This window comes from Neobacillus sp. PVCKKU3 (genome assembly GCF_058323225.1).
The window spans coordinates 57672-115342 of record NZ_JBLVQN010000013.1 but is presented as its reverse complement, the minus strand read 5'-3'; the positions used below and the strand labels follow the sequence as shown (position 1 = coordinate 115342).

General features: G+C 38.2%; 54 protein-coding genes and 1 pseudogene (2 of these 55 cut by a window edge). 15 read left to right on the top strand and 40 right to left on the bottom strand.

Translation table 11 applies throughout. The annotated features are described in order from the left end of the window. Both ACNQGS_RS11225 and ACNQGS_RS11220 read right to left on the bottom strand, forming a co-directional pair. Positions 1–226, bottom strand: partial view of a phytoene desaturase family protein gene (locus tag ACNQGS_RS11225; protein WP_491487370.1) — the 5' end (the start) only. The gene continues 1076 nt to the left of window position 1, outside the view; 226 of the gene's 1302 nt are visible here — the first part of the coding sequence; the start codon lies at positions 224–226; its stop codon lies off the left edge, out of view. Between the two features lie 384 nt (positions 227–610). Beyond that, positions 611–1030, bottom strand: a complete 420-nt coding sequence (locus ACNQGS_RS11220; protein ID WP_491487369.1) for a GNAT family N-acetyltransferase — start codon at positions 1028–1030, stop codon at positions 611–613. Positions 1031–1401: 371 nt separating this feature from the next. Here ACNQGS_RS11220 and ACNQGS_RS11215 point away from each other — a divergent pair, with 371 nt between their 5' ends. Further along, positions 1402–1464, top strand: coding sequence for an excalibur calcium-binding domain-containing protein (locus tag ACNQGS_RS11215; protein ID WP_491487374.1), 63 nt, complete (start codon positions 1402–1404; stop codon positions 1462–1464). A 116-nt stretch (positions 1465–1580) separates the two neighbouring features. Here the strand turns inward: ACNQGS_RS11215 and ACNQGS_RS11210 are convergent, their stop codons facing one another. The 3 genes from ACNQGS_RS11210 to ACNQGS_RS11200 form a co-directional block, all read right to left on the bottom strand. After that, entirely contained in the window at positions 1581–3269 is a 1689-nt protein-coding gene (locus ACNQGS_RS11210; protein WP_491487368.1) for a P-loop domain-containing protein, read from the bottom strand. Between the two features lie 411 nt (positions 3270–3680). Next, a complete protein-coding gene (locus tag ACNQGS_RS11205) occupies positions 3681–4847 on the bottom strand; it encodes an iron-containing alcohol dehydrogenase (RefSeq protein WP_491487367.1) in 1167 nt (388 codons plus the stop codon). A gap of 437 nt (positions 4848–5284) precedes the next feature. Continuing rightward, a complete protein-coding gene (locus ACNQGS_RS11200; RefSeq protein ID WP_491487366.1) occupies positions 5285–5650 on the bottom strand; it encodes a winged helix-turn-helix transcriptional regulator in 366 nt (121 codons plus the stop codon). Between the two features lie 203 nt (positions 5651–5853). On the opposite strand from ACNQGS_RS11200, the gene hxlA reads away from it, so the two are divergent. Next, positions 5854–6486 carry a 3-hexulose-6-phosphate synthase gene (gene hxlA / locus ACNQGS_RS11195; protein WP_491487365.1) on the top strand — a complete coding sequence of 211 codons (633 nt, stop codon included), beginning with the start codon at positions 5854–5856 and terminating at the stop codon, positions 6484–6486. A gap of 8 nt (positions 6487–6494) precedes the next feature. After that, entirely contained in the window at positions 6495–7052 is a 558-nt protein-coding gene (gene hxlB, locus ACNQGS_RS11190) for a 6-phospho-3-hexuloisomerase (protein WP_491487364.1), read from the top strand. A gap of 335 nt (positions 7053–7387) precedes the next feature. Here hxlB and ACNQGS_RS11185 read toward each other — a convergent pair. The 4 genes and pseudogenes from ACNQGS_RS11185 to ACNQGS_RS11170 all read right to left on the bottom strand — a co-directional run. Continuing rightward, a pseudogene (locus tag ACNQGS_RS11185) lies at positions 7388–7524 on the bottom strand (glutathione-dependent formaldehyde dehydrogenase); the annotation flags it as partial. A 109-nt stretch (positions 7525–7633) separates the two neighbouring features. Next, positions 7634–8728 (bottom strand): Ger(x)C family spore germination protein, encoded by a 1095-nt coding sequence (locus ACNQGS_RS11180; protein ID WP_491487363.1) that lies wholly within the window; start codon positions 8726–8728, stop codon positions 7634–7636. Then, positions 8725–9813, bottom strand: coding sequence for a GerAB/ArcD/ProY family transporter (locus ACNQGS_RS11175; RefSeq protein WP_491487362.1), 1089 nt, complete (start codon positions 9811–9813; stop codon positions 8725–8727). The genes ACNQGS_RS11180 and ACNQGS_RS11175 overlap by 4 nt, the downstream gene beginning before the upstream one ends. Continuing rightward, complete coding sequence (locus ACNQGS_RS11170; protein WP_491487361.1) at positions 9814–11178, bottom strand: spore germination protein; 1365 nt, start codon at positions 11176–11178, stop codon at positions 9814–9816. It lies immediately after the preceding gene. Between the two features lie 415 nt (positions 11179–11593). Between ACNQGS_RS11170 and ACNQGS_RS11165 the strand changes: the two genes are divergently transcribed. After that, positions 11594–12685 (top strand): LLM class flavin-dependent oxidoreductase, encoded by a 1092-nt coding sequence (locus ACNQGS_RS11165; protein ID WP_491487360.1) that lies wholly within the window; start codon positions 11594–11596, stop codon positions 12683–12685. Positions 12686–12853: 168 nt separating this feature from the next. On the opposite strand, the gene ACNQGS_RS11160 is transcribed toward ACNQGS_RS11165, so the two are convergent. Next, positions 12854–14728 carry a sigma-54-dependent Fis family transcriptional regulator gene (locus ACNQGS_RS11160; protein ID WP_491487359.1) on the bottom strand — a complete coding sequence of 625 codons (1875 nt, stop codon included), beginning with the start codon at positions 14726–14728 and terminating at the stop codon, positions 12854–12856. A 677-nt stretch (positions 14729–15405) separates the two neighbouring features. Between ACNQGS_RS11160 and ACNQGS_RS11155 the strand changes: the two genes are divergently transcribed. Then, positions 15406–15576, top strand: a complete 171-nt coding sequence (locus ACNQGS_RS11155) for a hypothetical protein (RefSeq protein WP_491487358.1) — start codon at positions 15406–15408, stop codon at positions 15574–15576. Between the two features lie 75 nt (positions 15577–15651). On the opposite strand, the gene ACNQGS_RS11150 is transcribed toward ACNQGS_RS11155, so the two are convergent. Next, positions 15652–15798 carry a hypothetical protein gene (locus tag ACNQGS_RS11150; protein ID WP_491487357.1) on the bottom strand — a complete coding sequence of 49 codons (147 nt, stop codon included), beginning with the start codon at positions 15796–15798 and terminating at the stop codon, positions 15652–15654. Positions 15799–16141: 343 nt separating this feature from the next. Between ACNQGS_RS11150 and ACNQGS_RS11145 the strand changes: the two genes are divergently transcribed. Beyond that, positions 16142–17155: a DUF3231 family protein gene (locus ACNQGS_RS11145; RefSeq protein ID WP_491487356.1), complete on the top strand. Its 1014-nt coding sequence runs from the start codon at positions 16142–16144 to the stop codon at positions 17153–17155. A 468-nt stretch (positions 17156–17623) separates the two neighbouring features. Here ACNQGS_RS11145 and ACNQGS_RS11140 read toward each other — a convergent pair whose 3' ends face one another. From ACNQGS_RS11140 to ACNQGS_RS11105, 8 genes are all read right to left on the bottom strand, one after another. Then, positions 17624–18433, bottom strand: a complete 810-nt coding sequence (locus ACNQGS_RS11140; protein WP_491487355.1) for an aldo/keto reductase — start codon at positions 18431–18433, stop codon at positions 17624–17626. Between the two features lie 138 nt (positions 18434–18571). Then, a complete protein-coding gene (locus tag ACNQGS_RS11135) occupies positions 18572–18958 on the bottom strand; it encodes a VOC family protein (protein WP_491487354.1) in 387 nt (128 codons plus the stop codon). Positions 18959–19313: 355 nt separating this feature from the next. Further along, positions 19314–20246, bottom strand: a complete 933-nt coding sequence (gene bla, locus ACNQGS_RS11130; RefSeq protein WP_491487353.1) for a class A beta-lactamase — start codon at positions 20244–20246, stop codon at positions 19314–19316. Between the two features lie 501 nt (positions 20247–20747). Continuing rightward, complete coding sequence (locus tag ACNQGS_RS11125; protein WP_491487352.1) at positions 20748–22793, bottom strand: peptidoglycan D,D-transpeptidase FtsI family protein; 2046 nt, start codon at positions 22791–22793, stop codon at positions 20748–20750. Positions 22794–22894: 101 nt separating this feature from the next. Continuing rightward, positions 22895–24691 (bottom strand): BlaR1 family beta-lactam sensor/signal transducer, encoded by a 1797-nt coding sequence (locus ACNQGS_RS11120; RefSeq protein WP_491487351.1) that lies wholly within the window; start codon positions 24689–24691, stop codon positions 22895–22897. After that, entirely contained in the window at positions 24691–25080 is a 390-nt protein-coding gene (locus tag ACNQGS_RS11115) for a BlaI/MecI/CopY family transcriptional regulator (protein ID WP_491487350.1), read from the bottom strand. The genes ACNQGS_RS11120 and ACNQGS_RS11115 overlap by 1 nt, the downstream gene beginning before the upstream one ends. A gap of 164 nt (positions 25081–25244) precedes the next feature. After that, positions 25245–25796, bottom strand: a complete 552-nt coding sequence (locus ACNQGS_RS11110; RefSeq protein WP_491487349.1) for a hypothetical protein — start codon at positions 25794–25796, stop codon at positions 25245–25247. Between the two features lie 366 nt (positions 25797–26162). Then, positions 26163–26471 (bottom strand): magnetosome magnetite crystal formation protein family, encoded by a 309-nt coding sequence (locus tag ACNQGS_RS11105; RefSeq protein WP_491487348.1) that lies wholly within the window; start codon positions 26469–26471, stop codon positions 26163–26165. Between the two features lie 660 nt (positions 26472–27131). Between ACNQGS_RS11105 and ACNQGS_RS11100 the strand changes: the two genes are divergently transcribed. Together ACNQGS_RS11100 and ACNQGS_RS11095 are read left to right on the top strand one after the other, a co-directional pair. Then, positions 27132–27455, top strand: a complete 324-nt coding sequence (locus tag ACNQGS_RS11100) for an ArsR/SmtB family transcription factor (protein ID WP_491487347.1) — start codon at positions 27132–27134, stop codon at positions 27453–27455. A gap of 184 nt (positions 27456–27639) precedes the next feature. Beyond that, positions 27640–29898 carry an ATP-binding cassette domain-containing protein gene (locus ACNQGS_RS11095; RefSeq protein ID WP_491487346.1) on the top strand — a complete coding sequence of 753 codons (2259 nt, stop codon included), beginning with the start codon at positions 27640–27642 and terminating at the stop codon, positions 29896–29898. A gap of 327 nt (positions 29899–30225) precedes the next feature. Here ACNQGS_RS11095 and ACNQGS_RS11090 read toward each other — a convergent pair whose 3' ends face one another. Then, positions 30226–30963, bottom strand: a complete 738-nt coding sequence (locus tag ACNQGS_RS11090; protein ID WP_491487345.1) for an HAD family hydrolase — start codon at positions 30961–30963, stop codon at positions 30226–30228. A 179-nt stretch (positions 30964–31142) separates the two neighbouring features. On the opposite strand from ACNQGS_RS11090, the gene ACNQGS_RS11085 reads away from it, so the two are divergent. Continuing rightward, positions 31143–31595, top strand: a complete 453-nt coding sequence (locus ACNQGS_RS11085) for a hypothetical protein (RefSeq protein ID WP_491487344.1) — start codon at positions 31143–31145, stop codon at positions 31593–31595. Positions 31596–31734: 139 nt separating this feature from the next. Then, entirely contained in the window at positions 31735–31917 is a 183-nt protein-coding gene (locus ACNQGS_RS11080; protein ID WP_491487343.1) for a DUF2187 family protein, read from the top strand. A gap of 293 nt (positions 31918–32210) precedes the next feature. Here the strand turns inward: ACNQGS_RS11080 and ACNQGS_RS11075 are convergent, their stop codons facing one another. From ACNQGS_RS11075 to ACNQGS_RS11015, 13 genes are all read right to left on the bottom strand, one after another. Beyond that, positions 32211–32579, bottom strand: a complete 369-nt coding sequence (locus ACNQGS_RS11075; RefSeq protein ID WP_491487342.1) for a YolD-like family protein — start codon at positions 32577–32579, stop codon at positions 32211–32213. A gap of 494 nt (positions 32580–33073) precedes the next feature. Then, positions 33074–33202 (bottom strand): sodium/glutamate symporter, encoded by a 129-nt coding sequence (locus ACNQGS_RS11070; protein WP_491487341.1) that lies wholly within the window; start codon positions 33200–33202, stop codon positions 33074–33076. 125 nt (positions 33203–33327) lie between these two features. Beyond that, positions 33328–34419, bottom strand: a complete 1092-nt coding sequence (locus tag ACNQGS_RS11065) for a maleylacetate reductase (RefSeq protein WP_491487340.1) — start codon at positions 34417–34419, stop codon at positions 33328–33330. A gap of 132 nt (positions 34420–34551) precedes the next feature. Next, the gene (locus ACNQGS_RS11060) at positions 34552–35310 is read right to left on the bottom strand and encodes a gamma-glutamyl-gamma-aminobutyrate hydrolase family protein (RefSeq protein WP_491487339.1); all 759 of its coding nucleotides are present in this window, start codon (positions 35308–35310) and stop codon (positions 34552–34554) included. Positions 35311–35350: 40 nt separating this feature from the next. Then, positions 35351–35638: a hypothetical protein gene (locus tag ACNQGS_RS11055; protein WP_491487338.1), complete on the bottom strand. Its 288-nt coding sequence runs from the start codon at positions 35636–35638 to the stop codon at positions 35351–35353. A 1-nt stretch (position 35639) separates the two neighbouring features. Then, positions 35640–37124: a glutamine synthetase family protein gene (locus tag ACNQGS_RS11050; protein ID WP_491487337.1), complete on the bottom strand. Its 1485-nt coding sequence runs from the start codon at positions 37122–37124 to the stop codon at positions 35640–35642. 30 nt (positions 37125–37154) lie between these two features. Next, positions 37155–37772: an aromatic-ring-hydroxylating dioxygenase subunit beta gene (locus ACNQGS_RS11045; RefSeq protein ID WP_491487336.1), complete on the bottom strand. Its 618-nt coding sequence runs from the start codon at positions 37770–37772 to the stop codon at positions 37155–37157. 6 nt (positions 37773–37778) lie between these two features. Next, positions 37779–39080 (bottom strand): aromatic ring-hydroxylating oxygenase subunit alpha, encoded by a 1302-nt coding sequence (locus tag ACNQGS_RS11040; protein WP_491487335.1) that lies wholly within the window; start codon positions 39078–39080, stop codon positions 37779–37781. Positions 39081–39205: 125 nt separating this feature from the next. Beyond that, positions 39206–40033 carry a dioxygenase family protein gene (locus tag ACNQGS_RS11035; RefSeq protein ID WP_491487334.1) on the bottom strand — a complete coding sequence of 276 codons (828 nt, stop codon included), beginning with the start codon at positions 40031–40033 and terminating at the stop codon, positions 39206–39208. Between the two features lie 54 nt (positions 40034–40087). Continuing rightward, complete coding sequence (locus tag ACNQGS_RS11030) at positions 40088–41491, bottom strand: purine-cytosine permease family protein (RefSeq protein ID WP_491487333.1); 1404 nt, start codon at positions 41489–41491, stop codon at positions 40088–40090. A gap of 103 nt (positions 41492–41594) precedes the next feature. After that, positions 41595–43298: a hydantoinase B/oxoprolinase family protein gene (locus ACNQGS_RS11025; RefSeq protein ID WP_491487332.1), complete on the bottom strand. Its 1704-nt coding sequence runs from the start codon at positions 43296–43298 to the stop codon at positions 41595–41597. After that, a complete protein-coding gene (locus ACNQGS_RS11020; RefSeq protein WP_491487331.1) occupies positions 43295–45415 on the bottom strand; it encodes a hydantoinase/oxoprolinase family protein in 2121 nt (706 codons plus the stop codon). Before ACNQGS_RS11020 ends, ACNQGS_RS11025 begins: the two co-directional genes overlap by 4 nt. A gap of 4 nt (positions 45416–45419) precedes the next feature. After that, positions 45420–46592 (bottom strand): M24 family metallopeptidase, encoded by a 1173-nt coding sequence (locus tag ACNQGS_RS11015; RefSeq protein ID WP_491487330.1) that lies wholly within the window; start codon positions 46590–46592, stop codon positions 45420–45422. Positions 46593–46823: 231 nt separating this feature from the next. On the opposite strand from ACNQGS_RS11015, the gene ACNQGS_RS11010 reads away from it, so the two are divergent. Continuing rightward, positions 46824–47564 carry a FadR/GntR family transcriptional regulator gene (locus ACNQGS_RS11010; RefSeq protein WP_491487329.1) on the top strand — a complete coding sequence of 247 codons (741 nt, stop codon included), beginning with the start codon at positions 46824–46826 and terminating at the stop codon, positions 47562–47564. Between the two features lie 381 nt (positions 47565–47945). Here the strand turns inward: ACNQGS_RS11010 and ACNQGS_RS11005 are convergent, their stop codons facing one another. Together ACNQGS_RS11005 and ACNQGS_RS11000 are read right to left on the bottom strand one after the other, a co-directional pair. Further along, a complete protein-coding gene (locus ACNQGS_RS11005) occupies positions 47946–49454 on the bottom strand; it encodes a sulfatase-like hydrolase/transferase (protein ID WP_491487328.1) in 1509 nt (502 codons plus the stop codon). A gap of 198 nt (positions 49455–49652) precedes the next feature. Next, on the bottom strand, positions 49653–50957 hold the full coding sequence (locus ACNQGS_RS11000) for an MFS transporter (protein ID WP_491487327.1): 1305 nt from the start codon (positions 50955–50957) through the stop codon (positions 49653–49655). Positions 50958–51350: 393 nt separating this feature from the next. Between ACNQGS_RS11000 and ACNQGS_RS10995 the strand changes: the two genes are divergently transcribed. Continuing rightward, complete coding sequence (locus tag ACNQGS_RS10995) at positions 51351–52085, top strand: FadR/GntR family transcriptional regulator (protein WP_491487373.1); 735 nt, start codon at positions 51351–51353, stop codon at positions 52083–52085. 52 nt (positions 52086–52137) lie between these two features. Further along, positions 52138–53103: a formylglycine-generating enzyme family protein gene (locus ACNQGS_RS10990; protein WP_491487326.1), complete on the top strand. Its 966-nt coding sequence runs from the start codon at positions 52138–52140 to the stop codon at positions 53101–53103. A 255-nt stretch (positions 53104–53358) separates the two neighbouring features. Here ACNQGS_RS10990 and ACNQGS_RS10985 read toward each other — a convergent pair whose 3' ends face one another. Further along, positions 53359–54240 carry a LysR family transcriptional regulator gene (locus tag ACNQGS_RS10985; RefSeq protein WP_491487325.1) on the bottom strand — a complete coding sequence of 294 codons (882 nt, stop codon included), beginning with the start codon at positions 54238–54240 and terminating at the stop codon, positions 53359–53361. A gap of 287 nt (positions 54241–54527) precedes the next feature. Between ACNQGS_RS10985 and ACNQGS_RS10980 the strand changes: the two genes are divergently transcribed. Continuing rightward, positions 54528–55064, top strand: a complete 537-nt coding sequence (locus tag ACNQGS_RS10980) for a chromate transporter (protein WP_491487324.1) — start codon at positions 54528–54530, stop codon at positions 55062–55064. A gap of 19 nt (positions 55065–55083) precedes the next feature. Further along, a complete protein-coding gene (locus ACNQGS_RS10975; protein WP_491487323.1) occupies positions 55084–55626 on the top strand; it encodes a chromate transporter in 543 nt (180 codons plus the stop codon). A gap of 102 nt (positions 55627–55728) precedes the next feature. On the opposite strand, the gene ACNQGS_RS10970 is transcribed toward ACNQGS_RS10975, so the two are convergent. From ACNQGS_RS10970 to ACNQGS_RS10955, 4 genes are all read right to left on the bottom strand, one after another. Continuing rightward, entirely contained in the window at positions 55729–55971 is a 243-nt protein-coding gene (locus ACNQGS_RS10970; RefSeq protein WP_491487322.1) for a hypothetical protein, read from the bottom strand. A 61-nt stretch (positions 55972–56032) separates the two neighbouring features. Continuing rightward, positions 56033–56581: a competence protein ComK gene (locus tag ACNQGS_RS10965; protein ID WP_491487321.1), complete on the bottom strand. Its 549-nt coding sequence runs from the start codon at positions 56579–56581 to the stop codon at positions 56033–56035. 443 nt (positions 56582–57024) lie between these two features. Continuing rightward, positions 57025–57258, bottom strand: coding sequence for a helix-turn-helix domain-containing protein (locus ACNQGS_RS10960; RefSeq protein WP_491487320.1), 234 nt, complete (start codon positions 57256–57258; stop codon positions 57025–57027). A 97-nt stretch (positions 57259–57355) separates the two neighbouring features. Further along, positions 57356–57671, bottom strand: partial view of a sigma-70 family RNA polymerase sigma factor gene (locus tag ACNQGS_RS10955; protein WP_491487319.1) — the 3' portion only. It continues 143 nt past the right edge of the window; the window shows 316 of its 459 coding nt (coding positions 144–459); its start codon lies beyond the right edge, outside the window — the gene reads right to left on this strand; its stop codon occupies positions 57356–57358.

The following is a 57671-nucleotide window of genomic DNA, read 5'->3' as shown; positions in this document are numbered from 1 at the left end:
GCAAGGTCAGCCCCAATTCCCGGAAAGTCGCGTACGCATCTCCCTTATACAAGGCATGCGCGCCCAGATTGAAGTAAGCTCCTTTCTTCTTGTTGGTAACGGCCCTGCCTCCTAAGCGATTTTGTTTTTCAATGACCACCGTTTGTTTCCCGGCTTTCGCTGCGTAAATTGCAGCGGTTAAACCCGCAATACCTCCACCAACCACGACTACATCAACCTTTTGCATTGCTCATCATCCCTTTCAAATTTTACCTGTATGACGGGCAAGGGATGTGATTTGTGACAGAAAAGAAAAAAAATTAAGGGAAATCTCCTCGGTTAACTGGATTTTCGAGTTAGTTCCCTATTCATGCTGATTTCTACTCTTCGCTTTTCCACTATTTGTGATACGGTTCACCAGTATTAATGCTGAACTACATCCTCCATAATCTGGATCTTAAATGAAAAACGGGAACTACTCTTTACAAAGGAATAGCGCCCGATAGTGGAAGATTAAGATCCTGATTATAAATTGTTTCCTTATGCTTGTTTAACTAACAACTTCGTTACATGAATATGCAAAAGCGTTCTCATTATTGAGCATCGTAAATTTATTTTTTGTTAATGACTGTTAGGTCAATTTTTTTTCAAAATAATACTGGTTATATCCTTTAGGGTGATCTTCAACTTTTCCAACAATCTTATATCCACATTTCTGATAAAAGTCTGGTGCCTGGAAGCTAAAGGTATCTAATAATATTAACCTACAATTATTTTCTATTGCCGTTTTTTCAATATGATTTAATAACTCTTTTCCATATCCTTTTCCTCTTAACGAATGATCAACCCATAGATACTCGATATGTAGATGGTACCAGACAATCGTTCCAGTAATCCCCCCAACAATTTGTCCCTCATCATTTCTAAGCACAGAGCTAACTTTCATTGAAGACTGTTTTACTTCATCAGGTAGTAACGAAAGGTTGTATTCAATTACCTTTTTTCGTATATAATCACTATCCTCTTGAATCCACTGCTTTTCAATTTGCATCCCTTTCCTCCTTTATTTAATATCCATATTGGATTTTTTTAACAACTTCTTTTAATGCTAGTATTCGTCTTCTGTTTTATTACAAAAACAACTGGTTGAACATTTGCGGAAATTAATTGATCCTTGTTTCGCTTAATTGATATTCTTAAAGTAAATTGTCTCTTTATAAAATATTGTAATATAATCCCATTATACAGAAAGATAAGTAGATTCCTATCAACTATTATTAAATTTCAAAAATCCTGATTTATTCCTTCTACCTTTCTAGCACTTACAACTCAAATCTACTTTCGGATATATCAGTTAATCATTCAGTTTAAGTATTGTTAAGCAAATATAAAAAATAATCCCGTCTCATTATTTGAGAAGGGATTATTCATAATCAACAATCTAAATTAGATAGAGATAACGATAATTTTGCTTGTGAAAGATAGTGTATTATCACTTAGTAGACCTTTCTAAGGTTATCAAGCCATCCTTACATATTCATTAATTAACTTAACTATTTGATTGCCAAGATAATCAAAGATAATCAATATTTATGTCGTAATTAGAGGTGTTCAGAGGGCTCAAGCTGAATAAAATTCAAATGTTTCATTCGATTTATGACAGATAATACTTCATTTATTCTAGGTAATTCAAGCCATCTTTCGAAGCCAGGGAAAAAGGAAGAAAATACAATATCCACTCCTTCTCTCTCCATATCTTCGAGAGCTTTTTTGATCTTTTCATGAAGAAAGATGACGCGATCCTGATTACTTATCGCTATTTTTCGAATTAAAAAGGCAATAGCTGCAAGCTGGGCGTGTGATGTGATATTGTAAAGACCTCTGATATCAATTTGTTCATCACCTATCATCAGGTATCCCGTGGTTGAAACCATCAGCTTTTCAGTACCACTTCCCTGTGGATAGCTTGAAAAGTGATCGGTGGTTATTTTTCTTTCTATCTCCCAATTTGTAAGGGGGATACGTTCACGTGGTTTGTCGTGTTCACATAAATTTTTTGCTTCCTGGGTTACGTTTTTTGGCACAAAATTGTCCATCAAGATGATTTGATCGGCTACGGATAAAAATTCACCGCTGCCTCCAATAACAAGAACGGAAGATACGTGGGCAGCCTCATAAAGCTCCCTGACGCGTTCGGTAAAAGGTGTAATGGGTTCATGCTTGATTAATGAACGCATTTTGATGTCTTGAATCATAAAGTTGGTCGCACTTCTGTCTTCATCAATAAGAAGAAGCTTACACCCGAAGTTGATTGCCTCCATAATATTGGCGGCTTGAGATGTGGAACCTGAGGCGTAGTCAGTCGAAAACTGTTCAGCCGAACTATTGGGTATCCATTTTATGAAAGGCGTAATATTGATATTTTTTATAGAACGGCCTTCCTCAGCAGATATTTCCATTGCACTTTGATCGGTAATCACAAATTCTCGTCCGTCTTCTTTGATGTGATTGTAAATCCCCGAATTTAGTGCATCCAGCATTGTGCTTTTACCCGAATAACCACCGCCGGTGATGACCGTCACACCTTGTTTTATTCCCATTCCACGCAAACCGCAAATTTCGACTTCCACATCTTTCGGGGATGTAAAAGGGAAAGCACCCTCTAGTGGCCCGCTGTTATCTTTATTTCTTGGCAAAATGCTGCCATTCCCAATAAATGCACAATAACCACTGGATTTCAGGCATTCGCGAATCCTATTTTGTTTTTTTACCAATTCAAAGGCAGCATTTAATTTGATGAGATCAAACTGGGCAATAAACCCCTCCACTTCTTTTGGAAGCATTTTGCAGAGCATGCGCATAGCTTTATTATTATCCTTGAATGGAAGTTGAACTGTAATCATTAAGCATAGATACCATTTTTCCGTGATGACCTCAACATAGGATGCATTACGTTGCAACACCACATTGGTTGGACGAAAACAATAAAAAGCACCATTTTCTTTATCAGAACGTGACCGGTTATAAATCAATTCATTTAATGCCTCAATATGATCAACCCATTCTCTTAATGCAAAATCTGAGAGAACCACTTGATCCATATTTTCATCTAAGCTGAGACGGTCAAAAGGTATTTTTATCGTGATACATGGTTTATCCTGTGTGAGTTTATGTGTCCGTTCAAGTAAAAAGGCAACATCATTATTCCAATAGATTGGGTCTTCATAAATCATACTGTAAGATGACTGTCCTGATTGTAATGAGCGAAAATATTGAGCGAGTCTTTTCATAAAGCATCATCCTTTCATGTTGGGAAAGCGATGAATAACGAAAAACAAAAAAATAACAGCCACTCCGTAAGTGGCTGTCATAATAGATTGGCAAGAAAGCTGAAATGATCCTTCTGCCTAATTATAAAAGCCCTGAGAGTGAATCCTACCCTCAGAGCCTAATGTATTCGTAAAAAAAATAACTAAAAAGCAATATGAGGATAAGACGTATATTTTTTTGTGTTCATTATCCTCACCTCGTTAAGATTTATTTTTACAGCACCGCAATCATAACATTAATTTTACCATTTGAATAGAGGTACATCGCGTCCTGTTTTTTTTGACCGACAAACTTTGATTTCACCGAGTTTCTTCAACTTCTAAGCGGTTACTTTCCGAATTAATACCCGGATAAAGTGTATGATTTTCTATTTAGAACGTTACATCCTGGCCATAAAATGCGGCTACATATAGTTTCTTCATATCTTCTACAGATGTTTCACGTGGATTAGTACTTGTACATGGATCTTGTACGGCATTTGCCGCCATTTCATCTACGTGTTTATTAAACATCTCTTCAGATACTCCGTATTCTTGAAGTGTATTTGGAATGTCCATTTCACGGTTCAAGTCACGAATCCAAGAAATTAATGAATCCACCAGTGCCTTATTCGTCTCGCCTGCTAGACCGAGTCGTTTCGCAATCGCTGCAAATCGATCCTCGACTACCGTACGATTAAATTGGATTACATATGGTAAATAAATCGCATTGGCACAACCATGTGGGATATTAAATGTCGGGCCGCTTTTGTGTGCGAGGCTGTGCACGTTTCCTAGTACAGCGTTGGCAAATGACATACCAGCCATCGCTTGTGCATAGTGTACTTGCTCACGAGCTTTAAGATCACCTTTAAATGATACAACAAGATTTTCTTTAAGTACTTCAGCTGCTTCAATCGCCAATGAATCTGTGAAAATGGTGCGCGGCTTGGCTACATATGCTTCGATCGCATGAGTTACTGCATCCATACCACTATAAGCGATCATATGCTTAGGCATATTTTCGACCAAAACAGGATCAATAATAGCAAGATCAGGAGTTAACTCGAAATCTGCCAAAGGATATTTGATGCCTGTCTTTTCATCTGTTATGACTGACAAATTGGATATTTCAGCAGCTGTTCCACTTGTTGTTGGAATTCCGATGAATTTTGCTTTTGTACGTAGTTTTGGTAAGGTGAAAGGACGAGCTGCCTCTTCAAATGTTAATTCTGGATGCTCATAAAATAGCCACATTGCTTTTGCAGCATCCATAGGCGATCCCCCACCTATTCCAATAACCCAATCGGGTCTAAATTCATTTAATTGAGCTGTACCTTCTTTTACCATGGCTACAGTTGGCTCGGACACAATTCCTTCTACAATATATGTTTCAATATTTGCTTCTGAAAGTAACTGTTGGATTCTATCTAACTGGCCATTTTTCTTAATGGATCCTCCACCAATCACTAGCGCTGCCTTGCTTCCTTTCAATGTCTTTAAGATATCTAAAGCATTTTCTCCGAAGTAAATATCTCTTGGTATAGTAAATCGATTCACGATGTTTTCCTCCTAGTTGTCATAATCTTGTTGAGCAAAATTAAAGCTCTTCCTGCTCACAAAACTGACTATACGCCGTATTATCAATTATTAAAAGTACGCACTTTATTTTTATATACATACAAAAATGGAACATAGTATACAAAAGTATACTATGTTATTTGGTCGATAAGTCGATAAAGATAGTCGTTCCAATTCACCCCTAATAGATGGCCACTAATCCCACAAGCCTTCTCGAAAAAGTAAACCTATTCACCATAAAACATATACTATATGAAAAATAAAAAGCCTTGGACAGAGAGAATGTAAACATCACTGTGCAAAGCTTTTCGATATTAGTTTTATTCCACTCTTTACATATACAGTAAAAAACCACGGTTAATAATAGCTAACCGTGGTAAGTTATGATTGTCTCACAGCATGAAAAGAAACTTCCATTACTTAATGGCTGATTGATCATGAGTTTCTTTTTCCAATACATTCTCAATATAATCTTTGCCCCACTGATACATAGCATCTAAAATCGGTAAAAGGCTTTTTCCATGCTCAGTCAATGAGTATTCCACTTTTGGTGGAACTACAGGGTACACTTCACGATGTACAATTAAATGGTCTTCAAGTTCACGTAATTGGTTGACAAGCATTCTTTGGGTAATCCCTGGCATTAGGGCTTTTAATTCACCAAACCGTTTCGTTCCCTCCTTGCCTAGATGCCATAAAATCAACATTTTCCACTTACCGCCAATTACTGAAAGTGTTAATTCTTTTTCACAGTTAAAGAATTTCTCTCCTAAATTTGGCACTCACTTCACCTCTCCCTTATAGTACCCAATAGTATACTTTTTATCACTATATGCAATTAAAGTGCGTACTTTTTATTTAGCAACATACTCAGTATACTAAGAAACGTGCTAGTGAGTACAATGTTTTTCAAAAGGAAACATTTACACATGTTTAATGGCATCTATTAGCACAATGAAAAATCATCTAGAAGGAGCGAGCTTATATGAAATTACAATTAGCATTAGATCTTGTCGATATTCCAGGAGCCATCGAAGTCGTGAAAGAGGTACAAGATCATATTGATGTTGTCGAAATTGGTACACCTGTTGTTATTAATGAAGGTCTTAAAGCTGTGAAAGAAGTAAAAGCTGCTTTTCCAAACTTAACTGTATTAGCTGACTTGAAAATTATGGATGCAGCTGGATATGAAGTAAGCCAAGCATCTGCAGCAGGTGCTGACATCATTACGATTCTTGGAACAGCAGAAGACGAGTCCATTAAAGGCGCAGTAGAAGAGGCTAAAATACAAGGAAAAGAAATCCTTGTAGATATGATTGCGGTAAAAGACATTGCAGCACGTGCCAAAGAATTGGACGAACTTGGTGCTGATTATATATGTGTACACACAGGTTACGACTTGCAAGCTGTAGGAAAAAATTCCTTTGAGGATTTGCATACCATTAAGAGTGTTGTCAAAAACGCCAAAACTGCCATTGCTGGTGGAATCAAACTAGAAACACTTCCAGAAGTTATTAAAGAGCACCCTGACCTCATTATTGTAGGCGGCGGAATCACAGGTAAAGAAGATAAAAAAGCTGCTGCCCAAAAAATGCAGGAATTGATTAAACAAGGTTGATTCGGGCGATGAATACGACTGAATATTTAGCACAAGTTGTTCAAGAATTAAGTCAAACGGCCCACTTAATTTCTGATGAACAAGCAGAGAAATTAGTAAACCAGATTTTAGAATCCAAGAAAATCTTTGTGGCTGGTGCGGGCAGATCCGGATTTATGGGGAAAGCCTTTGTCATGCGTATGATGCACATGGGGATTGATGCCTATGTGGTAGGTGAAACCGTAACAGCCAACTTAGAAAAGGGCGATCTATTAATTATTGGGTCAGGTTCAGGAGAAACGAAAACGTTGGTTGCCTATGCCGAAAAAGCGAAAAGCTTAGGGGGTACAGTCGCCGCTATCACCATTTCTCCCGAATCCACCATTGGAAAATTAGCTGATTTTATTGTGAAATTACCGGGAGTAACGAAAGATCAATCTGCCGGTGATTACAAGACCATTCAGCCAATGGGATCTCTATTTGAGCAAACGATGTTGTTATTTTATGATGCCGTCATCTTGCGCTTTATGGAGAAAAAAGGCTTAGATTCTAATACTATGTATGGTAAACATGCTAATCTCGAATAGATATACAGAAAAGACCACATTTTTAAAATGTGGTCTTTTCTAAGACTTTGTTGCTTTTTGCTGCCTTTTTAAAATTTCGTTCTACTAAATAGACGGAGGAATTCCGCCTAATCGGGAAAATGGATGTAAATGAGCTGAAATAGACGGAGAAATTCCGATTAATTGAATTTAAACCGCAAAAACAGGGAACTTTTCTTTGCACAACCGGAAAATCTCCGCTTATCTATTCCAAAAAAGACCTCTATTTTGCAAATAGTCGGAAAACCTCCGCTTATTGGTTACTCTTCTAAGGGGTCTATCCCAATTGGCCAGCCATTCCTAATGCAGCTCTGATTCTCCTTAGGCTCAAACTCGTTATTCCTTATTTTAATAAATGACTGGAGCTTGCCCCATCCTTAAATTTACATTTCTAACCCAAAAAGCCCCTAATGAAAATACATTTTAATTTACCGTATATACCTGTTAATTCCAATCAACTCCACCCCAAGAGGATTGCAACTTTCGCAACAGAACAATTTGGCCGAGATGATACGTATCGTCATGAAAGTGCACCACTTAAAATTTATTTATAAAAGAAAAAATCAATACATTGCCCCAGTACCTTTTAGCTTAACCTCCGTTTTTACCTTAAATTCCAAGGTTGAATATATATCCTTCCATTTAGCTTTTAAATCTTTTGTTGTCCCGTATTTCGCCTGGTACTTTAAACCAAGCCCCAGTGGATCGGCACCTACCTGTTGAAGATGAACAAGAAAATCCTTTACCCTTATGTTGATTTGATTGGATGTCTTTCTTTCATATTTTGAAATCTCGCTTCTTTTGTGAAGAGTTGCGTTTGACTCTTCAACGAATCCCTGAATTTTTATTTGAACCTCCACATAAGGTTTTCCTCTTTTAGGTACAACAATCTCCCATTTGGTTTTTGTATTTTCAGCATTCACAAAAAATTCCTCTTTCCCTTTTCCAACATTAATTAAAGTTGTTTTTTTAGGGTTTAGAAGTTCATTTAATAATCTTGTTTCATTCTGATTTAATTCAGCCTTTAGTTTTTTTCCTTTTAACACTACTGAAGAATTAATCCTGAAAGACCCTTTAATAGGTTCGATAATTGGCAGATAAGGGTCCACTCCATCTTCTCTCAGCCTCATATAATAATCGTTTAGAATTTCCGACATGACATAAGGCGAATTATTGGTTACTTCATTAAAGGATAAGATAAGAGCATTTCCGGGTAATCTTTCAGACTTCACATCCGACGAAAGAATTTTTTCCGCTGAAGGCTTTCCAACAGCTATATAGGAAATCCCTTGAATATCAGGACGTTTGATAAACCATTTCATCAATTCCATCTGGTCATGCAGTAAAATATCTTTATTTAAAACAATCACCCTGCAATGACCAAAATCCAACTTTTTATCTACCATGGACTGGATGACCCGAATAGCTTCGGGAATAGAATTTGACTCTTTGGCAATAATTTGAAACTCCGATTTCCCAGGTTCAACCTGTGCTGAAGGTATGGCCAACTTCACCATAACACGGTACGGATTTTTCTCATCATGTGATGCATCAACCCCAACTGCTACTACAAAGAAACGTTTGTCTAGGTCGTTATATTGACATCCAGTTAAAATAGACATAGTTATTATAAATATCAACACAAAAAGAGTTTTCATGTTTTTTTCCTCCTGGATAAGAAAAACACTAAGGCTACTAACATCATCTCTGCAGGAAATCGAATGTTTAACCAAATCTTGACTATATAGAAAAACTCTCTTTGATTCGTAATAGATTGGAGGATCAAAGTAAGTAGACCAATACAGGTAAGAAAACCCATTTTATAAAATTTACCTTTTTTCTCATTAGCCTTTCTCCCAATAAATAACCCTTCTAAAAGTTTGAGCCCTACATGCCATGTGAGAATTCCGAACAATAAGATTAGCAAAAGATACAGAAAAAGAATCAAATAAAGAACTCTCTCGATAAAACCAAATTCCATTCTTAGTGAATCAGAGATGAATATCCAAGGAAAAACTACATCGTTGACACCATTAACCCCCAAAAAAGCAATTGGTATAAAAAATGTAGAACAGATGACTAAAAGTCCAATGATGGGAAGAATCCATAAAAACTTTATAACCTTTTTGGTATCAATATAGCGATTTATAATGACCAAATTGATATATCCGATAAATACATAGGTGGCCGCTGCAATAGAACTATAGCTTGGCATTTGCCATGTATTATGGAGCATTCTAAAAATATGGTCCCAATAAAAGTATTTACTGCTTAAAGCTTTGAATAGAATAAAAGCTACTAATGGTGCAGCAGGGAGAACGACAATCTCGATTAAAAACAGGATAGAATCCGTTTTTCTTAATGCACCAAAAATGATAATTAAAAGCAGAAAGGCTAGGACTACTTTCATACTCATATTGGGGCTAATATATAGCTTAATGACATAACTGTACGAAATTAATGCAAATGCTCCTGCAGCAATCCACATTAAAGCCAAAAAGGCTAAATAGGGAGCCCGAATAAATCCTGGAATCCTTTCATGGAAAATTTCAGGAAGTCCCTTTTGAGGGAATTTGCTCATGGCATAAGTAAATAAAAAAACAAATAATCCCCCAATTAGTACACTTAAAAACATAGACATAATGGTGCCATTAAAGCGATTCTGAATTAATACCGCTGGAACATTAACCATAATGTTCAACATCATAGTTAATATGACAATATAAAAGAGATGGCGAACCAATTATTGATGCCCCTCCTTTGAATTCTCGGTAATGGTTTCTATCTTATCCGAGGATCCCCAATGCAAAGAAAGAAAAGGCGTTCCAAAACTCCGTATATCAACTAAAACACATAGTGTGACTATAATCCCTGCAACCAGGCCAACCATTCCAAAGAGAGTAGATGCTACGATTAGAGGGTACCTTATGCATCGAATAGCAAAGCTCATGGCATTAATAGGAATGGTGAAGTTGGCAATTGCCACAAATGCGGTAACGATAATCATAATGGAACTGACAAGTTCTGCCTGCTGGGCGGCTTGTCCTAAAATAAGCCCTCCTACAGTTGTTGCGGTGGGCCCAATTGCTTTTGGAAGCCTTATACTTGCTTCTACAAGCATTTCGACCGCCAGCATCATAAATAGAACCTCATAAAAAGAAGGGTAAGGAACCCCTGCCCTACTGCCTGCAATGGTCAAGGTAAGCTGAGATCTTAAAATTTCAGGATTAAAGGATGTAATCGCAATATATAATGCAGGCAAAACCAGTGTAATCAGAAGGGCCGCATAACGAATTGTCAGCATGAGTGTTTTTACCCAATAGGCATGATATACATCATCCATTGAAGACATGAAATCAAAGAAAACAGCAGGAAGGCTTAATGAGAAAGGCGTTCCATTGATCAAGATAACGATTTTACCCTGTGAAAGATTCAGTGTGGCTCTATCTGGCCTTTCTGAAATCATCGTGGTTGGAAATAAGTTAATTTTCTTCCCAGTTAAAGCATGATCTAATTGACCTGCAGCTTGAACGACATCCATTTCAACATTACTAAGTCGCTCCTTTAACTTTTTTAGGACATTAAAATCGACATAATCCACATCATATAATAAAGCTATTTTAGTCTTGGACAATGTGCCGACTTCTTGATATTCAACTCTTATTTTGTTGGTTGGGTATCGTTTTCGAATAAACGCAATGTTTTCATCCAAATCCTGTGAAAATGCCTTTTGTGGCCCTTGGACGGACATTTCAACTGATGATTCCTGTGCTTCAGCATTAATTTGTTTTTGAATCTTATAGGAGTAAACAGAATTGGAAATAAAAATTAGAACACATCCATCTACCACAAAGGACTGAAGATCCTCACCATTCTGAATGACATTTATAGATGGTAGAGACAATAGATGTAAAATATATTTTGATTCCTTCTCACACATCATTAAAGGCTGAATTATATCATTCTTAATTTTCTGACCATCGCATATGCTTTGGAGGTACACCAAAGATATTTCTTGTTTGAAATACTCAAAGGTATGAATAATTAAATCCTTTGTTTCTTGGAATTGGTGTTTTAAGGTAATTATCATTTCTTTTTGATTTTTCATATAACTCACCTATTGTGTAAGAATGTCTAAGTTAGTATGGGTAATAAATGGTATTCCATTCATCAGACAAATTCTGTTAGGCGAATCCTAGTCTAATCACAAAGAGAGCTAAGCTTTCTTTTTTAGCCTAACCTAGAGCGTTAACGATGCTCTTTCAAAGCGATTACGAGTAAATTTTATTAGAGTTATAGTCCTCATTATGATTGAGAAAAGTGAGAAAAGTGAGAAGCTGAGAAATAGAGTAGAATTTTAGATTTAATGGCTGCGATGAGAAAAATGAGAAATTTCTAGTCATCATATTACCGCTAAATTTTTAAAAACATGGATAGGATCAGTACATTTTTCCTTTTTTTAAGTTGGCACGAAATTTGCACTACTAATAAAGTGTAAATGTATGTAAAAAGGAGATGAATGTATGGAATTAGGTTTATTTTTAATGCCGTCACATCCACCAGAAAGAAGTTTATATGATGCAACGCAATGGGATTTAGAGATGATTCAGTATGCTGATACACTTGGATATCAAGAGGCTTGGATCGGTGAGCATTTTACTGCACCATGGGAACCTATTCCAGCTCCGGATTTAATGATTGCTCAGGCTTTAACGTCAACTAAGCAGATTAAACTTGCACCAGGTGCTCATTTACTGCCATACCATCACCCGGTTGAGCTTGCTCATAGAGTGGCATATCTTGATCATCTCTCACAAGGGCGTTTAATGCTGGGAGTTGGAGCAGGAGGCCTGCTGACAGATAGTGAAACCTTTGGTGTTGATGCTGCAAATGGCGAGAATCGAACCATGATGGTAGAAGCTTTAGAAATCATGCTGAAACTTTGGAATGAGAAAGAGCCTTTTCAATTTGAAGGAGCTTACTGGAAGGCAAATAAAATTGAAGGCAATCCATTTGCAGGTTACCATATTTATCCTTACCAACAGCCACACCCGCCAATTGGTGTTACCGGATTAAGTCCTGGTTCGGAAACATTAAAAACCGCTGGTGAAAAAGGATTTATTCCAATGAGTCTTGGGGCTAACAATGAATATATAGCCGGTCATTGGAAATCTGTTGAGGAAGGTGCAAAAAGAAGCGGCAGAACTCCATCGAGATCTGAATGGAGGATTACACGTGATGTGTTTGTAGCAGATACGGATGAGGAAGCAATTGAAGGATCACTAAATTCAATGATGGGAAGGCAGCATCGCGAATATTGGATTCCCCTTTTCCAAAGTCTTCGTGCAGTATCTGTATTCAAGCATGAAGAATCTGTTGATGAATCACAAATTACTCCTGAATATGTTGCCAAACACAATTGGTTTGTTGGCTCTCCAGAAACTGTAGCAAACAAAATCGTCAATCTTTATGAAACGGTTGGCGGATTTGGAGCCTTACTCGTAACAGGCTATGATTATAGCGAGACACCCGATATTTGGAAAAAATCAATGAGATTACTTCAAGAAGAGGTTATGCCAAGAGTGAACCACAAAATAGCTAAAGTTCATATATAGGCAATACCTTTAACTCTTCCTTTTTAAAAATAACCGATACACAAAGGGGATAGGCTCCCCTATTCAATAGGTAACAATCAGAAAAGGGCCAGATTGGCCCTTCTTTTTGGATCGTCTTATCACCAAAACCAATATATATTGAATTTGGCTATGAAACATATTTTTTCTTTAAATATTAAACTTTTTCATTTTACGGTAAAACGTACTTAAAGGCATTCCAATTAACGAGGCAGCTTCTCTTATATTGCCATTCGTACTCTGAAGAGCTTTTATCATGTTTTCTTTTTGAAGCTTATGATTGTTTGAATAAAATCCCCCCTCTAACTTATTTGTTGACTCTACTTTAGGTTCTATTGGTGTGCTAGGATTGTCATGGCTTTCTTTAATATAAGAAGGCAAGTGTGAAAGCTTCAGTGATTTCCCTTCAGATAAGATCGTCATTTTTTCCAAGACATTAAATAGTTCCCTGATATTGCCGGGCCAGGAATACGTCGTCAATTTATCCATAATAGTTGATGAGATAGTAAGATTTATATTTTTAGACTTAAAAAAATACTTAACCAGCTCAGGTATATCCTGTTTCCTTTCACTTAGTGGCGGTATTTTAAGATCAAATACATGGATACGATAGTATAAATCTTGTCTAAATTCACCACGCCTAACTAGTTCTTCTAATTTTTTATTGGTCGCTGTGATAATTCTTACATCAACAGGTATAGGCTTTTCCGAACCAATTGGTACCACTTCTTTCTCTTGAAGGACTCTTAATAAGGCTATCTGCATGGAAAATGGCATTTCTCCAATTTCATCTAAAAATATGGTTCCTTTATTGGCCTGAACAAATTTTCCTTCGTACCCTTTTTTTCTAGCCCCTGTAAAGGCGCCTTCTACATAACCAAATAATTCACTTTCTAATAATTCCTTTGGAATAGCCCCACAATTAACGGCAACAAAGGGCTGGTTTTTTCTGTCGCTATTTAGATGAATCGACTTAGCCACCACTTCTTTCCCTGTTCCGCTTTCTCCATAAATAGCAACCGTAACATTGGATTTTGCCGCTTTTTTCATCTCACTTAGAATCTTTCTAAAAGCGATACTATTTCCTTGTTCCCCTATAAAGGTAAAGTTTTCTACTGCAGAAAAATAATTATTAGAATTCTCATTTACATGCTTCACTAAATGTTGGAATCCAATTAATCGATGATCACCTGAATAAAGAGGCTGCTTTGTTAAAATTTTTATTCCAAAATCTTTCAGGTTTTTCACTTCAAAATCATAGGGGTTATTACCATCTCTTATGATTTTCATGATTGAATCACTAGCAGTAACAAAATAACCATTTATATCTGAGATCATCATTTGTTCATTGCCCTTTTGTTTAAACTGCAGAAATTGTTCTACCAAGGTAATCCGATCTCTTTGTTCCTGCAGTTTCCACTCTGATTCAATGGCATATGCTGTCGAAACAGCGAGACTATAAATATCGAATTCGTAATATGGCTGGTTCTTAGATATATCTAAAACTCCAATTACCTCACCACGTGAGTTTTTAATCGGGGCAGCTGAACATGTCCAGTTTTGTGATAGGAGTGAATAGTGTTCTTTCCCGACGACATGAATGGGTTCCTCTATTGCCAGTGCAGTTCCAATGGCATTCGTCCCGACTTCTTTTTCGGTCCACTTTACACCCTCAATGAGGTTTAATTGGTTACAGATCGGATCGATTATGCTATCTCTTATCACCTTTAAAACATAACCGTCAGCATCAGTAAGCATAATAATTCTAGATTTATCTTTGATGGATCTCCATAAGGATTGAAGATAAGGAGTGGCTATTTTTAATAACGTTTCATTTTCTGATACTTTACTGAAATAATCGTCACCGAACAATACTGTCTTGCCTTTGACTAAATAAGGATCTACGTTACTCTCTTTACATCTGTACCAAGATTCAAGAATTTGTTTAGAAATTCTGCTCGAATCCAATACATCTTCTTTCACAAATCTCTCCCAAGTGCGATTCAAAAGAATAGTATGATCCATCTTAAGCTCCCCTCCCCCTTTCCAAGCGGAAAACAATTACCATTTAATTTTGACAACGCTTACAACGGACGAAAAATGAATTGGAATGGTAAAAACCAATGTTATAGAGTGCATTTGTTCTAACTTCTATCTACAGTGAAATTAGCTTATGTTCACGTTAATAAAATGCTTAACAGCCAAATAAGGCTGTCTCTTTTACTTTATCAAGATACAGCTGTCTGGTAAAGTAAATTTTCGAAATTATCTGTATTTATAAAGAGCAGTGCCTGTCACTCCCCGAATAATGTCGAAGAATCGACAAAATGCGGGTGGTGACAGGCACTTTTTTATCTCGAATAGATATACAGAAAAGACCACATTTTTAAAATGTGGTCTTTTCTAAGACTTTGTTGCTTTTTGCTGCCTTTTTTAAGTCTCGTTCTACCAAATAGACGGAGGAATCCCGCCTAATTGGGAAATTGGATGTAAATGAGCTGAAATAGACGGAGAAATTCCGATTAATTGAATTTAAACCGCAAAAACAGGGAACTTTTCTTTGCACAACCAGAAAATCTCCGCTTATCTATTCCAAAAAAGAGCTCTATTTTGCAAATAGGCGGAAAACCTCCGCTTATTGGTTACTATTCTAAGGGGTCTATCCCAATTTGCCAGCCATTCCTAATGCAGCTCTGATTCTAATGGATAAACAAATAATCCACAAACCGGTCATTTCGATTAAAGCCGGTTCAGGTGTTACTGTGGGTAAATTAGAGGAAATTGCCTTCCGGGCAGATAAGGCCTGCTTCATCGGCAATACCTTAAGAAACAGTATTGATATCTCGGCACAGCCGAAAGTAATCGTATTATAATAGTGTTAAAGAAGCAAATAGCTAGATGTCGATTGACAAATCTTCAGAGTTTTTGCTTCCGTTAATTGAATATAATTACTGAAATAAACCGAATACCCAAATAATTAGATACATTGTAACCGCAACAATTATCATCCCTGCTAGCAAATAGCTAATCGACCTTATAATAAATTTAAAAACAGCATATACAGCACCTGCTAAGTCATCAACGAATTTCAGCACTAAAGGTCACTCCCAAAAATTGTCTGATAACTACATTTTAACATTATTTTCCTTATTAAAAACAAAATTTATATTGTCTAATCAACGTGTTCTTCTTAAACTCTTCTGCCCCGTTTAATAACGGTAATAAAAAAGGACTGCCGAAACAGTCAATTTTGTTGCCAAAATTGTATTGACCGAGATTAAAAGAAGAAATTTGAATAGAGATAAACCACTTCACCTTATAAGGATTAAATATACTTGGCAGAAATGTTATCTGTTTTACTCTAATTTGTAATAATACGTAATAATTTACACTATCTTGAAACATACTTTAGTTAAAAAATGTTAATGGAGGATTAAAGTGTTTAAGACTAAAGAACCGTTAAGTTCATCTGAATTAGGTATGCTATGGCTTACATATCAAGAAAAAACAATGATTCTAAGAATTTTAGAATACTTTTTAGAAAAAGCAGATGACCAAGAAGCTAAAAATATGATGGGTATGATGTGTCAAGAATTGGATTATTATATGGAGTTGATAGAAGGGATTTTTGAAAGTGAAGGTGCAGTCGTTCCTAAAGGATTTACAAAAGAAGATGTTAATTTAGATGCCCCCAAGCTATTTGACAACGGATTTGACATAATGTTCCTTCGCATTTTAAAAGAAGTCAGTATGGGTATGTATACCATTAATATGAATATGGCATACCGAATAGATATAATGACAATTTATGAAGGTCTGACTGCAATTACCCACAAGTGTTATAAATTGGCAACCGTTTATTTACTAAAAAAGGGGATTTTAACTCGCCCTCCTATAATAACTCTGCCTAAAAGAACTGAATTTATTGAAAGCAAACGCTATATGAGTGGATTTAAACCATTTAGTGAAAAAAGACCATTAAATGCTATTGAATTAGGGTTACTTCATTATGGAATTGAAGTGAATAACATTGGAATGCAACTTATTACTGGATTTGCCCAAAGTGCAAAGAACAAAGAGGTTAGGCAATATTTTGAAAAAGGTAAAGAACTCTCCAAAAAGCATATAAAAACTTTTCAAGATTTACTATTAGAAAGTGATATTCAGTTTTCCGCTACGATAGGAAGTACGGTAACAACTTCAACTGTTGCCCCCTTTTCAGATAAGCTAATGATGTTTTGCATCGACCTTCTTAATGGATTTAGTATTGTCGGTAATAGCTTTGGGACATTTTTTACATTAAGAAATGATATATCCTTAAAAACAGCGTTACTAGCCAAAGATGTCTTTTTTTATGGACAAGAAGGACTTGAAATTATGTTTAAAAACGGATGGTATGAAGAACCGCCACAAACAGAAGATAGAAATCAATTAATTAATCGAACTGAATAATTCAGGTCTTTGGACAGATAATAATTACACTAGTGTTACATTTAACACTAAATATCAATGTGGAGGGATATACTTTGAATATTCTTCTTAGCTTATTATCAGCAGTAGCTGCTTTGTTAATTAAAGCTACATTCATGTTTAATAAGATGGATTCTAAATTAAAATCATTAAGAATGCCACTTTAACATAAGCGTTGAATATTTCATAAAGTAACATCTAATTCACATTGAGAACGTAAAAGGTAAGCATTTGTTGTGCTTGCCTTTTTTTATATGCTGGATGATTAATCATTCATTACATTTAAAAGGTGGGCCAAAGTAGACACTTTCAACCATTTCTCTTAAATTGTTTAATTTCTTTTACACTATCCTGCCCCGTTAGTTCAATAAAAAACGGTACCAATCTCATTGTTTTGAAAAAAATCAAAATCCTAGCGATATTATCCATATCACTAGGATGAAGGAATAACTAATATAAGTTTTCAATTTTTTCTATATCCTTTGCAGATAATACGAAATCGAAAAGATCTATATTAGATGCTTGATTTTCACGGCTGTGAGATTTAGGAATAACGATTACACCGCGCCCGATTTGGTATTTTAATAAGACTTGTGCACCAGATTTTTTATAGGCTTTACCGATTTCATCCAAAACTTCTTTTTGATGGGCTTCGGCTTTCATAGGACCCCATGCAACAGGTGTAATGCCCTCGTCTTTTAATACGGCAAGGAGATCTTTGTTAGGTTCTTTTAAGTTAACTTGTATTTGATTAATAGCCGGCTTCACTTTAGCGAATTTTTTCAATTCATCCAGATGATTTTTTCCAAAGTTTGAAACGCCGATTGCTTTTAGTTTGCCCGCTTCGTAATATTCTTCAAAGACTTCCCAAGTGTTTTTAAGTTGTACTTTGTCTTCGATAGGGAAGTGAATAAGAAGCAGGTCTAGATAATCTGTTTGGAAGTTTTTTAGACTGTTATCGATTGCTGCTCGAGTAGCTTCCTTTGAAGAAATATATTCTTCGTTGGCTGGAACTTTTGTCGTAATGAATAACTCTTCTCGAGGCACTGTACTTTCTGCTAAAACTCTTCCGACAAGTTCTTCGTTTCGATACATGATGGCTGCGTCTATTGAACGGTAACCTAACTCAAGTGCTGATAGGAGTTCAGGAATTTCATTTGTTAATGCCCCGTTATACTCGTTATTTTCTTTTCCATAAGTATTGGTTCCTGTACCTACAATTGGCATTTTCAACCTATTATTAAGTGTTATGTATTCCATATTTTTAAGCACTCCCTCTGTATACTCTAATTACTTTACTTACAAAGTACATCATAACAAATTATAGAATTTTCAAATAGCAATATGAGAGAAGGCATTAATCCTATTTAGATCAACGCACCCTTTAGTTGAAGAAACTTATATTTTTCTTTTACAAACGATTTGTATTGGGTTTCCATCAGGGTCTTGTACCCAACCCGACCTTAGATCATTTAAAAAATTATGAGGTTGAGATAACATAGTCGCACCATTTTCAATTAAATACTGGATGGCTGAATCGGTATCTTCTGTCCACACAACAATTTCACACCCCATATTTTGACCAGGGTTTAACCCATGAATTTCTTTTGCAGATTCTTTAGAGGCTATTCCTAACTTGAAACCATCCAATATTAATTCATAATGTACTGGCTTACCACCAATTTCCGCTACAAAGGTTTGTGTAAAGCCCAGTTTCTGATAAAATCCTTTTGAGTTCTCTAAATGATCAACATATAGATTAATTTGTGGAGATTTAAAGTTCATAAACGTCCCCTTCCGTCATTTTTTTAATTTAAAAATGATGCTGCCACACACCTTACTGATTAAAGTTTAATAAGAAGATTCAACAAAATATTTATTAATCCTGCTTGGTTTATGCTCCCAATAGGTACTTTGCCTTGTTCAACTAAGTTCAAAAAAACAGCGATCCGTATTCAAACGTTTCGCTGTTTTTTATATTGGTTATCCCGCTGTAGTAAGCTTGTTTTCTGTATTTTTTGGTGCAGTCTTTTTAAACAATTCGAGAATGATTCTTACAATACAGTTGATGCCCAACTAAGCGGAAGCATAAGACAGGAACTGTTTTGAGAATTGTGATGCGTAAATTTGATGATATGTCCTATTTCAGAGCGTTAAGTGCCACCTTGGCCGCTTCTGCGATCAACGCATTGTCATAGGTGGCATTCTGTGTATCGCGGCTTGATAGAACGGCGATGACAATGGGAGCTCTATTCGGCGGCAACACAATCGCAATGTCATTCCGCGTTCCATAGCTTCCTGCCCCGCTCTTATCAGCGACTTCCCAGCCTGTTGGTGCACCAGCCCGGATCAAGGCATCTCCAGTGGCATTTCCCCGCATCCAATCTGTCAGGAGCGAACGTTTTTCAGCAGGGAGTACGTCGCCGACTGCGAAAGCCTGAAGGCTGGTTGCTAGTGCTTTTGGCGTGCTCGTGTCACGTCTGTCTCCAGGAACAGCTGAGTTCAAATCCGTCTCGTAGCGATCAGCTTGGGTTACGTGATCGCCAATCTGCCTTAGTGCTGCTTCAAATCCTTTAGGGCCTCCCAGTTTCTCTAATAAAAGGTTCCCTGCAGTGTTGTCACTATATCGAACAGCAGCCTCGATCACTTCCCGAAGAGTCATTCCGGTATCTACGTGAAGCTGTGTGACGGGTGAATACGTAACGATGTCCTCGCTGTCGTATGTAACTAACTCGTCGAGTTGATCAATGGAGTAATGCTGCAGCAATGCACCTGCGGCTAGAGCTTTGTAAGTAGATGCGAAAGCGAACCGCTCTTCGGGCCGATAGGAGACCTTCCGATTTGTACCTGTATCGATCGCGTAGACTCCAAGACGGGCATCATATTTATCTTCAAGTTTTGCAAACTCACGGTGTATTTGGGGTGCTGGTATTTTCCTGACTACCTTTTCGGGCTTGTCAGAAAGGTTATCGGTAGTCATCGACCAGCCGGCTAGCGGAACAATGGCAACCACTAGCACAAGCAGGGTAATTATAAAGCTTTTTATGTTAAAAATATCACTTGTTTTCCTCATAGTCTTTACCTCTTTCTATTAATATTTGAAGTTCTGAAAATAGAATAAGCGTCACTTTTTTATCTCTTGGCTCTGTTATTATTCATTGTTGATTATCGTGTAGGTGTGAGAATTCATAGGCGGAGAATTTCCGGCTAATGTATATAGATGAAGATTAAGAAGTCAGATATAAGCGGAGAAATTCCGAATAACTGCTCCAAATAAGACAAAATCCAAAGATTTCGATCATATAAACGGAAAAACTCCCCTTATTTTTAAGGAAATATAGGTATTTCCCAATATAAACGGAATTTTTCCGTTTATTTTTCAACCACGGTTAAATCAACATTAATCTATAACAGAGCCTATCTCTTAAAAAACTGCCCCGAAATGCTGGAGAGGAAAGGAATCCCTCCTTTCTACAATTTGATTACATGTGTAAGATTAGACTACGCACGGTAATATTACAAGTGTAGTATTTATTACAAACTAAATACTACACTTGTAATAAAAAGATGTCAATCATTTTGCAGTTGGCTGTCCTTTTTCATGAAGGTCAAAATATGCCCGAAAAACCCGCTGGCTGATGATATTAGCTGCACTGTGCGGCTGAGCAAAGCCATCACGGTAGGCATTTGGCACAATAACAGCAATGGCAATCTCGGGATCATCGAATGGAGCATATCCAGCAAAAGATAGATTCCAAGTCTTCACCCCATTTTTATAGGATTCCGAGGTTCCGGTTTTACCCGCGGCATCGTACGGTTCGTCTTTAAAATATCCTCTCGCTGTTCCTTTGGAACCATGGGTAACCAGCCAGAAGCCTTGTTGAACCCGCTTAAGCATCTCCCCATTCATATCCACCTGATTAAGCACCACTGGTTCGATTTCATCGATTACGTTACCCGGTTCATCGCCATTCTTATTGGGCTCCCGAATCGCCTTCACCAATTGGGGCTTCATCCGGTACCCTCCATTAGCAATCGTTGTGATATACTGGGCAATTTGCAGCGGTGTATAAGTATCTAGTTGTCCGATGGCTATTTGAAAGTAGGTGCTTGGATTGGTTCCTTTAATTCCCGCCGTTTCATTATCAAAACCAATACCGGTCGGGATGCCCAAACCAAATTGGTTGAAATAATAGCGGATGGTTTCAATTTTTTTCGGATCGATATTCAATGTGCCATTTGGGACATACTTGCCCCCCATCATTTCAATCGCAGTTTTCCACATATACACGTTTGATGAACGCTCTAATGCCTCTAATTCGTTAATTCTGTTCATGACTTGGTAAGAGGAAAAGGTTCCCGAGCCCTTAAACCGCATGACTTCATCCAGCTCTATTTCCCCGAAATTCCTGACACCCGTTTGGTATCCGGTTAATACGGTGGCCCCTTTGACAACGGACCCCTGTTCAAACGCATAAGTGAAGGTTCCCGGTGTAAAATCGGTAAATTCTCCGGACTTCCTGTCATACACTTTTCCTGACATCGCTAGAATCCGGCCAGTTTTTGGTTCCATGGCCACGACAAAGGCAGTGTCAAGCGTATCCGTATGCGGCTTTTGGATGGCACTGACTAACTCTTCCTGCATGATTTTTTCCACCTCGGCCTGAAACTGCATATCAATGGTCAGAACCAGATCCTTACCGCTCTTCCCTTCCGAAACCGTCTCTGTACTTACCACATTTCCATTTTGATCGGTCACTGTTTTTACTTTTTCCTTTTGGCCTTGTAACACACTATCATAAAGCTCTTCAATATAGCTTTTTCCGACACGGTCATTCAGGTTGTATCCTTTAGCCGTATAGTAATCTACCTTTTCTGCCGGAAGGCCTTCCTCTGCACTCGTTACTTCTCCAAGCATATTCCAAAACGTTTCCCCGTAGGTGCGGCCCCTCTTCCAATCGGTCGTCACATCCACCCCCGGTAGGTTATCCAGATTTTCATTGACCTTTGCAAATTCTTCTTCTGTTACATTTTCATTTTTGACCATCGTCGGAGTTAAAGCGGTGGCGGATGAAAGTTTCCGGTAGATGGCCGCCAGGTTTTTATCCATTTTCTCAAGATTGCTTTCGGTAATGCGATTCAATTTTAAATGATATAAATCCTTGTCATTCAGCTTTTCCTGTTTGTATAATTTCTCCTCCTTCTTTGTGATTAAATCCGTACCATTGTTATGTTCAAGCAGCCAGATATCTTTCAAATCCCGATTGGTCACTTTATTAATCTCTTTATCAGTCATGACCAGGAAGGTATTTAACTTTTTAGCCAGTTCAAGCAATTCTCCCGGCTGCGGATTTTTTGGCGGTGTATAGATAATCGCCTTTTCCGGAATATTGTAGACTACTAACCTATCGTTCGTGTCGTATATTTTTCCGCGTGGAACAGAATAACTGACGGGCGTCACATCCGTCTTCTCAGCTTGAGCCGCAAAGACTTCTCCTTTTAAAATTTGAATAAACCCCAGGCGGAGAATTAAGATGGAAAAGAGTACAAAGACCGCGAAAAAGAGACTAGTCAATCTCCATCGAGTTTTACTTTTTACGATATTTTCTTTTTGCTTCAAAACGTATCAGCCCTTTCCTATGTATGCTGAAAATACTACAATTGTAGTATTTAATCCAAGAAAGTCCCAAAAAGGAAGCGTAATCCTTTCTGGGTTCATTATCAATATATCTTTTTATCATGCAGAATCTGCTTGGCAATCTCCGCCGCCTTACTTCCCTGGGCTTCACCATCCTTATTTTGAATATTTACGGCAAAATAAAAACGATCATCACCTTTATCGACAAAGCCAATAAACCAGCCATTTACATTCTTGCCATTAACCATGCCGGTACCCGTTTTACCGTACAACCGCTCATTCTTTTGTTCATCTATTAAAAGTGCCTTTTTTACCTCTTTGATATTTTCCGCTTTAAACCCCCATTGATTTTCATCGAATTGGTGTAATAATTGGACTTGTTCAATGGGTGATATTTTTAAGGAAGATTCCATCCAGTAACTATCCAGATCCCCTGAAAGATCCTCATTCCCGTATTTTATCTTGTGAAAATAATCTTGCAGCGGCTTTCTTCCTACCTCTCGATCGGTATTCTGGAAATACCAATTCACGGAACGGCTTAAGGCAGTCGCTAAATTTTGATTTTGATTCCATTCTGGAAAGGGATAAATTTCCCCATCCCAAACCTGTTTATTGTTATTCGGAGAAATCACATTTGATTCCAATGCAAATAAGGCAGAATATATTTTATAGGTACTATCAGGAGAAATCCTCTGTTCACTCATCTCGCGATTATAGATTTGATATTGGTTTTTAGAAGAATCATATAAAACAAAGCTGCCCTTGTAGCCCTTAAAATAGGAGCTTAGATCTTCATAGGCCGTATTCTTCCCGTTAAACTGATACACCTCATTTGGGCTGGCAATAACGGTGGTGATTGGAGCAATGAATAGCACAACCATTCCTAAAACAGCACAGATGACCTTGCTTTTCCATTTCAGTAATAGAGAATCTCTAGAGAAGCTTGCAATGCACTGGATTCTTTGTTTGATTTGTTTTTTTGTCCCACCTATACCTGGAGCAAACTGTTTAAGGGTACGATCCTGCTTTTTATCTGCAAAACGAATGATGGTATATCCATATTCGATATATCCGCTCTCATCCAAGAGATTTAAAACGGACGCATCACAGGCCAATTCCCGATCCATTCGAATCCTTTTTAAGGCATACCAGACGAATGGGTTAAACCAATAAAGAATATGAACGATCCACATGGCGTAATTAACGAATAGATCTTTGCTTTTATGATGATGCAGCTCGTGCAAAAGCACGTATTTTAATTCATTTAACGAGAATGCTTCTTGCGTTTTGCTTGGTAAAAAAATATAGGGCTGAAAGATCCCGAACGTGATCGGCGAGGAAATAAGAGAAGTCTCGCGCAACCTTATGTTTCTTTTCACCCCAACCATCTCTTTGCACGCTTCTAATAGATCATTTAACTTTTCGTTATGAACAGCCGCAGCTGACTTTTTGATTTGATGGATTTGATAGCTTGAATAAACAGCAGCCCCAACCATAAGAACCACTCCAATGACCCAAACCGTAAAAAATGTATGGTAGACGAAATCTGGCGTTGACTTGTTTACCGATACCGTGAAATCATGTAATAAATCGCTGTTTGGCGCCTGAGAGGCAGCCACTCCATTTATCCTTTCACTCTTCAATGCCATGTCTTTATGAAAAAAAAGGAAGCTCTTAAAATAGTGAATTCCTTCTCCAAGACGAACATAATTCCAAGGTAAAAAAGAAGCAAGGATGGGAATGCAAAGAAAATACCAAATATGATAATGTGCTTTCACCGTCATATGATGGTTTAACAGCTTTTTGATTGACAGAATCAAGAAAATAAGGAGGGATACCACGACTGTACTTACTAAAATCCGCAGCAGCATGGTATCCATTATTTCTCTCCTTCTTTCTTATCCCTCATAGATAATATTTTCTTTAGTTCCGATATTTCTTCATTCGATATCTCATCATTTTCAATTAAATTTAACACCATTGAATTTAACGTGCCGCCGAAAAACTGCTGCAGAAAAGATTTACTTTTATGCCCGACATATTCTTTCTCTTCAACTAGTGAAGTATAAACAAACACCCGGCCATCTTTTCTTGCGTGCAAAGCCTTTTTCTTGACCAAGCGCGCCAGCATCGTGTGAATGGTGTTTGGCTTCCAATCACTCTTATTCGATAATTTATCCACAACCTCAGGAGTCGAAATCGGCTCATAGTTCCAAATAACTTTCATCACTTCATATTCTGCTTCTGATATTTGTGGAATTTGCTTCATGATAATCCCCCTACTTTTACAACTGTAGTATTTATTATAGCAAGACAGTCCTAATACATAAAGAATTTAGCATATGGTAAATAATCCTCCTTGTGGACAGAGACGGTGATGGTATTGCATGTGACCAATAATAAGTTAAAGCTGCAGGATCCTGCAGCTTTTGTTTATACATCTACTGATATCACATCTGCAATGTGAAGAGAGTTTTCCGAAAAAATGCAATATAGGTCGGTAACACCGTTATGCAGCTTAGTGTTTCGTATAACTAATCCTTCGTATCTCTGGTTCATAAGATTTTTTCGAAATGCCGCATTGGCTTCTTCTTTATTTAACAGGGCAGCCTTGTCCCTCCAGGTGGGGTTCCTTTTACTGGATCCGAAATAATCACAGTATTGGTCGCGTTCCCTCATAAACAAATCATAGGAAGCCTCAGAATCTGATTGGTATTCCTTAAGATTTGGTTCATCCATAAATACTTTGTAAATAAATCCTCTGACCGGCTTTTCAACTTGCACCACTTTAGGGGTTCCGTCCTCCCAAAATTCCGTCTCTGATTTTTGAATAACATTCTCAGTTCCGATAGCAAAAGGTTTCGCCGAAGCGCTATCCGAAGTAAACCAAAATCCAATCGTGTCGATATCATTATTTAATTTTTGAACAACCGTTTCTTTATTAAAATGGTGAAATTTCCTTATAGAACCATGATAAACAATCATTAACATGCCCCCCAAAATTAAATTGCCCAAAATTTGGATATTCATTTAGAATAATTCCATTGAGTTACATTAACAATCCGAAATCGTTCTAAACTTCCAAAAAAATAAGAACTATAGAGCCGTCTATCCGGTTAAAAACAAAAAAAGTCTAATTCCTCTGCATTTTTTCCAAGGAATTAGACTAATGAACTTCAACAATCGCGCCCGTTTATGGAAGAACGTTATTGAAGCAATGCACCCACATATCTATTCTTTTCAAGTATCCGTGCAGAGCTAACATTCGCAAGAATTACGGTGGCATGGTGTTTATGAAGTGATTTAAATACCACTATTCATCATCATTAAAACGATTAGATTCATATAGATTTAATCAAACCATGATCCGATAATAGGATATCGAAAAGGACGTCCATTAAAAGCTTTAACAATTCCAACAATCGGAGCTATTATAGCAATGAGTCCAAAAATAATGAGGAATGGAATCCCGATTAATATCCAAGAAAAAAAAGCAGACACTGAGATTAAAATACCGATCACAATATGAAATACCAAAGCCTGTAAGGATAAGCTTTTAATTTCTCGATCTGAAATAATAAAATATGTGATAATGGGAACTAGTATAGGTGCAAACCAAGTACTAGCATGAATCAATATTTTGAATCCCTTATTTTCCATTTAAAATTTACTCCTCTTCGTATCGTAATATTTAATAAACCTTTATTCATTAATCATTATAAAGTTTTGGTTAGAATATTACATCAGGCTATGAACTAAATCGTTATACGACTTTGGTCGTAGTCCAAATAAGATTCCAGTATGCGAACTATTCTTTTACATTTTCCAGCTACTGAGATTACTCCGCTATCTGGCCAAATAAAATGTAGGAATTCGCTTTGCTTTTTTTATTGATAGATCAAGGTTTTTAGATAGACGGAAAAATTCCGCTTAATTAGAGAATAGCATTGAAAATAGCTTAAATAACCGGAGAGATTCCGCCTATTAAATGGAAAAACACGAAAATGGGGGATTTTTCCTTGCATAATCGGAAAACCTCCGCTTATTTACCCCGAAACTAGTTCCATTCTACATTTAAGCGAAAAATCTCCGGTTATTTTACTTCTGCTGGTTACTTAATTAAGAATTTATTTGAAATATACAGTGAAGATTGCGAAGGGTTTCGCTTAAACCACGTACGGAGAGGTTATTGAAACAGTAAAGTTGATGATAAGAGTATAAAACTAATACCATTTTGTCAAAAATGAAAATTGACTCGACACCAATTAGTGTCATATAATCAAGACACCATTTAGTGTCTAATTATAAGGTGGGGTGATTTTGAACGAGAAAAATCATCAGCGTGATGTTTATGCAGCTATCGCTGACCCAACAAGACGTAAATTGCTACGTTTGTTGGCAGATTCAGAAGAGTTACCTCTTCACCAATTAACCGGTCAATTCCAAATGGGCCGTACTGCTGTTTCCAAACATTTGGCTATCCTTAAGGAAGCTGGTCTAGTTGCTGAGCGCAAGGTTGGTAGAGAAACAAGGTATCGACTTAATGCAGCTCCCCTACAGGAAATTAAAGATTGGGTATCCTTTTACGAGAAATTCTGGAAGGAAAACGTGGCACTTTTAAAAAATTTATTAGATGAGGAATAAATAAAGACAGATTTATCATTCTGCTATATTCCATCTGCTTTGCGTGTGGTAACAGCTTGGCTGGTACTACCCTATTCAAAAAAAGACAATCAATTTCTTGAGAACGGTGAACCCGTTCTGACTAAATCACCTTTTGCAGCACTACATCGATAAGGATCTTAATACAAGTAAAGGAAGTTATCTTATGACCCAAGAATATATAGAAATCCGCGGCGCACGGGAAAATAACCTTAAAGATGTATCTTTGCGCATTCCCAAGCGCAAAATCACTATTTTTACCGGTGTATCCGGTTCCGGCAAATCATCCATCGTATTCGATACGATCGCCGCAGAATCCCAGCGTCTGCTGAACGAAAACTTCAGTACGTTCGTCCGCACCTTTCTGCCGCGAGTTCCGCAGCCGGATGCAGACGCAATTGAAAATCTAAGCATGGCGGTGATCGTCGACCAGAAACGCTTGGGCGGCGGTTCCCATTCAACAATGGGCACGGTTACCGATATCTCCCCGCTTCTCCGTCTTCTCTTCTCGCGTGTGGGTCAGCCCTATGTTGGGCCTGCGCAAAGTTTCTCGTTCAACGATCCGCAAGGTATGTGTCCGGAATGCAACGGGACCGGCCGCAGGATGTGCGTTGACATGAGTAAGGCACTGGACATGTCAAAGTCGTTGAATGAAGGGGGAATCCTGCTGCCGGGCTATGGAGTGAACAGCATGGAATTGAACATGCTCGAGCAGTTGGGCTTTAATCTCGATAAGAAGTTGAGTGATTATTCGGAGGAGGAGCTGGAACAGCTGCTGTATAGCAAGGCGAGGAAAGTGCCGACGAATTTTGGCGGGAAGACAGTGAATATTACCGTGGAAGGCGTCATCGAGAAGTTTACCAACAAGTACATCAAAAAGGACCTGAAGGCGTATTCCGATCGTACACAACAAACGGTTGCGCCGTACATCTCCGAGGGTCCCTGCCCCAGCTGCCACGGTGCGAGACTCAGTCAGGCTGCGCTTAACTGCAGAATCAATGGACTAAACATTGCAGAAATGTCCTCCATGGAGGTTGGACAGCTCATCCGCGTCATTCGGGAGATTGACAACCCTGCAGCAGCGCCAGTCGTCAAGTCGCTGACGGAACGGCTTCAGCATCTGGTGGATATCGGACTTGACTACTTGACGCTCGACCGTGAGACAGATACATTGTCCGGCGGCGAATCGCAGCGCGTCAAGATGGTGAAGCACCTGAGCGGCAGCCTGGTGGATGTCACTTACATCTTTGATGAGCCCAGCGTTGGCTTGCACCCCCGTGATGTACACCGGTTAAATGGGCTGCTTCAGAAGCTGCGCGACAAGGGCAATACCGTGATTGTTGTCGAGCATGATCCCGATGTAATCAAGGTGGCAGATCATATCGTTGATGTCGGGCCACTTGCCGGCAGCCACGGCGGTACCATCGTGTATGAAGGAAGCTTCCAAGGCCTGCTGGAGGCAGATACACTGACAGGCAACTATATGAAGCGTCCTCTCGTTCTGAAGCAAGACCCTCGGCAGCCATCCGGCAAGCTGTCCATTCAGGCTGCCACGCTGCACAACCTGCGGAATGTAAGTGTAGATATTCCAACCGGAGTGCTGACTGTCGTTACGGGTGTTGCAGGCTCGGGCAAGAGTACGCTAATTAACGAAGTGTTCCTCAAGAACCATCCGGATGCGATTGTCATCGACCAATCGGCGATTGGGGTGTCAACACGCTCGAATCCCGCGACCTACACAGGCATTATGGATGATGTGCGCAAGGCATTTGCTTCCGCGAACAAGGTCAACCCAGGCTTGTTCAGCTTCAACTCCAAGGGTGCTTGCGAGAACTGCCACGGGCTGGGCGTTGTGTCTATAGACCTTGCCTACCTCGATAGCGTGGAGGTGCCATGTGAAGTATGCGGAGGAAGAAGGTTCAAGGAAGAGGTGCTTGAGTACAAGGTGAACGGCAAGTCAATTGCGGATGTGCTGGAGATGACTGTAGAGCAGGCATTGGATTTTTTCCAGCTAAAAGAGGTTGTCAAGAAGCTTCAGGCGATGAGTGATGTGGGGCTGAACTATCTTACACTTGGCCAGCCGCTCAGCACGCTCTCGGGCGGGGAATGCCAGCGCGTCAAACTGGCAAGCGAGCTGCATAAGAAAGGCAGCATCTACGTGATGGACGAGCCGACGACCGGGCTACATATGTCAGATATCGGTCACCTTTTGGGAATCATGAACCGCCTCGTGAATGCCGGCAATACGGTGATCGTCATCGAGCACAACCTCGATGTGATCAGCCAAGCGGATTGGATCATCGATATGGGACCGGAAGGCGGCAGCAAGGGCGGCCAGGTGGTGTTTGAGGGCACACCTTCACAGATCATCCATAAGGAACAGTCGATCACGGGAAGGTTCTTGATGGAACAAATTAAAAGTTAACTAATAAGGATCCTCAACCATGGCTGCCAGAAATATTGGCAGCCTGTTTCTGGCAATTAACCGATGTATGTTTTGGCAGTAGGTTTATTGATTTTATGAATCACTACTTAATCCCAAACCTGTATAAGCACTAATATTTATTCATATTTTCAAAAAGATGCTTACTGCACTAACGGGGCAGTTTAGTTTAAGTATATTTCTTCACAAATTTAAATGAAAAAGCCGATTTTCCAACTACGGAACTCGGCGGGTTAAGAAGTCTTTCCACTTTCAAGAAAGGTGGGGTGTACTAAACCTTGCTCCTAAAATAAGGTTATTTCTATCCCCTTACATTATTGGATCTTGGATACGTTTATAAATTACATCAGGAACTTCTTGAAGTGAATCTACTGTTATAAAAAGACTACTATGCTCAACGTTAACTTCAACCAGGTTATATTTCCAATCACTTTCTGCTGGAATGTATATTGCATGGATTCCCGTTTCCAGTGCTGGGACAATATCCGTTCTTAATGAATTTCCAACCATCCATGTTACATTAGGGTCAGCCTTAATGGTTTTTAAAATATCGGATAGAGCTGTTGTATCCTTATGTTCCGAAATAAAAATGCGATGTTCAAAATATGTAGTCAATTCTAACTGAGTAATTTTTCTGTGTTGATTAGCCTCATCTCCTCCTGTATGCAAATATAATTCATGTCCCTCTTCTTTTAAACGTTGTAGAGTTTCATTCATATACGGAATTGGTTCAACAGGAATCTCGAATACCTTAAAACCCAACTCTCTTAAATATTGGATTTCATCTTTTTTCTCTTCCCTTCCAGTTAAGTCACAATAGTATTTATAAGTACCAACAAATGACTCAGGAAACCGATCTGACTTTAGTCCGTGCTCACTAATCGCTGCAACATCAAGTTGAAACTGCTTCTGTTTTATATCTTCCTCGGTAATCTGTTCAAACCACGCCATCATTTGGTCAGCGAACTCGTCTATTACTAGGTTAAAATATCTATTACAGTATGATAATGTATCATCAAGGTTAAATAAGATGTTTTGTTTTTGCATATTTAACTCCTTTTCAAGTATATAGCTTCGACTATTGTTCCACTTTGACTAAGTTAATATTACTAAGATAAGTAAGCAGAATGTTAGAGTTATTCAACTAATGGGGCAGTTTAGTTTAATAACAAAATGAGTAACCTTTGCGTAAATTAATACGTCTTTAACCATAAAGGTGATTGTTAATGAACAAATGTCTTCTTATATTTTTATTTCTTTTTGGTCTTACCATAATGGGGTGTTCAAAAGAAGGAATGTCAGGAGAAAAGCCTCCAGAAGTCTATGTAAAAATTGGTAATGAAAAGTATGAAACAAAACTTGGCACTTATTGTTGGAAAGGTACATGTGCTGATACGGCTGGACCTGTTGATCTTTTAAAGGGAAAAGAACATATTAAAGTAAATCCTGGGGAGAGAATATCTTTTATAATGGACTATGAACCAAAACCAAATGAATTCCATGTTACACAGATTAGTGGAAATAATGAAAATGAAGTCTTGGTTAAAGATAATAGTTTTTCCGTACCAACACAAAAAGGAGTTTATTATTATTCTTATGGTGTATGGTGGATGGATGAAAAGGAAAAGAACCTATCTCATGGAGATGCTTTTTATGCATTCGTATTAGAAGTAAAGTAGTCCTTATTTAACTAACGGGGGCATTCATTATATAAAGGGTTGCGGTGCCTTCTGCTTTTTTGCAATAATTACAGCTTGTATTTTAATTGTTTCTGCATTTTTTTATCTTTGCTGAAAATAATAAGTTCAGGGTGATAAAATGGAAACTGCTAAAATCGGGGACAATATTTTATTTAAGCGTGAAGGGAAAAGCTATGAAGGAATTGTTACGGTTGTAAGAGAAAATTCTGTTATTGTTAAGTACGGACACAATAAAGAAAAAGACGAACCAATTACAACCATAGTCAATCATAAAAATTATAAAATTACTAAGTCAACTTAGTGAAAAAATAAACTTAAAGTAACTGGTGCGTTTGTGGAAGATCCTAAGCCTAATTTCTAGTTAAAAACATGGAGGAATTAGGCTTTTTTATCACGTTGATATTAAAAGGAAGATGTCAAAAACACTTCACAAGGTAGCTACAAAGGAACTTGGTACTTATTGTGTAATATAATTAGAAGCTTATTGAACAAAATGCACTGCTTTATGCAGTACATTTTAGACTGTAATTTTAAGTTTTGCGATAGGAAACGGAACCCGTTACAAATCGGATGTCTTCTTTTTTGGATGGGCGTTTAAGAATCAATTACTGCCAAGCCAATAACATTTCCAAATTCAATACGCTCAAACTTTCCAGGCAGCACCTCAATACGAAGCTGGTGCGTGATGGAATCAACGTAATGAACATGCCCTGAAAAATCCTCTGTAAATCCTTCGTTCCATACCGTAATCCTTACTGCTAAGTTATTTTCCATTGCGTAACATATCCGTTGGTCGAACTCTTCTGACTGATTCTCGTCGATTAACGGTTTAGGTCGACGCTCTTGATCCTTAAACATCGAACGTTGCATTTCAAAGGCTAACGGTAAGAATGATGCTGGTTGCCATTTTAGTTTCCCTCGGTCACGTATTGCCAATTTGGTCATCCCCTTCGTTATTATCATACAAGAACAAACGTTCTATATGAATAAGAAGAAGTTATTTATTTTTAATAACGACAACTGCAATGACCGAAATTGCCAATTGGCAAGCCTAAACGTTTGTTTAGGTTGGACATGGGCAACCATTTGTTGAAATCCATCAAACTAAGCAAATGGGGATGGTTTTATGTTCAAAACAAACTGTCCCGTATCTAGGAAAGGTAAAAAGACCAAGCCGTTTATCTTGCTTGGTCTTCTTCCGACAGAGTATGTTAAAGACGCGGACTTACCTATTTTTTAGTTTTTCTGTCCCGCTTCAATTTGGCCAAATCCCCCATTCCCAAACGGTAGGATTCGTCTCTGAAAAACGGAGTCAGCCCCCTAATCAGGTAAAGATTTAAAGTAACGGGGGACTGACCCTAAAGACGCAAAAATCTGAGCATTTATGCTCTATCAAGTAAAGAAATTTAAAAATCCCGTAATAATGACGGCGTTAAAGAAGTCCGACATCATCCCGCCTAAGCAAGCTGATTCAGACGTCTGCGCACTATAGGTCCACCTAATATGCTGCCTACTATCAGTCCAAAGGTCGCGGCTGCTAGACCAACGGCAGACGCTCCCTGTACTCCATAGTCCGGACCTTCCATTATAGCCCCATTGAGCCGCCCCTTTTAAAGTATGAACCCATGCAGAAGATTATAAATTTAAGTGAAGAAAAGAAGTTTATAAGATCTCAATTCTTTACCTACAAATTTCATTTATTTTAAACCTGTTACTTCACAGTCATCCGTTCTGACACTGGTCGCTTCCCGTGGAAAGCAGATTCAAGTAGACTACGAATCGATTCCCTATCCACTGGACGCGGATTGTAATATGGATTTTTCGTTGCTAACTCGGCCGCTTTATCCAAATCGCCTTTTGTCAGACCGATGCTATTTAATGATACAGGTACACCAAATGATTCAATCAGGTCAAATAAGGCGCCTGCTACATCCTGTGGATCAGACCCTATTGCTCGTGATATACGTTGGATCGCTTCTGGTGCATGATTAGCATTATAAGCAATGACATGAGGCAGAACCACCGTATGGGTTTCCGCATGTGGCAGGTTAAAAGTTCCCCCAAGTGTATGACAAAGTTTATGATGAAGGGCCATTCCAACAGTACCTAGTACTGTACCACCTAACCATGTTCCATAAAGTGCATCGGATCTGGCCTCCATATCGAGCGGGTTTTCAATAATATTAGGCAGACTTTTTATTAAAGCACGGATACCATCTTCAGCCATAAGCGAAGTAATTGGATTGGCACTTTCAGAGTATAACGCTTCTACACAGTGGGCAATCGCATTGACTCCGCTTGTCACGGACAGTGTTGCAGGCAGGCTAGTGGTTAGAGCTGGATCATAAAGCACAGTCTTTGGTTTAACAATTAGATTTTTTCCGGTTTTCTTCACTCCGTTTTCCGTTATTCCCCAAATCGGAGTCATTTCTGATCCGGCATAAGTAGTAGGTATGGCTAAGATCGGAAGTTGAGTTTGAAGTACATTTGCCTTCGCTAATCCCATAGACGACCCTCCACCTATAGCAATCAGTCCGTCAATCTGATTTTCATTCACATAGTCAACTGAAGCAGTTACGCTTTCCATTGGAACATGTTGAACGGCTTTTGCGTACAACCCATGACAGAGTTCGCCTAGATTTCCGAGTAATTTTCTCCCAATTGAGACTTCATGCTCACCAGGAGTAGAGATAATGAGAACACTTTTTAGCCCTAAATTTTTTACTTCCTCGCGAATATTATCTATTACCCCTTCCCCAAACACAATCCGACTAGGTAATGACTCATATAAGAAACTTTTCATTGTATCCTCCCTTAAACAATCATTTATTATTCGTTAGAAAAATTAGAAGCGAACAACTTTTAGAGGTTATTCGCTTCTATTAGTATAAACACACACTTTCATTTGGTATGAAGCACATTCTATGTGATACTTCTATGATGGAATAGCGGTACATTTCCCTTCTATTTGATCTTTCACTCCTTGAATAAAGAAATCAAATACCTTCTGTCCCATATGACCAAGCAATTCAGGATGCCACTGGATGCCAAATGCCAGCCATTCTGTTTCAGATTGCGCCGCTTCAATCATTCCATCCGAACTCCAGCAGATCGCTTTGAATCCTTTCCCAACAGCTGCAACACATTGGTGATGAAGGGAATTCACAATTAGTTTATCTGTTTGATAGATTTCATCTAATATACTTGTTCTTTCTATTACAACCGAATGCTTTAAGTGGGTATGAGGTGGTTCTTTTCCCATTCGCGGATGATTCGGATACCTATCATAAATGTCCTGCATCAATTGTCCGCCAAAGGTGACCTGCAAGATCTGATGGCCTCTGCATATTCCCAATGTCGGGATATTCCTATTAGCCGCCTCCTTGATGAGTTCGATTTCAAATTGGTCGGCATCATTTCGAATTCCCACTGATTGTCCAGTGTTTTCCTCTCCATAAAAAACAGGATTCACATCTCCTCCTCCTGTCACAATTAAGGCATCTAGTAAATCTAAATATTGGATCAGGTCGGTGATTGGAGCGTGAGGCAAAAGGACTGGTAATCCCCCTGCCACAGTGACAGCACGATGATATTGTGAATGTAAGGTATATAGATCATTTTCTCCTGTGAAATTTGGCAAATCACGTCTCCAAGTCGTAATCCCAATTACAGGTTTCTTGAACGGTTTGTTCATGACACATTTCTCCCATCATTTCCTTTTAAGGAGGTAAGGCTCATTTATTACTGCTATGGCGCTTTAAAATTTCCGTACTCCATGGTCTCCAAACATCTAGGTTTGAGAGGGATTCCATGATTTCATCATAATCTTCACGGTCAATCGAGAGCCAGTCACTTGGAACTTCGTCATAGATGCTAAAATCCATTGTTTTAGCAGTACGAACGGTCTCAGCAAACTGTCGATATCTTTCAATTGCTTCCTTTAATTTAGTTATTTCTGCTGCTAATTCCCGCCGCTCTTTTTCCCATTGTTGCTGCTGATTCACCATTACCGCTCCTCTCACATTAATAGATTTCAAAATACTCTCGATGTTCCCATTCTGTGACGGTATACTGGTCCTCTTCGATCCCATGTTCCTTTAAGAACTGTTTATATCGGTTTAGTTCACTCATTTTTAAATTTACTAAGTAGTCAATAAACAATGGACCCATTTTCTCTTTGAAAAATGAATCATGTTTTAAAACATCAATGGCTTCTGCCAGACTCTTAGGAAGAGCCTCTTTCTCGTCATTGTATCCTTCCATACTAGGAGATCCTGGATCGATCTTATTTTGGATGCCATCTAACCCAGCATATATTTGTGAGGCCAAATATAAATATGGATTTGCTGCAGGTTCGCCGACCCGGTTCTCAAATCGAGCGTTTTTAGGGTCTTCCATCACACGAATCATTGTTCCGCGATTATCCAAGCCCCATCCGGCACGGTCTGGTGCAAGGGAATTTTCCCTAAAGCGCTTATATCCATTTACTGTAGGAGTAGTAAACGCAGTGGATGCACGTGCATGTTTTAAAATTCCGCCAATAAAGTGTCTGCCTATGTCTGAAATCGGTTCATTCGCTGATGTTGGTACAAAGGCGTTTTGACCTGTACGGAGATCCACTAATGATTGATGCATATGCCAACCATTTGCTGCCATTCCTTGGAAGACAGGGCGACACATAAACGTGGCAATATACCCGTTCCTGCGGCAAATTTGTTTGACTGCCGTACGGAAAAGCAGCATTGCGTCGGCAGCTTGGATTCCATCCATTGGTGCAAAAGTAAATTCAAGTTGGCTAGGACCGAATTCATCCTCAATGGTTCGAAGCGGCAAGCCTAACTTGGTAATATGACCGATTAATACTTGAAGAATATCATCAATTTCATCATTATGTGATTCTAGCTGATATTGATACCCTCTCGATACTGGACGTACCGTTGGAGGAATGGTTGGAGAACCAGGGGCACCTAAGTTATCCATCGTTAGATTTGTATCCTCGATTCTCGTAAGCACAAATTCCACTTCAAGTCCGACCTTCATGTCGTACCCTTGTTGCTTTAAATCTGCAAGTGCTTGTTTACAAATTTGTCTTGTATCATACATGAGCGGCTGACCGCTTTTTAAATACGCATCACATAGAATCCAACCTGTGTTTGGAGCCCATGGCAAGATTCGGAATGTCAACGGATCGGGTACCAGTGAATAATTCGGACAACCGGTCATTTCTTCTAATCCCACACCACCTCCCCATTCAAAAGGATTATAGACAGGCAAATTAGCCGTATCAAAAAAGAGCGGACCCATGTTAAAATCCATTCCATTTTTTAAGATACTTTCAAAATTGTTTGCTGTAATCGTTTTCGCACGCGAAATCCCATGCTGATCAGCCCAGGCGATCCGAATCACCTGCAAGTTATTTTCTGTCACCATTTCTTTGATACGAACAGCAGCTTCCTTTTGTTCTTCCGTCCAGTAAGGATGCTCTAACAATGCGATTTGTTCACTCATACACTCATCCCCTTTACCCTAATCTCCTATTTATAAAACCAGCGTTAAATTTTCATGTGCCTGATCGGAATCTAACAAATTTATTTGCTTTACTTGAATCTTCCAATCATCATTCTCTTTGATTAATAGATATCCATACCAACCAGAAAGAAGTTTCATCCTTCCAGCACGAAGCTCTGGCAGCATAAAGTTGCATCGTACTCTGTACATATTTTCTTCATTTTCCTTCCATACTTCGACATTACTAATCACTCGAATCGTCCGGGAAGCTGGAACTTGGGACCATGCATAACCGGTTCTCAATCGATAGATTCGATCTTCCAGTCTCCTACGATCATCAAAGGAGATTGTCACTTCTTTTGAAGGATCTCCCCCACCAGGTGTGACCGGAGTCCAATATAAGCAATCATTGGTAAATAGCTGCAGCCATTCTTCCATTTTGGCTTCATCTAGCAAACGTGCTTCGCGGTACAAAAACTGTTCTACTTCTGAAACGGTAGTGGTACCTGCTTTTGTACTCTCTTCTGTCCAGGCACTTATTTTTCTTGCTAGTTTCCTATAATATTCAAGATCCATATAATAGGAATATCTTGAAGTATCCTCTCTCACATGACTTTCTGTCATTTCCTTCACCCTTTCATTCGGCATGTCTGCTTACTTCTTGCAAACCGCAGCCAATTCAATACTCGCTTTCATTAAACGTTTCCACTCTTGGAAGTAATTGCGCATTGGTAATTCATCGGTTACCGGACCTTTTATGACTCCCTGTTCATCCACTATTTGTCGGCCATCAATCCCAAAACCACGGGAGGTATCCACCCATTCCACTTCTGGAATCGTCAATCCAAAATGACATTCTTCAAAATTGGTCATATCATCGGGTTCTCCAAATGAAGGGAAATCCTCTTGACTGCGCAAACGAAGAATATTAATTTCTTCTGGCAACCCTTCCACCTGAGTTGAATACCATGTGAGTTCTGTTCTATCTACATCAATCGGCTGAATCACCTGAATTTGATTTCCTATTAGAAGTAAGTTCGGAAAGATACAAAGATTCATTTGAGCGCCAATTGCTTGATCCAATAATCTGTCAGCTTCCTCCCCATATTTTGCACGAACGGCCTCTTCCATTGCTTCTCTTCCAGGCTGTGGCCGCTGCTGCTTCCAATAGTCTCCTACGTTCTTATAATTCGGCCTCTGGTCAACAAAGGTGTGACCATTCCCCAAATATTGAATCGTCATCTCGCTATGGTCTGGATTTTGGGCAAAATAGGTCATGTCTTTATTTTCACCAAGACGTTGACCAACTGCGAGAAGCGAACGATGTGAAAATGCTACATGATACCCATCCGCACCATTATCATAAGAAAGTTTCCAATTGCCGTTATAGACCATTCGGTTGGCGTTGCGTACAATAATATTTTTGCCTTCATAACGGTCCAGCCATTGATCCATTAAGGCTGCCGCTGGCCCTAAGTGATCCATTAATACGGGTGCTTCCATGTTTAATGTGCCAAAGATAAAGCCGCGGTAAGATTCCACTCGAATATGAGAAAGATTCAAATTTGAACGGTCCACATCTTTTGCATATCCACTCGGCCACGGCATTCCAGCTAATTCTCCAGTGTTTTTAAAAGCCCAGCCGTGATAAGGACACGTAAATACCTTGCTATTACCTTTTTCTTCTCGGCAAATCGTTGCCCCGCGGTGTGTACAGCGATTAAACATCGCACTAAAGTGATCATATTTATCACGAACAACGATTACTGGCCGTTTTCCCATATAGACGGTCTTAAAATCATTATGTTTGGGAATTTCACTTTCATGAGCTAAGTACACCCATGATCCCCCGAAAATTTTTATCATTTCTTGTTCAAAAATGTCTTTTTCTGTATACAACTTGCGGTGTACGCGATGCGGTTGAACCATTTCATCTAAGCTAAGATATTTTTCCACTCTATTCCCTCCTCCATTTACTACTACCTATCACGTTCAAAGAAAACATATTTTTCGCTCATTTATAATCCGAATATTATGAATATTCTGAAATCACATTACCCATGTCATTCTATTTTTTTCACTTATCCTTCATCTATTAATCTAAAATTGTATTGAGAGCGGTAAAATGGCCGGTTGACACCCTTCTTTCGACATTCTTCCATGTCTGAAACTTTTTCTAAGTTCATAATTAATGGCTCTTTTACCGCTCCAATCGCATCAGAATCTATCCAAGGAACATTAGGCGGGAACAATTGAGTAGTAAGTGTTTTATAGCCCTCACTTCCTATCTTAAAATGGATGTGTGCGGGGCGCATTGCGTGTCGTCCAACAGCTTTCATCAATTCCCCAACTGGACCTCCTTTGCCAATATCATATCCTGCCGGAACAACCGTACGGAATTCAAAGCAACCATTGTCATCTGCTAAAATCCTTGCTCTTAAATTGTAATCCGCCTGACGTTCGTCTTCATTTTCATAATCACCATGTGCATTCGCCTGCCAAACATCCAATAAAGCATTTGGAATAGGCATTCCATTGGTAGCAGAAACAATTTTTCCATGTACAAACAAAATATCTCCTGGTTCATCGATATCACATAAACTTCCTGGAGTTTGTTGTAATGGGGCTTCTTCTCGATATAACGGACCTTCGACATTAAATAGTGTTGCATCCCCCACGATTTCATCACGGTGCGTGAGTTCATCGACGATAACAGAAATCCCTAAAACATCTGATAACAAATGAAACTCACCTTTTTTACCTACTTCATTTAGAAAAGCAATCGCCCTCAGCAATTCATCTTCTTTTATTTCGCATTCATTTACGACATCGATGATCGCTTTGGTTAATTTGTCGGTTACTTCTATTAATCTTGTATTTTTAATAACATCTGCAGTACTCTTATTCACTAATGGCTCCCCCTTTGTTATAATATTTAAAATTTACGAACGGAAATCTATTATTTATTGACTAACTATTTGACTTTCCTCCACTACTATTGATTTCTTGAAATAACATAAGGAGGTATAAAGGATAAAAGCAATAATAATTGATACAACAAATGGAATCGGAAACCATCCTTGTTGATAGACAACCATTCCTATAATAGTACTTAGAACAAGGGTAATGATCCCGTTCCAATTAAAGGCTGGGAGTTGCTCTAAATGCTCAATACCTCTTTTTGCTTTTCCCATAATCCCACGATAAATATAATAATCAGTTAAAACAATCGTTACCCAAACTCCAAATAGAACACTTCCAAGTGACAAGAACTCTTCAATATAATGCAGAATATCCCCGAATATAAAAATTAATGAAATAACATTTGTAAGGACAACCATAATCGGTCTTCCTGGCTTCCAATTAAATCCACTATCAAATAAATTAACTAGTGATAAGGCTCCTTCATACGAATTCCCTACTTGAACTTTTGCTTGAGAAAGTAATATGATTATTACACCTATCACCCCTCCCGCAAGGGTAAGAGTAACACCAGGATTCGTTATTGCCAGATTACTTGCAGCAGCTGCATTATAACCTTGTTCAAGGTAATAATTATAGGTTGTTTGATAACCAAAGTATGTGATCACTGCTCCAACTAGCATTGTGATAATAAACATGAACACCCCTGCAGAAAAACAAACTTTAGCGACATCCTTAGTAGATCTGGCAAAACGTGTAGAATCTGTACAAACAAGGGCATTCAATCCTGCCAATGTAACAGTTGCATTTAATGCAATAGCAAAACCACTACCAAGTGAAACGCCTGGAACCATAATTCCATGGTCAAATACCCCGCCAATCGATCCATCACCGATAAGCTGATAAATCATATAAATCAAAAACAAGAATAAAAAGGGTAGTGTAATCTGTGCAACTCGGGCCACTATTTTCATTCCAAACAATGAAAGCAAAATCCATATTGAGGACATCACTAAATACATAATAATTTTTAGTGTTAAATTGGCTTCAATATGAAAGTAGAATAAAAGGGAATTTCCAATAAATACACTTTCCATTCCCAAGAATCCTATTAACATAAATGCCATGATAGTTGAACTAATAACAGAGCCTCTACTACCAAAAGCATAGGCACGGGAAATAACATTACTGGAATAACCTTCTTTAAAAGCAATTTTGCCTAATAAGAAGGAAAAGCCCAAACTAACAATAAATGCGAGAATAGCAGCAAGCATACCCATCCAAAACCCTGCCATAAAAGTAATTAGACCACCAGTCATAATAACTGCAAGGCTGGTTACAATTCCAACTTGAAACGAGGCTAATTCTTTCCATGATTTCCTCATATCGGCTGGAACGGACTCTAGCGAAAAGTCCTCCATTATTGTTGACATTTTACCGGCCATTAAAACACTCCCCTTCAAAATAATCAAGATTTCGAAAAGTTCATTAGTATGATCCCGACCCAATCCAAAAAGGAATCAGGTCGGGCTGCCATCTCTTTTTATATTAAACTGTGATGCCATAAATCTCTTTTGCTTTTTCAAGGGACAATAGACCGTCTAACACTTCCTGTTTAATGAGTTCAGGGTTTCGAAGTTTCGGGTCCCCATATCCCCCTCCTCCTCCACAAACCATTTCAAGGACAGTGCCAGTTGGAACATTTGTTATCAAATCTTTGGAACCAAGTTCAACTTTCTCTCCATTTAGATAGTGAAGAGTAAGTTTATTAGGTGTTCCCTCTTGTCCGCCAAAAAGTCCATAAGGAATTGGAGCTCCCTCGTTTTCAAGACCATCGCCGATGGTACCAACAGAATTGTTTTCACCGTCTATTCGGATCCTTACATAGGTCCCATAGCCGCCCCGATATTGACCTGCGCCAGCAGAATCTGGGAGAAATTCATATGTTTCTATGAAGAATGGATCTTTAATCTCCATCATTTCTGGATCCTGTGAACGCATACAACCCGCAGCACCAGCAAAGCCAATCCCGTCAAATCCATCGAAGCCTTTTAAAGCACCTTGGCCACCTTTTCCGAGAAATCCAAAATCAAAATAATAATCATTTTTACGCGGATCCCATCCAGAGAAAACAGGAGTACACAATTTTGCCCAAGAGGCAGTTGCCTGATCAGGAACAGCATCTTTGAACGCGTCCATGATTGCTTCTAGTAGTACATCAGCAAGTTGATTTCCGAATAGGGTTGCTGCAGGAAAATTCGGATTTAAAATGGTTCCTTTTTCAAAAATACAATTTAAGGAACGGAACATGCCTTCATTCTGGGCAATCTCATTACCTGGGTTAATAATCATAAGATAGGCAATAGCACATGCTGCCTTAGCGGATGCTGGGGGCATGTTCGTAAAACCCGGTGCTTGGGCTGCTGAACCAGTAAAATCCATGGTTACTTCTTCATCGTCAATGGTGACTTTTACCACTACCTTGTACTCTTTTTCTTGATTAATCCCATCCGAGACCATCTTGCTTTCACCATAGAAAGTGCCATTTTTCCACCCTCTAATAATTTCTTTTACATGCTTTTCGGTTGCATCGATAATATAATCCAGATGGGCACGGAAGGATTCCAAACCGTATTTCTCAATGACTTTCACCATTGATCGTTCCCCAATGTTGCAAGCACCAATCATGGCTTTAACGTCTTCCTCGACAACTTTTAATCGGACATTGGAAAACAACATTTTCCAAACATCTGGGATAATCTCTCCACGCTCCACTATTTTTAAACCTGGAATTCGAATGGCTTCTTGCCATACTTCCGTATGCTTAGGGTTATAGCCGCCAAGTGTGGCCCCTCCTAAATCAGACAAATGACCCTTACTAACAGTCCAACCAACTAACTGATCATGATAAAACACCGGCTTATAGATCCCTACATCATGTGTTTGATTTCCGCCCTCAAATACATCATTGTGAACGATAATATCCCCTGGATAAATACGACCTTTAAACGATTCAATTATATAGGGCAATGCAGGTTGTGCACCAAACCCGATAATGGGGATATTTGCACTTTGCTCTACCATTTTCGCCTCATGATCAAATAGAGCGGTTACAAAGTCCCCCGCTTCATTAAATACTGGGGACCTTGAAGTCCTTTGGAGAACTTCAGCCATATCATGGGTGATCGCATTTAATCTTCTTTGAATAACCGACGCTCGTATTGGATCTACCACAATTTTTTCTCTTGTCATGCTTTTACACCTCGATTCGCCTCAATAAATCTTTGGACATAATCTTCTCCAAGTTCTTTATTATAAAGAATGGCATTATCATTTTTATCATAAATAACATTAAAAGAATCGTGAACAATGGTTGTCGTAACTTTTTGTTCAATAATGGCAGGACCAAATACTCGGTTTCCATGGACTAATGAATCGCCATCATAAACTGGGATGGAAATAAATTTCTCTTTCTCTCCCCTATAAATCAACCTATTCCCTTTTAAGGCATGTTTTGGAGACTCTCCTGCATATTCTGTTTGTCTTATGTTAGGTTTTATAGTAAGCCCGATTGCAGATACATTTATATTTACAATCATTACTGGCATTTCAGGTGAATTGTATCCAAACAATTGATTATGCAGCTCATGAAAGCGATGCTCGATAAACTCTCTAGTCAAGCGATGCTTTTCTTTGAGTGTAAATGGTACGCTTACTTCGTAATATTGTCCGGCATACTTCATGTCAAAATTATATTGAAATTCAATATCATGTTTATGAACTCCTTCGGAACTTAGCGTTTCCATTCCTTTTAACTCCAGGGAATCTAGAATATCAACAAGCTCACTTTCCTCTAATTCACTCGTTAAACCTTGATACACTTTAATATAATCATGACGTAAATCTGACATTAGCATTCCAGCTGCACAAAAGATGGATGACTCCTTTGGAACCATGACTAGCGAACAATCTAATTCTTTGGCAATAGCAGTGGCATGAAGTGGACCCGCTCCCCCTGCACATACTAAAGGAAAATCCCTTGGGTCAAATCCGCGTTTGATGGTAATTTCCCGAATTCCATTCGCCATGGAGACATCCACAAGATCTATAATTCCCTTAGCAGCATCTTCAATTGATATATTTAATTTATCTGCCACATGAAGCTTAATGGATTCTCTAGCTTTCTCTAAATCTAGTTTCATTTTACCGCCTAAGAAGAAATCAGGGTTTAAGTATCCTAGTACTAAGTTTGCATCTGTAACAGTTGGCATTTCTCCACCAAACCCATAACAAGCTGGCCCTGGATAAGCACCTGCGCTTTTAGGTCCTACATGTAGCAGTCCACCATCGTCAACCCACGCTATAGATCCTCCACCTGCCCCTATTGTGTGGATATCAACAATAGGAAGACTAATTGGCCATTCTGCAATTTCGCCTTCAGTACGAATTAAAGGCTGACCATCTTTCAAGAGAGCGACATCAAAGCTTGTTCCACCCATATCCATTGTAAGGGCATCCTTAATATCATGTGTTTGCAGATACCATCCACCTGCAACAGGAGCGGAGGCCGGACCTGATAATAATGTGTTCGCCGCTTTTTCAATGGTGGCATTTGGTGTAGCTACCCCGCCATTCGACTGCATGATAAGCAAAGTTCCACCAAACTGTACAGAAGCCAATTTTTCAGTCAGCTTTTTAAAGTATCCTTCAATAATAGGTCCGATATAGGAATTAAGTACAGTGGTGCTAGAGCGGTCATACAATCCACCTCTAGGAATAAGCTCGCTTGATACAGTAATATAACGTCCAGGTAATCGTTCCTTGAGCAACTGTGCTGCTAGTTTTTCGTGTTGGTCATTTGCATATGAATGCATGAAACAAATAGCTATTGCCTCAACATTATTTTTTTCAATATAATCTATCGCATTGATAACGTCTTTTTCTAATAAAGGCTTAATTGCTTCTCCCTTAACATCTACCCGTTCGTCAATGCCAAGCCTTAAATGTCGGGGAACAAAAGGTTTGGGCATTACATACTGATTATTATAAGGATCAGGTCGAATTCCACGCCTCATTTGCAAAATATCCCTAAACCCATTTGTTGTTAATAATGCTGTTTTTGCCCCTGAATAAGTTAAGGCAGCATTTGTTCCTACTGTAGTACCGTGTACAATTAAATCCACTTTTTCTATAAATTGATTGAGTGATAGATTATGGTCCTCCGCCATCTCACTAAGGCCGTTAAAAAAACCAATAGTTGGATCTTTTGGCGTAGAAAGAGTTTTATAAACTTTTGATTCGCCTGTTTCAGTTATAAGTAAGAAGTCTGTAAAAGTTCCGCCTACATCAATTCCGATTCGAAAATTCATTGAATCACTTCCCGTCTATAAAGATTACTTCATGGCTTCTATTCGATAAACGTTCTGCTCCGTTTTCTCGAATAACAAAAACATCTGACATGTATGCCGACTTTTCACGGCCTGGTTTAATAATTTGCGGATGATAACTAATAACCATTCCTTCTTTTAAAGATAATAGAGCATCATCTTCTTCGCTTGGTACTTCAACCCCAACAAAATTTGTATTCGTTTTTCGCGCAACTAATGGTCGTTCAATCACATCCATTCCAATTCCGTGTCCACTTAGATGTCCGCATTCATAACCATATTTATCAGCTATTCTTTCTAACCCGGCTTGAATGTCACTAAGTTTGACGCCAGGTTTCATATTATCCTCCGCATATCTAATCCCTTCTGCCACAACGGAGGCTAATGCTTCTGTTTCTGCATCCCTTTCACCAAAGCAAAACATTCTTGAGTGTTCTACCCAGTGTCCCGTAGGTCCAGTTATTTCAAGGGATACAATCAAGTAATCATTTTCTTTAATGACCTTATTTCGAGGAGGTAAGAAACAAGGTACGACTGCCCCAGGTTGTTCACTTGATAAAGTTAAGAATAAATCATCCTTTGCTCCCATAGCATGTACTGTTTGATAGGCTGGAGCTACAGCTTCTTCTTCCGTCATTCCTACTTTTATGTTTTTAATAATACTATCGAACCCAGCCTCAATAATTCGATTTGTTTCTATAATGCCTTGGATTTCTTCCTCACTTTTAATGCTTCGAATAACATCAAACTCGATACTAGCATCTTCCCACTCAACTTCAGGTAATTCCTTTCTTAAGTAAAGATAATCTTCTACCTTCATCGTGCTGTTTAAACCAACTGCCCCAACAACACCACTAGTGATATTATTTTCCTTTAGCTTTCGAACCATTTCCATAACCTCATGATCTTCCGGAAAAAGCACATCTGGGGAACGGGGATCAGTACCAAAATGTAAGCCAGACGGAAGAATTTGATATTGTTTATCCTTAAAGACAACCCCATAGCCATATCGATGATATAAATGATTATCAAATAAATAACGAAGTGAACCCTTTTTACCTAAATAGGAACTCGCGGCAAAAATCATTGCCTTATACCCTTTGTTCTCCATTAATTCACGTACTTTTGACAATCTTTGTTCTCTTTCTTGTTTTTGCATTGAAATGATCACCAATTATCCCTCTTTTCTGAAAATTTAATATATTATTAGATTAACAAACGTTAACTATTTAGTAAATATTTCGAATTGTAAGAAATTATTACGTTTAAAATTAAAATTACTACCCCATCTCAAATTGCTTACATTTACTTATTCTATAAAATGTTAATTTTATTTACAGTTTGCTAATTATTCACAATTTAATTAGAATTATATAGGGAGGTGAATATTTTGAATATTAAAAACAGGAAATTATTAACACTATCTGAACAAATAGTTGAACAAATTAAAGAGTCCATTGTCGAAGGCCATTTAAAAAAAGGGGATAAATTACCTTCTGAACAAGATTTAGCTGACCTTTATCAAGTAAGTCGACCTACTGTTCGGGATGCAATTAAAATTCTTTCTGCCTCAAAACTGATTTATACGAAACCTGGTGCTAAGGGCGGGCATTTTATTACAGATATTTCTGCTCAGTCGTTCATTGATGATTTTAGTAATTACATTAATATCTCTTTGGTTTTAGAGGGATTTTCCATCAATGAATTAATAGAATACAGAAGATTATTTGAAGTAACAACGTGCGTTCTAGCTGCTCAAAGAAGAACTGAGAATGACTTGATTGAGTTAAGAAAGCTGATCCCTGCCCCCGACGACAACCTGACGAGCCAAGAATATTTTGAACGGGATTTTGATTTTCACCGGACTCTGGCGAGATCCACTCGTAACTTATTATTTATCATCACGATGGAAGCAATCACGAATGTATTAAAACCTATGTTTCAATTTGTACATGGGCCGCCTGAATTAAAAGAGAAACTTACGAATGATCTATTAAAAATATACGAAGCGGTTAAACAGGGAGATCACAAATTGGCAGAAGAGGAGATAAATAGCCATCTTAATCGGTTTGAAAGAGATTTTACAATAGAAAGTCCCCCTTTGGAAAATAGGCAAAAATCACCTCTTTAATGCTAGGATTTAATTTGATTGAAACCAGTCACTAAACGTGGATAGCCGCATGATAATTCTTAGTGTTATCCACATTATTTTTTTCAAAAAGAAATTGATTCAATTTTCTTATCTACTTTTGCAATGCAAATAGGATATTTTTCAAATAAAAAAATCCACGTCAAAAAATATAGTGGAAAAGTGAGGATGGGGAATTGAGGATGTCAACCGCGCCATGGAAAATGGCTTTACATTATTGGGAGGTTGCCTCTTAAAGAGTGAAACTAGAATTTAGACTTTGGTTTCACTTTTGAAAGAGGAACCTCCCTAAAACATTTTCTTAAAAATGAATCTGAATTCCATATTACATTTACTATATAAATTCTAAGAGTAATATTATTTTTAACGTTGTCCGTATGGATGATTGTAAGCCCACTCGGTATTTAACATTTTCACTCTCTCTTTAGGAGACATTTTATATCCAGGAGATGATACAACTAATTGTCCATACTCTACAGCGGGATCATTTTCTCTATAAGATAATACTTGTACTAGTTCATTTCTCCATTTGTCCCTTAAATAAGTTTCTTTCTTTGCTAGATTTTTCATTTCGTTTGGATCATCTTTAAGATCAAAAAGCAACTCATATCCATCTTTTTCATACCAAATATACTTCCAGCTACCATCAGTTAACATCAAGGAGCGCTCTCCTACATTTCCAAATTCCCCTAGAATATGGTCTCTTACTGAAAGTTTTGGATTTTTTACAAGAGATAGTAAGCTTTTGCCATCCCTGTACTCACCTATTGAGCCCGTAGCTATATCGAGACATGTCGGTAATATATCTTGTAGTCCGATCACCGACTGGTTCACTTGTCCTGGAATCCATTCTTGATTAAAAAGGTGATCATATTCACTGTTTAATGGAGGAGTAATAATAAAAGGAATATTACAGGCTCCATTTAGAAAATTTGCTTTTTGCCAAAGATGATGGTCACCCAAACAATCACCATGGTCGGAAGTAAAGATAAACCATGTATTATCTAAAATTCCTTCCTCTCGAAGGGTCCCTATTATTCGATTAATCTGCCGGTCTACTTGAGTCACCAATGCATAATAGGCCTGCCGGGCCAATGTAATTTGTTTAGGAGTTTTTCCTTCACCAAATGCAATATTTGCAGTATGGAATGATGGATGCTCTTCTACCCAATCACCAATCATAGGTTCCGGTATTTCTTCTCGTTCATACATATATAAGTCTCTCATTAAAGGTGTCAGTGGTGGATGAGGTGCAGTAAAGGATGCCCACATGAATAATGGTCTGGTCCAATCTCTTCGCTTAATCTCTTTACATGTTTGAGTCCCAACCCATTCAGTAGGGTGAGTATGATCTGGCAAATGCCACGGAGTCGTTGCGTACTCATTAACTGACATACCATGACCAAAGGCCATGCCAGGATATCCTTGTTCTGTTAGCCAATTTTCATAGTCATCATATCCTCTGTGTTCCCCTACATATTCTCCTAGTCGACGTCCTTCTTCACATAATAGCATTGTTTCAAATCCGTAATGACATCTTTCTGGAAAAGTATGCATTTTGCCAACCACTTTGGTCTGGTATCCTTCATCTCTTAATAGTTGTGGCAATGTTTCTTTTGTTGGTAGTTGAAAGCCAGATTTAAAAACAGTTAAACCTAAATTATGACCTTCTAACGCGGTCATAATGGTTGCACGTGCAGGAATGCAGATTGGAGTAGTTGAATAAGCCTGCTCAAACCGAACACCATTTCGTGCTAACTGATCAATATGCGGTGTTTGAATTGTAGGATGATTAGCACATCCCAAATGATCAGCCCGTAAGTGATCGCAAGTAATTAAAACAATATTTGGTTGTTGGTAAGTTTCACTCATATGATTTCCTCCATCATTCTATTTTGTTATCTACCTACTTTTTGAATTAGCGCAATTGTACCATCATTTTTACAAGTTTAGAATATTCTGTAGCTACAACCACTGCTTCTGTTTTAAGAATGGGGAACCCGAATAACCTTCATTATTTGGGTTTCCTTATTCTTCCACACAATGGATTTTAACAATTTGTACCTTGTTCTAAACGTATTTGGTACTCTCCGCTTTTTGCACATTTAAACTATCTGGTCTGCAACCTATCCAGAACAATGTACCGAACACTATAAACAACACAGCAATGAATTGAAATGAATTAATGAACCCAGCTGCTTGAGTAGAGGAAAATTGAATGATATTACCGGTAACAAATGGTCCAATAATACCTGCGAGTGTTACAAAGGCCATTAAAGTACCCATTCCTTTTGCACGATGTTGAGGAGGAACAAACGAATCGATGACAGATGGCGAAAGAACGAAAAACACCCCACTCATTCCCAAACTTAAAGAAAACATTATTACTGCCATAGTGTTTGAACTTACGAGTGGTGCAAAGTAAAAGAGAATACCACAGGTAATAGCTATTGCCCCCAAAATATAAACACGTGATTTCCTAACATTTCCTGTTTTACGATAAATTTTGTCCGATAATAAAGCAAATGAAATTTGTGCAATAGCTTGGGCTACCCACACCCAACCGGTAGATGCCTCACTCATATGACGTACGGATGAAAAGTAGTTTGGTAGCCATGTAAGAACAACGGCAAATGTCCAATGTGATGCAAAACCAACAAGGACCAACAAAATAAAGTTTTTATTAAAAAGAAATACGCGTGCTTCTGCAAATGAGAAAGAAGGGGCTGAATTCTTCTTGTCCGCTTTTGGAATGGAATCAAGATGAGGACTTTCCTTTGCAATTAAGTGCCATAATATTAACCAAATAACACCTACAATAGCCATAGTGATAAACCCTGTTCTCCAGCCAGCAGTTGCCATAATATATACAATAATAGGTGTTGCAATTGCCACTCCAATATTCCCGCCAAGATTGATCATGGTTAGCCCGATTCCAAGTTTATCCTTTGGCAGCCATTTTGATCCCGCAGCCATTGCAACGGGGTATGCAGGCCCCTCCCCCGCACCTAGAAGAACCCGGGTTACGATGAGATATGGTAAGCTAACAGTGAAAACGATTGCAAATTGAATAATAGACCATGAACCGGCCATAAAACTCATAATCCTTTTTGTTCCGTATTTATCTGCAAGAAATCCCCCTACCATGCCTGTAAAAGAGAATAACCAAAAAAACGAACTTCCTACTAATCCCCATTGATTTGGACTTAAATTAAGTTCATCTATCAGCTGAACTGAGGCTAATCCAATGATTGCTTTATCCGTATAGTTGATCACCATAGAGACGAATAAAAATAAAATCATTCCCCATCCCATTCTTGAAATCTTGCTTTTTTTTACTTCTTCTTGATAAAGTATGTTTTCGTGTGCTTGCATCGCAACTACCTCCTAGAAATTAAAAAGTTAGTTATTGATTAGAAAACCTAATCTAAAACTTTCGAATAACCTAATACAGTTTTCTTTTAGTAAAGGTAAAAAAAATGTTAATACGATTATTAAATAATTGTTAGTATTGTGCAGCTAGAGGAAGAATTAGCGGACAAAGTGCATCGTTTGTGCAAGGCAATTTTACAGTACCGAAGAGTTAAGGATATTAAACAAACATTGTTACTTGTAATTTAATACAAACGCATCACCATCCTTTTTGAATATTTAGAAAATTCATGTTTTCAATTTATCAAACTTATCTCAATGTGTAAATATTATGAATTGTATGTTTTTATAACATTTGCCCAAATTAAACTTTTCTATTATGATATAAGAAAAGGAGTGAAAATTTTGAATATTAAAAACAAGAGATTGTTAACACTTCCCGAGCAGATAGTAGAGCAGATCAAGGAGTCTATTGTAACAGAAAATTTAAAAAAGGGAGATAAACTCCCATCTGAACAAGAATTAGCTAACCTTTTTCAAGTAAGCCGTCCTACAATCCGTGATGCTATTAAACTATTGTCTGCCTCTAAACTCATCTATACAAAACCTGGCGCAAAAGGAGGCCATTATATTACAGAAATTTCACCTGAGTCATTTATTGATGATTTTAGTAATTATATTTCTCTCTCTTTAGTTTTAAAAGGATTCTCCTTAGACGAACTCATTGAGTACAGGAAAATTATTGAAATTAAAACTTGTGCTCTTGCAGCCCAAAGAAGAACAGAGGAAGATTTAATAGAATTAAAAAAAATGGTTCCAAATCCTAGTGACCCACTTTCTGATATTGAATATTTCGAATGTGATTTTCAATTTCATCGGGCAATTGCAAAAGCTACTCATAACTCATTGATCATTATCACAATGGAAGCAATAATAAATGTATTAAAGCCTATGTTTCAATTTGTAAGTGGAACAAAGGATTTAAAAGAAGAACTGGCCAATGAACTAACTGAAATTTATCGAGTAATAGAACAGGGAGACCCTAATTTAGCCGAAGAAAAAATGAACTATCATCTTTCACATTTTGAAAAAGACTTTTCTGTGAAAACTAATAGAATAGTTTCAGTTTAATCCATAGATTTAAGATTAAGAGTATTTATTTTGAGAGATAAGGAGTGAAAAGATGACAAACGAAGTGAAAATGCCATGCTGTTCCGTAAAAAGAAATGCCTCCTCCAATAAAACCGAAATACAAACACAGTCTATTCAAGAAAGTGCTCCCAACAAAACATTATTTAAGGATAAAATGGTGTATATCCCTGGCGGGGAATTTTTTATGGGAACAGATTCAAAAGAAGCTTTCCCAGCAGATGGCGAAGGACCAATAAGAAAGGTAAAAGTTAATCCCTTTTTAATAGACACTTTTGCTGTAACAAATGCTGAATTTAACGAATTTGTCAAAGCAACAGGATATACGACAGAAGCAGAACAGTTTGGCTGGTCGTTTGTATTTTATGGTTTCCTTTCACAAAATCCTGCAGTTCAGGCTCAACAAGTAGTGAGTACGCCTTGGTGGTACGGTGTTAACGGTGCCTATTGGTACCAACCAGAAGGACCCCATTCAACAATCGAACATCGAATGGATCACCCTGTTGTCCATATTTCCTGGAATGATGCAAATGTCTTTTGCAAATGGGCAGGGAAACGATTGCCTACCGAGGCTGAGTGGGAATTTGCGGCTCGTGGTGGTCTTGAGAAGAAAATGTATCCATGGGGAGATGAACTTACTCCAAATGGTAAGCATTACTGCAATATATGGCAGGGGAAATTTCCTCATGAAAATACGAAAGATGATGGTTATGAGTGTACTGCTCCTGCTAAATCTTTTCCTCCTAACGGTTATGGTCTTTATAATGTTTCCGGAAATGTGTGGGAATGGTGCTCGGATTGGTTTAGTCGAAGCATTCATAACAGAGGAGGACGAACAAATCCTCAAGGACCTGCAACAGGAGAAAGGAAAGTTATGCGTGGCGGGTCGTATTTGTGCCATAAGTCATATTGTAACCGTTACCGTGTTGCTGCACGCACCTCAAATACTCCTGATAGTTCATCAGGGCACCTTGGTTTTCGTTGTGTTGCAGATGTGTAGCAAATTTTAAAAAACAGTTAGAGTTTTTCCTGTATTTTAACCCGATTTGGATAAATTGGATGTATTCCAAGTAATTTGTAGTAATTTCAAATTTATTATACTAGGACAATAGCAATTTTCTATCATTATCATGATAGAAAATTGCTGCCCCACGCTTGTTTAACTAAGCCTCCGATAGTGATAGAAGAAGTTCCTAAAAGCCTATCTCCTCTATAAATCAATGATTGTCTGTCTTGCATAATAATTAAATTGCATTTATTGTTGGATAAATTCAACAAAATTAGATACTCCTATGCTACGGAATCTCTGAGGTTTTTTGACCACCCATAAATTTCTATTAATATTTACTCCTGATAATTTTATTTCATGTAAATATCCTTGTTCCAACTCTCTGGCTACGGTTAGCCTAGGTAGGATACTGATTCCGAGACCTGCCTCGACAGCACTTTTAATGGCCTGAGTACTGCCAATCTCCATATAATTTTCAATTTTATCTAACACACCATAATCCCTTAATGCCTTCTCAACAATCAATCGTGTCCCAGAAATCGATTCACGCCAAATCATGCGTTCATTTGCCAACTCTTCAATCTTGATTTCCGTTCTCCCCCTCCAAATGTGATCTGCAGGATATACAAGTACCAATTCATCTTCAGCAAATTTCTCAACTATAAAATTTTTACTCTCAACAATACCTTCCACCAATGCTAAATCGATTACGTCATTTGCTAGATCCGCTAAAACACTTGGCGTGTTTTTGATGGTTAAGGTAACTTTTATATCAGGTTCCTGTTTTTTAAAACTACCTAATAAGCTGGGTAATAAATACTCTCCTATAGTTAAAGAAGCGCCTACCCGAAGGGTGACATTACACTCTCCAGTTGATTGATTGATCACTTCCCTAGATCGATCAAAATCATTGACAATTGCTTTGGCAAAAGGATAGAGAAGTCTGCCGTTTTCCGTTACTGTCATTTTCCCTTCTGTTCGGTCGAACAATAAAGTGCCATAGTAATTCTCTAACTGATGAATTTGCCTTGTTACAGCAGGTTGGGACACAAAGCTTAATCGTGCAGCTTGGCTTATGCTACCTTCATCGACTACCAAACAAAACATTTTCAAGTTCTCTATGTTCATTGAAATCATCTCCAATTGAATGAAATACCCCTTTTAATATAACATACGAATATTCTGAAAAAATCCACTTATCTATAACATTACGTTATACCCCATGCATTTCTTGCAATTTACGTTTACTAATTCCTCTGATAATGTAATCGATAAGAACTGATACAAGAAAATTATTGCATTAGAACATAACCAAGAAAGAAGGAACGGGAATGGAGAATGAACAGAAAAAGCTAATACAAATTTTTTGGACTTTTTTCAAAATCAGCCCTGTCACATTCGGCGGTGGCTTTGCGATGATTCCATTATTAGAAAAAGAAGTGGTGGATAAAAGGAATTGGTTAAAAAATGAAGATGTTACCGATATTTTTGCCTTAGCTCAATCAGTTCCAGGGGCAGTGGCTATGAATTCCGCAACCTTTATTGGAAAAAGAATAGGAGGAATTAAAGGGGCTATTGCGGCAATACTCGGTGTATCATTGCCGACCTTTTTAATCGTTCTTATTGTAGGATTTGTATATTCTTTATATCAGCATAATCCCAAAGTGGCAGCTGCCTTTATGGCGATTCGAGCTTCCATTCTTGCCCTAATCGTATTTGCGTCTATTAAAACGTGGAAAACAGCAATCGTTGATAAATCAACATTCGCGATTTTTGTGTTTGGAGTTCTAGTACTATTCTTAATTCATCCAGTTTTAGCAATTCTAGCTGGAGCTTTTGCAGGCATTATGATAACAAATTTGAAAGAAAAGTTGGGTATCAACGCCAAAAATGTTAAACCGAAAAAAACTGAAATCAATAACTATGATTATTTCAGGGGCTCAGGTAGTTAAGGAGAAAGGATAAAAAAGAATGATATTGTGGGAATTATTCAAAATGTTTTTTGTCGTAGGCTTAGTTTCCTTCGGCGGGGGATATGCGATTATGCCAGTTATAGAACTTGGAGTTATACAGCATGGTTGGATGACAACTCAAGAGTTTTCTAACATTATTACCGTTGCCGGAATGTCACCAGGTCCAATTGCAGCAAATAGTGCAATACTAGTTGGTTATTCTAAAGCCGGAGTACCAGGAGCTATTATTTCTGCCTTGGGAATCTTGCTTCCATCTATCATTCTCGTTCTAATTGTCGCAACTTTCTTTCTTAAGTTAAACCATTATCCACTCGTAAAATCAATGTTTTATGGCTTACGATCTATTGTTACGAGTTTAATATTTTATGCAGCTATAAGGTTTGCGCTGTCAAATAACATATTAGGTCTCCATTTCACATGGTATACTATAACCCAACTGCTCGTTTTTGTATTATCTCTTACAGCCCTCTTGAAATTCCAATGGCACCCTACATATATAATAGTCCTTTCAGGACTAATAGGGATTGCTCTTTATTCATAATTCTTTTCATTCATTCTCTTTATCTAAGAAAGATAAAAAGACCAAGCCGTTTACCTCGCTTGGTCTTCCTCCGCCAGGAGTATATTAACTTCGCGGACTTACCTATTTTTTAGCTTTTCTGTCCCGCATCAATTTGGCCAAATCCCTCATTCCCAAACGGAAGGATTCGTTTCTAACCTTATGTACGCCGTAGCCCTCTAAATCATCATATCCCCGTATGTTATTGGATGTAAAACATTTGTATCCATCTGGAACTTTAAATATTTCTATATCCACGTACAAATTCCTGTTTAAATACAAACGGAAAAGTTGGTGTGTTTCAATGAATGGTTTAGATGGATTCATGTGTGAACTCCTTTCAAATATGCCATAAACACCGCGATTATGTTATTTGAACAAAAGACACCTATTTTTTTATCTTCTTGCGGGATCTCTTCCGGCTCTTTAGCAATTGCTCCCTCCTTGGATGGAGGACGAAAGAGAGTGGGTTGCTGCCGAGTTCCCCTGTAATCCTCTTTAATTGGTCGGCATTTTGCAGCTTCGTATTAAAGGATGTTAGCCGGCAAGGAACAGTGATGATGAGACCGTTCCGTAACGTGACTATAGTTTTTAGATAAAAGCCGTTGGTCCTGACAATATACTCGGGATTAAACCACATAGCGTCCTCATGTTTGGCCGATTTGGTGGCAAACACACATATATTGTGAATCGGATTGACCATGATGGGACACATTGAGATGTCACCAAGAATCCATTTGGCAGTGGCAATCGCTCCTTTTAAATCAAAACCGATACAGCGAATGCTGTCTGCAAGAATTTCTAATGGTGATTTGTCGACAATGATTGTTCGGTCCAGCTCACGTACGAGTGAACAAGGCTTGCCATTCCGGTCATAGTGTCCCGCCATATTCATAAATTGCTGGTTAATAATATAGAATTCTTCAATGTTCAGCATACTCGCCCCTCAAATGTTAGTTGGTTGAATTTTTTTTAAAAAAAGATATACTATCCATAAGTTAGTTTTTTTAAAAACTAATGTGACCAAGAGTATCGTCTTTCCGGGACACTTGCTCTTGGTTGTTTTTTTGCCCTTTTCACATTTTCCTCACCTCCTTTTCTGCATTCAAATGAATGAAGCGGTTGCAAAACTATTAAATAAAAGCATCTGGCTGACAAAGAAGTTGGTTGGGTAAGAATGTTCATAGTTAGTAGAATAACTTTGAGAATTATTATTATTTTTAAAAAATAATTACACATAAAAAATAACACAAAATATTACATAATTGGTCTGTTTTTACAGAGCAAATCGTAACATTTTGTGTCGAATTTTGGCGTTTTATGGTGAATTATTAACGAACTCTTCATATTAGGTAGTTTGTTAAATGAGGAAGGCAAGTATCATTCTTCTTCTTCATCATCAGTGTCTACTAAGTCAATAATCTGACGAATATCTTTTACATCAAGTGCTTCTGCAATCTTTTCAATATGGCTAAATTCAATTCGCTTCCTTTTATGATTGACCAATTCGCTTAAAGTTGCATGGCGTACATCAGTTAGAAGGGATAATTGTCTCATTGAAATTTTATACGTATCTAGCAATTTACGGATTTTCACATCAACTTTTTTAGCCATAGATTGCCGACCACCAATTCTAAGTAGTATAAAGAAAAATTAACATAACGGCACTTTTTAGGTGGTACGTTTAAGCGTAACGTTTCATCAAATCAATTCATGATTGCACTTTTATTTTTTTTAGCGCTCCTGTCCGCCATTGCTTTACAGCCGATACCGTGACTTTTTCTAGTTCGGCGATTTCTTTAACGGAACGGTCTTCCCAGAAGGTGTACAATAGCCATTTCTGCTGATTTGGGGTAAGCGTTTCGCAATAGGATAATAGGATTTCTTTTTCCAATGTTCTATCTGGCTGCATATTATGAACATTCTCCCAGTACACTTCCTTCTGGCAAACGAATCGTTCTTCAGCTTGCCCCATTTTACTAAGCTCCTCGAGCAGGCGGCCTCTAATGAATGCATATGCGTAGTTT

Excerpts from the sequence above, each read along its gene's own strand:
- ACNQGS_RS11080 (WP_491487343.1), top strand. The coding sequence starts at position 31,735 with ATGGAAACTGCTAAAATCGGGGACAATATTTTATTTAAGCGTGAAGGG.
- ACNQGS_RS11030 (WP_491487333.1), bottom strand. The coding sequence starts at position 41,491 with ATGGCCGGTAAAATGTCAACAATAATGGAGGACTTTTCGCTAGAGTCC.
- ACNQGS_RS11050 (WP_491487337.1), bottom strand. The coding sequence starts at position 37,124 with ATGAGTGAACAAATCGCATTGTTAGAGCATCCTTACTGGACGGAAGAA.
- ACNQGS_RS11000 (WP_491487327.1), bottom strand. The coding sequence starts at position 50,957 with ATGCAAGCACACGAAAACATACTTTATCAAGAAGAAGTAAAAAAAAGC.
- ACNQGS_RS11025 (WP_491487332.1), bottom strand. The coding sequence starts at position 43,298 with ATGACAAGAGAAAAAATTGTGGTAGATCCAATACGAGCGTCGGTTATT.
- ACNQGS_RS11220 (WP_491487369.1), bottom strand. The coding sequence starts at position 1,030 with ATGCAAATTGAAAAGCAGTGGATTCAAGAGGATAGTGATTATATACGA.
- ACNQGS_RS11135 (WP_491487354.1), bottom strand. The coding sequence starts at position 18,958 with ATGAACTTTAAATCTCCACAAATTAATCTATATGTTGATCATTTAGAG.
- ACNQGS_RS10990 (WP_491487326.1), top strand. The coding sequence starts at position 52,138 with ATGACAAACGAAGTGAAAATGCCATGCTGTTCCGTAAAAAGAAATGCC.
- bla (WP_491487353.1), bottom strand. The coding sequence starts at position 20,246 with ATGAGGAAAACAAGTGATATTTTTAACATAAAAAGCTTTATAATTACC.
- ACNQGS_RS11075 (WP_491487342.1), bottom strand. The coding sequence starts at position 32,579 with ATGATAATAACGAAGGGGATGACCAAATTGGCAATACGTGACCGAGGG.
- ACNQGS_RS11020 (WP_491487331.1), bottom strand. The coding sequence starts at position 45,415 with ATGAATTTTCGAATCGGAATTGATGTAGGCGGAACTTTTACAGACTTC.
- ACNQGS_RS11170 (WP_491487361.1), bottom strand. The coding sequence starts at position 11,178 with ATGAAAAATCAAAAAGAAATGATAATTACCTTAAAACACCAATTCCAA.
- ACNQGS_RS11110 (WP_491487349.1), bottom strand. The coding sequence starts at position 25,796 with ATGATTGTTTATCATGGTTCTATAAGGAAATTTCACCATTTTAATAAA.
- ACNQGS_RS10970 (WP_491487322.1), bottom strand. The coding sequence starts at position 55,971 with ATGAATCCATCTAAACCATTCATTGAAACACACCAACTTTTCCGTTTG.
- ACNQGS_RS11140 (WP_491487355.1), bottom strand. The coding sequence starts at position 18,433 with ATGGAATACATAACACTTAATAATAGGTTGAAAATGCCAATTGTAGGT.
- ACNQGS_RS11155 (WP_491487358.1), top strand. The coding sequence starts at position 15,406 with ATGGATAAACAAATAATCCACAAACCGGTCATTTCGATTAAAGCCGGT.
- ACNQGS_RS10980 (WP_491487324.1), top strand. The coding sequence starts at position 54,528 with ATGATTCCATTATTAGAAAAAGAAGTGGTGGATAAAAGGAATTGGTTA.
- ACNQGS_RS11095 (WP_491487346.1), top strand. The coding sequence starts at position 27,640 with ATGACCCAAGAATATATAGAAATCCGCGGCGCACGGGAAAATAACCTT.
- ACNQGS_RS11210 (WP_491487368.1), bottom strand. The coding sequence starts at position 3,269 with ATGAAAAGACTCGCTCAATATTTTCGCTCATTACAATCAGGACAGTCA.
- ACNQGS_RS11060 (WP_491487339.1), bottom strand. The coding sequence starts at position 35,310 with ATGAACAAACCGTTCAAGAAACCTGTAATTGGGATTACGACTTGGAGA.
- ACNQGS_RS11085 (WP_491487344.1), top strand. The coding sequence starts at position 31,143 with ATGAACAAATGTCTTCTTATATTTTTATTTCTTTTTGGTCTTACCATA.
- ACNQGS_RS11090 (WP_491487345.1), bottom strand. The coding sequence starts at position 30,963 with ATGCAAAAACAAAACATCTTATTTAACCTTGATGATACATTATCATAC.
- ACNQGS_RS10960 (WP_491487320.1), bottom strand. The coding sequence starts at position 57,258 with ATGGCTAAAAAAGTTGATGTGAAAATCCGTAAATTGCTAGATACGTAT.
- ACNQGS_RS10985 (WP_491487325.1), bottom strand. The coding sequence starts at position 54,240 with ATGAACATAGAGAACTTGAAAATGTTTTGTTTGGTAGTCGATGAAGGT.
- ACNQGS_RS10965 (WP_491487321.1), bottom strand. The coding sequence starts at position 56,581 with ATGCTGAACATTGAAGAATTCTATATTATTAACCAGCAATTTATGAAT.
- ACNQGS_RS11120 (WP_491487351.1), bottom strand. The coding sequence starts at position 24,691 with ATGGATACCATGCTGCTGCGGATTTTAGTAAGTACAGTCGTGGTATCC.
- ACNQGS_RS10975 (WP_491487323.1), top strand. The coding sequence starts at position 55,084 with ATGATATTGTGGGAATTATTCAAAATGTTTTTTGTCGTAGGCTTAGTT.
- ACNQGS_RS11015 (WP_491487330.1), bottom strand. The coding sequence starts at position 46,592 with ATGCAAAAACAAGAAAGAGAACAAAGATTGTCAAAAGTACGTGAATTA.
- hxlB (WP_491487364.1), top strand. The coding sequence starts at position 6,495 with ATGAATACGACTGAATATTTAGCACAAGTTGTTCAAGAATTAAGTCAA.
- ACNQGS_RS11045 (WP_491487336.1), bottom strand. The coding sequence starts at position 37,772 with ATGCCGAATGAAAGGGTGAAGGAAATGACAGAAAGTCATGTGAGAGAG.
- ACNQGS_RS11065 (WP_491487340.1), bottom strand. The coding sequence starts at position 34,419 with ATGAAAAGTTTCTTATATGAGTCATTACCTAGTCGGATTGTGTTTGGG.
- ACNQGS_RS11105 (WP_491487348.1), bottom strand. The coding sequence starts at position 26,471 with ATGGAAAATAAGGGATTCAAAATATTGATTCATGCTAGTACTTGGTTT.
- ACNQGS_RS11070 (WP_491487341.1), bottom strand. The coding sequence starts at position 33,202 with ATGGAAGGTCCGGACTATGGAGTACAGGGAGCGTCTGCCGTTGGTCTA.
- ACNQGS_RS11160 (WP_491487359.1), bottom strand. The coding sequence starts at position 14,728 with ATGGATCATACTATTCTTTTGAATCGCACTTGGGAGAGATTTGTGAAA.
- ACNQGS_RS11165 (WP_491487360.1), top strand. The coding sequence starts at position 11,594 with ATGGAATTAGGTTTATTTTTAATGCCGTCACATCCACCAGAAAGAAGT.
- ACNQGS_RS11180 (WP_491487363.1), bottom strand. The coding sequence starts at position 8,728 with ATGAAAACTCTTTTTGTGTTGATATTTATAATAACTATGTCTATTTTA.
- ACNQGS_RS11115 (WP_491487350.1), bottom strand. The coding sequence starts at position 25,080 with ATGAAGCAAATTCCACAAATATCAGAAGCAGAATATGAAGTGATGAAA.
- ACNQGS_RS11005 (WP_491487328.1), bottom strand. The coding sequence starts at position 49,454 with ATGAGTGAAACTTACCAACAACCAAATATTGTTTTAATTACTTGCGAT.
- hxlA (WP_491487365.1), top strand. The coding sequence starts at position 5,854 with ATGAAATTACAATTAGCATTAGATCTTGTCGATATTCCAGGAGCCATC.